Raw genomic sequence first — 56,710 nt, 5'->3', positions numbered from 1 at the left:
AGCGGATCTTGAAACGCTCAACGCATTGATTCTGGATCGTATGCGGACGGGAATTATTGTGCTGAACGCCAGCCACAAGGTTTTGCTGGCCAATCCGGCCTCGCTTGAATTGTTAGGCCAGACCGAGTTGGTTCATGAGGATATAGAGTCGCATTGCCCAGAGCTTATGGAGCGCCTCCAACAGTGGGACCGCAACCGAACGCTACGGCCAACGCCCATACAAGCCTTTGGCGAGGGCCCGCTCATTCAACCCAGCTTTGTGCCCATTCAGCGCAGCGGCGAGCAGCACCTGCTCATCTTTCTGGAAAATATTTCCCGTATCGCTCAGCAGGCCCAACAGCTCAAACTGGTCTCGCTCGGGCGGCTTACTGCCGGGATCGCTCATGAAATCCGTAATCCTCTAGGCGCCATTAGCCATGCGGCTCAGCTTCTTCAGGAGTCAGACACGCTGGATAAATCCGATCAGCGCTTAACACAGATTATCCAAGACCAATCACGGCGCATGAACATCATTATTGAGAATGTGCTGCAGTTGTCTCGACGTCGGCAGGCCGAGCCTCAGTTGCTTGACTTGAAATACTGGGTACACCGCTTCGCTGGCGAGCTTCGTCCCTCTTTACGAGCCGACCAATTTATACACATACAAACCACGCCAGGTACCTTGCAGACCCGAATGGATCCTAGCCAGCTGACGCAGGTTATGACGAACTTGGTGCAGAACGGTTTGCGTCATAGCGCTAAAGTCCACGGTAAAGGCCAGGTTTGGCTGGACCTCTTCCGCGACCCAGAAAGTGATCTTCCTGTACTCGATATAACCGATGACGGTCCAGGAGTACCGGAAGAGCAAATTCAGAATCTTTTCGAACCTTTCTTCACGACTGAAAGCAAAGGCACTGGACTTGGACTCTATATTTCCCGAGAGTTATGCGAAAGCAACCAAGCCCTCCTAGACTACCGTCCGCAGAAACAGGGTGGCTGTTTCCGTATCACTTTTGCCCACCCGCGCAAATTGAGTTGAGCATGAACCGACAGAAAGTCCTAATCATTGATGATGAACCCGATATCCGAGAACTCCTCGAAATTACCTTAGGGCGCATGAAGCTTGATACGCATAGCGCCCGTAACGTCAAGGAAGCCCGGGATATTCTCGGACGGGAATCTTTTGATTTGTGCCTAACGGATATGCGCTTACCCGATGGGTCAGGGATAGAGCTGGTGCAGCACATCCAGCAACAGTATCCAACCACGCCAGTTGCCATGATCACGGCCTTTGGCAGCCTGGATACGGCTATCCAGGCGTTGAAAGCCGGCGCCTTCGATTACCTTACCAAACCTGTAGACTTACCGCGCCTAAGGGAGCTTGTTACCACCGCGCTGCGCCTCAGTACCGTTCCTCAAACGGCTGCCAAGCCGGCAGACCACCGCTTACTGGGCGACTCCCCACCCATGCGCACCTTGCGCTCACAGATCAGTAAGCTAGCCCGTAGCCAGGCACCGGTATACATCAGCGGCGAGTCGGGGAGCGGAAAGGAGCTAGTAGCCCGACTCATCCATCAACAGGGACCGCGTGCGGATCGTCCTTTCATTCCTGTTAACTGCGGTGCCATCCCTACAGAGCTAATGGAAAGCGAGTTTTTTGGGCATAAGAAAGGAAGTTTTACAGGTGCTATCGAAGACAAGCAGGGGCTTTTCCAGGCGGCACAAGGTGGCACGCTGTTTCTCGACGAAGTGGCCGACCTCCCCCTGGCCATGCAGGTGAAGCTACTGCGTGCTATCCAGGAAAAAGCCGTACGCCCTGTAGGCGGGCAACAGGAAATTGCCTTGGATGTTCGCATCCTGAGCGCGACGCACAAGGACTTGGCCGCCGAAGTTGCGGCTAACCGCTTCCGCCAAGACCTCTTTTATCGCCTCAATGTTATTGAACTACGTGTCCCGCCACTGCGTGAGCGCCGCGAGGACATTGCCGAGCTTTGCAACGTTGTGCTGAAGCGGCTTGCCAGTGAATCCCAACAAGACCCTGCACACCTTACCGATGAGGCCTTAGCCAAGCTCAAGAGCTATCGCTTTCCGGGTAATGTACGTGAGCTGGAAAACATGCTCGAACGGGCCTATACCCTATGCGAAGATAACCAGATCAAACCCAGCGATTTACGCTTAGCGGATACAGGTCAATCGAATGGGAACGGCGACGCCAACCTTGCCACGATTGACAATCTTGAGGATTATCTTGAGGAAATTGAACGCAAGCTCATCATGCAAGCGCTAGAAGAAACCCGCTGGAACCGCACCGCCGCAGCGGAGCGATTAGGGTTATCGTTCCGCTCGATGCGTTATCGCCTAAAGAAACTGGGAATAGACTGAGCCAGTCAGTCAAAAACACTATAAACGTGTCTCCGGCAGATAAGGGGCAGGATCGATGATCGGTCTTTGCCCTGTCATTAAATCTGTTAGTAGCTGACAAGAAGCGGGCGCCAAAACCAGACCATTACGATAGTGCCCACAGTTTAACCATAGCCCTTTAAATCCAGGAACTGGCCCAATAAAAGGGACTCCTTTAGGCGACCCTGGGCGCAATCCAGCCCAATGCTTAACCACTTCGGCATTAGCTAGAGCTGGTAACAACTCTATGGCTGACGCTTTTAAACTTTTAAGTGCTTCAGCAGTAGGCGTTTTGTCAAAACCGGCATGCTCTAAAGTACTACCTACCAAAATATGGCCGTCTTTACGTGGAATGGCATAGCGTCCCTTAGCCATCACGATGCTTGGCAAAAAGTCTTCGTTGCACTTGTATAAAATCATTTGCCCTTTTACGGGCTCGACGGGCAATTTAAGTCCAAGTGTCTCAAGCAGTTCTCCACTCCATGCACCTGCGGTTATTACTACTTGCCCGCTATAGAAGGTTTCCTGCTCCGTTTTCACTCCTTGAATACAGCCTTGCTTACAAAGGACTTCTTTAATTGCACAGCGCTCGACAATGCGCACGTTTGATTTAGTTTGTAGCGCGGCACGCAAAGCTTTGACTAAACGAGGATTACGAACATTGGCCACATCTTCCATATAAAGAGCGCGCTCAAAACCAGGCCCTAACGGAGGTACGCTTCTATAAACATGGTCAATAGGCACCGAAAACAATGGCCGCTCAGCAGCTTTTGCCCACTCAAGAGCCTGTGCCTCATCCTCCAGGTCAAGCCAGTAAAGACCTGTAGTATGAACTTGCGGATCGAGCCCTGTTAACTCTAATAATGTCTTACCAAAGGCAGGATAAAAATCCTGAGACCAATGAGCCAGTGCTGTTACTTCAGCAGTGTAACGCCAGGGGTAAAGAGGTGAAACAATACCACCTCCTGCCCAAGATGCTTCACGCCCCGTTTCATCTCGCTCTATGAGGACTACCTCATCCATATATCTACTGAGGTTAAGGGCCGATAACAAACCAATGACACCAGCACCTACAATGATAACGGACACGACATGCCTCGACCGATAAGCTAAGAGCATTCGATTATAGCGCTACCAGCATTCCGAAAGCGTTTTTGTATGGGTTCCCTCAGCCAATGAGCGCACACCAGCTTGGCTGATCTCAAAGTCACCGCAAGCGTCGTTACGCATGCTGCCATTTCTTTTCGCTTGTAATACATAGGCTGTCGCTGTAGGCGTTCCGACAGGAGCAATTGTGTAATTGGCTACACCTGTCGCTGGCACATTACTTTCAAACACGTTAGCCAGATTATTTTCTGAATCTGTATAACGACTATTTATTGAATAATACCTCTCAAGTGCCTGGGCAGCTTCTAAGAGCGCAACCTTAGCCTCGGCACGCTTACTACGATTTACATGCTCTTGATAACTTGGGTAAGCAATAGCCGCCAATATTCCTACAATTGCTACCGAAATCATTAACTCTATGAGAGTAAAGCCATAGGCTTTTTTTATCGAATTTGTCGCCATGACATCCTGCCTGGTTTACTGCCTGTACCGCTCGCTTCAAACTGCTCTACTCCTCCACTTAAATCCGAGTTATAGAGTGAATCGAATCCATCACTAAAAAGCGTACCTGGCGATTTCAATGTTCCATCTTCAAGCTTGAAGCCGCTCGCATAACACTGGCCGCCATCACAGGTAAGCATGTCGGCATGATTGAAATAGCGATCATTATTTAAATCAAACGCAGAGTAATCCAAACTACCACCAGTATATATATTTAGAGCCATAGTCCAGCTCTCTCCGCCAGAAAGGCAAGGGTCTGACAACGGGGTAAACGTTGTGAACAGCACCCTATCCCCTCCAGTCTGTGCAGCATTGACTACACGCTCTCCAGCGGTAGAGTTCCCAACTTTCAGGTCCACATACCAGCCTGACTTGTTTTTCCAGTCCACCGTATTGTTAGAAACAATGCGGTACTGCTTGCCCTCATACGTCTTTTCAGAAATTGTTTGCTGAACCAGATCACTTGCCGAAACAGGAGTGTTTTTATTTTGATCCCATATTCCGTAAAGAGATTGCACAGAATAATCAGTTTTATCTGAAGTTTCTAAAAACTTCCCTGTACCAAATACTACTATATTACCGCCTGACGGATGCGCGGCCACACGCACCTTACCTGTAATAGGCTGACGAACACCATCTTTACGCGCCTTGAATAACAGCTGGCTTTTCCAGCTATTCTCCTTATCGCTGGCTAGGTCAAACTTCCATAAATTACCCAGTATATCCCCTGCGTACACATAAGTTATACGCCGATTCGAATCAAAAAATGCCGTTATAGCAGAAAGCCCATTATTTAAACTGCTATTATCAGGATCACTTACAACAATTTTCTTTATTAGAGATCCATTAGAAGCATTAACAACATATAAAGCAGCCTTACCTGTATTGCTAGCATAACCATTAGGAAATAAGGTTACCCAATCATCATTCTGAGTGCGCGCAATAATAGGCTCACCAAAAACATGTCCCATCTCATTCCAATCACTACTGCCGTTGTTAGTAGTAGCTGTAGCATCAGGGGCCGTTATTTCCCAAAGTACATCATCTTCAGAAAAATTTTCCCGATCAGTAACATTTAAAGCGAAGACACCACGACCGCCCGCTCCTAAGCCGCCAGCCATGTACGTTTTCCAAGCGGACCCAATATAAACGTCACCCAACCCAAACGAGCCGTCAGCATAGAAGTGGTGAGGATAATCAGGCTCGGTTAAAGCGCTTAAGCCGGGAGTAGCCCCTGGGGAGGTAGTACGATTTTTAAAGAGGCTAGCAGGTACATAGGCGAACTCTTCCTTTCCTGTACCACCATTAAAGGCATGAACCATTCCATCATTCGCACCTACAATAACCAGAGGTGTAAGCCCTTTTTTATCTGTTACATAACTCCAATAAGTATCAGCGGGCTCATTAGCTACATCGGTATTAGGTACTATATATCCATTGTTCTGCTGCCCTACGAAAATCGGGTCTGAATTAACAATATCTCCCAATATTTCATTGCGAACTCGCATTCCACTTATATTGCTACCGCGTAACCACTTCAGGCTATTCTCAGAGTTATTTAAGCTAGCTTTTTGCTCTGAAGTTAAATTACCCCAAGTAAATGCTTTTCCCACAGACCCATTAAAAGTAAATATCTTCCGGCTATCAGGCTCAGGAATTTTTCCTTCACTTGATGTTCGCCAAACTATCTCACCAACAGTACCGTCCTCATGAACATCATAGGCGATCACCTCCCCCGTCCAATCAGTAGTATTATATCTAGCCTGATAGATCAACGTATCATTTTGTATTCTTGTAGAGTTAGACGCAATTGCAGAAGCGGAACTTATTTGCTGACGAATTGACTGCAAAGCAGAATTCAACGCCGAGCTTAAACTACTAGCATCCGACGCAGTATAATATTCTCCAGCTCCGTACTTAGCCGCATCCAGTAGCATCTGGTTATCTACAGTAAAACCAATTGTGTACGTTCTTATATTCTGCTTTTGGAAGCTTAAATCATTGTAGCTTTTTCCTGCGCTATCTTCCCCAGCAGACTTTAAATCTATATCAAAAGCAAACTTGGCAATATCATCTAAATAAAGAGTGTCCCCCTCACCGTTAGCACTGCCTGACTCAGGTGCATATCCGTCGGAAAAAGGCTCACCAAAAGCAGTCTTGAGACCATCCCAATCCGGTAAATTATTACTTCCTGTGACTTCTGAATTATCTCGATGCGGGTCATTAGTAGGGAAACTACGGTCATGGGTAGGCAAACCGTCAGTAACTACAACACCAAAATTACGCTGACAGCGGTACTGTACAGGGCTTACATAATCGCCAGTGCCCAGCCCTTGAAATCGACTAAGGCCACGGAAGTAGCGAGTAACTTCATAATATGTTTCAGCAAGTGGTGTATTGGCCTCTGCTGCAAGACCATCAATACTAGAAACTAAATTATTAAAATTTTGGTCGGCCTGAGACTGGCTAACGCCTGCAGTTACAGTTAAATCCTTAATGTCTCTTAAAATGCTCCCGCCTGGGCCAGGGTCGGAGCTGCTTGGTTTATTGAAAGTTGCCAACCCGATACGCATTGACCGATTAGAAGCAGCAATTTCTTTTGCTGATTCTTTTGCCACAGCCATTCGATATGTTTTAGGCACTCGCGAATCAGGCTCTAACAAAAGATTATTGCTAGACCCATTAAAAACATTATATATATAAGCTAAATACTTTCCCGTATACCGGGTCTTCCCTTCCCCTAGAGGGTCAGGAAACTTATAGCAGCGCCTTTCCTGCACTTGATTTTTTGCTGTATTTATTGCCCATAGCGCCTTGTAGCCCGTAGAACAACCATCGGCACCAATTTGAGACAAAGAGATATTTCCGTCGGTTAATGATGCAATGGCGTAACTATTTCCATACCTATAAGCAACTGCTGAATAATTACTACTAGCCACGGATTCAGGCTGAATAATATTCGCCATACTGCCTGAGTTATCCACCAATAGAATTACATTAGGCGAGACAACTGAAGACAACGACAACGGTTGATTAGGGAAACTCTGCAGAGCGTACGCCGGAACTGATACATATAGGCCGAGAGCAACCCCTATGAGAATAGCCTTCAGGTTATACATCTTTTTCCCTTAACGCTTATAGGTTGCTTGTAACAACACGACTGATTCCCCAGAACCACCTACTGCCCGAGCAGTAATGCGGTAAAAGTTACTATTCTCGACCTCCACAGTGTCAGAGGACTTAATAACCGATGAGGTTATCCACTCAATTACGTAGCGAGGCTTAGCCTGTAAGCCAGCTAATTCCCCTGAAAATACTTGCGAATGAGCGTCCCATTGATAACCGTCTTCAACTGGTGACACACCACTATAATCAGGGCTAAGTAGCCCTTTTGAGCCACTCGCGGTAAAAACAGGCGACCCCTCGCGTAAGAATTCTTCACCTGCACGTAAGGCAGCTTCTGCAGCTTGAAATGCCAAATTTCGGTCGCGCTCATTACCGGCCATGCGTTCTTGCAATGTGGAGTCCTGTATCGAAGTGACGCCAATCATTGTGAGCAAAAGAAGGAAAACCAAGCTGATAATTAGCGCTGATCCCTGCTGTTCCTGCCTACATCTAAGATTTTTTTTTAGAAAAATCATCGGACCCGGTTCCTTATTGCGACCATTGTACCGAAGACTTGTCGTAAGCGACCGTCAGCCTCAACAGGTTGCCCGTCATAAACCAAATTTTGTACATTAGATCCTGTTTTAGGCGTGATATTGCCTTCGAGACTTTGTAATAAAAGACTAAAGCGAACACGGGCCACTTTTGACCAATCGGTTACTGCATCAGCAGTAACCATAACGTTTTCTCCTTCCATGCCATATTCAATCTGCATATTTTCTACACCCTCTACTAGTTCAGCTGCCGCCGCACTAGCATCACTGCGATTAGCGAACTGTCGCTGCACCCACAATGCTCGAATAGGGTCACCTGAAGAGGTTTTTCTTCCAGTATCACGAATAAAATACGTAATAGCCTCAAATGCCATAAGTTCTGCATCACTGCCATAGGCCTTACTAAGCTTATTATCGCTATTCATATTACTTGCATGGGCAATTGTGACTTTTTTCCCACTCGACGATACATTAGTAGCTCTAAAAATATCAGCCGAAGTACAGTCAGATAAAAACAAAGTATCACCTGATATCAGCCCTAAACTATTATCTTCAATTTGAATGTTAGCGTTGTCTGTAGACATATTGCCAACTAGTTTTGTACCAGCGCTGGAGGCGCGGCGTAGAGTAATAATGTCCGTCCCTGCCAAAGCATTAAAATTATTACTCGCAGGTACGTTATTAGAGCCGCTTACTATTTGCCCAAGAGGATTAGCTGCATCGATCGGAGGGGGTTCAGCAATAACATTTATAGAGATTTGATCAATATTTCCACATCCCATGTAACCAGCCATACGTATATCCCTAGCGAGAAAACCAACCGCGAAACGGCCGTTTTCTTGAATTCGGGCCATGGCATCTTGGACACGATATGTAGTTTTGCTACTTAAAAATAACTGAACAACTGCAGCGCCTATAACTAAGCTCAAAACAAGTCCTATCATTAACTCGACAAGACCAAATCCTTTGTTCCTCTTTAATTTAGTTAGCTTAATCACTAGCAGTTTTCCTCGCACAGCCTTGTTTCAAATACATACTGCTGTGTCGAAGCCCCACCTACTTTTGACTCGTCCCACTGTACAGTGATACGTACTATGTTATTGGTTAAAGAAACTGCTCCAGCCCCTGAAGGCAATTGGCTGGCCAAGGCATTTTTCCACTGAGCCAGATCTTGTTCAGCAATTGACGTCCCTGATGGCGCCCCACTTGAGATCGAAGTGGAGTAAGCTCCTGATTGTGCCGCAACGGTATTAGCACGCATGCGGTCGGCCATATCGTAGGCAAGAAAATTGGCTTGAGAGCGCACGGCAGCAATCTGGTTCAGCTTCATTGCATTTAATTGCAATCCAGCCATTCCTAATATGCCAATCCCTAGTACAAATAAAGAAACAAGCACTTCAATTAGCCCAAAGCCCTGACTGGCTCGATGACGTCGTATCATCAGTTGCATTCCTTAGGCCTTACAGCCGTGCGTCCCACAGCATTGATCGTAATGATGCGCTCATACTTGCAGAAACCAGTTCCTACGTTATAAGCGAACTCCACGTTGGTACCTGCTACAGCGCCACTCAGTCTCCCGTGGCTATCAAAGACGACCTGAGTAACAGCAGAAGTCAGAGTATTGGCGCCCTCTAAGGCTGGAAAAGCTCTCAGCAACTTGCCGTTCGCAACGACCCCGTCATTATTTATGTCTATCCACACACGCCAGCCCTGCCGCCAATTACCGCCATTCAGAGAACTGACATGCACAGTAGTGCCTCGAGTAATAGCTTCGCTGCGAGCAAGATTAAGAGCATTCACCAAGAGATTGATCTGTGTCTGTGCCCTATTCTGACGAATCAATGTACTGAAATTAGGTACTGCAATCGCAAGAATGATGGCTAACACAGCGATGGTCACCAACAACTCTACAAGCGTGAATCCTCTCACTGATCGCATCGAAACCTCCCTTAAGCCTTTCCTTTACGGATTATTATGCAGGCCGCTTAACCTCATCATTAGCCAATGGATGGCCGTGATAGAAACAGCGATAGCCGGAACCCCTTCTGCTTAATCCGTCACAAGGCAAGGAAGCCATGCACTTTTTACTTGGTTTTACTTTGGTTGAACTGCTTCTCACTTTAGCGGTAGGCAGCATTCTTCTATTAGTTGCGGTTCCAGGCTTCTCACATCTCCTGGCTACACAGCAATTAGAAGACAGCGCACTTATAATGCAGCGAAGCCTATCGCTAGCGCGCGGAGAAGCTATTACCAAAGGGAAAAGTTTGACCTTAAGCAGGTTAAACGGAGCATGGCGGGATGGCTGGCTGCTTTATGAAGATAGTAGCCAGAATGGTCATTATGACGATGGAGAAAAAGTCTTCCGGGTTTTTCCAGCGCTACCCAAAGCGATTCAGCTAACTGGAAACGCACCAGTTAGCCGTTATATCCGCTTCACACCGGATGGGCGTGCAACGTTATTAAATGGGGGTTATCAGATAGGCACACTAACCGTATGCCGACAAGGCGGGAGGCAAGCAATTAGATTAACAATAAATAATGCTGGTCGAGCTACCTTAAAAAGGGTCATGCAACCCTGTAATTTATAGAACCCCATGATACTTCCGATAATTATACTGGAGTGACCCTGAGCTCTTTTGGCATCGAAAACGTAATGTTTTCTGGCCGCCCTTCCAGCTCGACCTCCTCATTTGCTCCCCAAGCTTTCAGCTGGTCAATTACGCCTCGCACCAAGACTTCAGGTGCCGAGGCGCCAGCTGTAATACCGATACGCCCCACCCCACTGAACCATTCCTGCTTAAGATCTTCAGCGCCGTCAATAAGATAGGCAGGAGTTCCCATTCGCTCGGACAGCTCACGAAGACGATTGGAATTAGAGCTATTAGGGCTGCCGACTACCAGGACCACCTCGCATTCGCTTGCCAAGGTTTTAACCGCATCTTGTCGGTTTTGAGTGGCATAGCAGATATCATCTTTGCGCGGCCCGCCAATGTTAGGAAACCTGGCACGCAAGGCATCGATAACTTTACTGGTGTCATCCATAGAAAGCGTCGTCTGGGTTACAAAAGCCAGTGATTCCGGATTCTGGACTTCAAGGCTCTGTACATCCTTCTCATCCTCGACAAGATAGATAGCGCCGCCTTTGCTGGCATCGTACTGCCCCATGGTACCTTCGACCTCAGGATGACCCTGGTGACCGATAAGGATACATTCACGGCCATCCCGGCTGTATTTAGCAACCTCCATGTGCACCTTCGTAACTAGCGGGCAGGTAGCATCGAAAATCTTAAGACCACGATTTTCAGCTTCCTTGCGTACTGCCTGCGACACGCCATGAGCACTGAAGATTACAATGACATCATCAGGCACCTGATCGAGCTCTTCTACGAAAACCGCCCCGCGGGCACGCAGGTTTTCTACAACAAATTTATTGTGCACAACCTCATGCCGCACATAAATCGGAGGTCCAAACACATCCAGTGCTCGGTTGACAATATCGATGGCACGGTCGACGCCGGCACAGAAGCCGCGGGGATTAGCGAGCTTGATCTGCATGAGGGGTTTCCTTTGAGGCTGAGCCTTTCGTTCAAGGCTCAGTGAGAGACGACAGGCTCGATAGCAATGATTTCTACATCAAAGGTCAGGGTACGCCCCGCCAGCGGATGATTGAAATCGATAACGACGTTTTGTTCGTCAAAGGTTTTGACGACCCCTGGCATCTCGCCGCCTGCCGCGTCAGTAAAAATAATCAAAAGCCCTGTCGACAAATCCATGCTCTCAAAGTTTTCACGCGGCATGGTCTGTAGATTTTGCGGATTGGGCTGGCCAAACCCTTGTTCAGGGAGGATGGTCAAACTGGTCTTGGCACCCTCCGGCAGACCAAATAAGGCCTGCTCGAAGCCTGGCAGGAGATTGCCATCACCTACCCTGAATGCAGCAGGCGCCTTGTCAAACGTCGTATCGACGATATCGCCGTTTTCCAGTTTGATCGCAAAATGCAGCGTAACGCGTGTATCCGGACCGATTGTCAATTCAGGCATGAGCCTCTCCAGTCTTCTTGGTGCGGAACATATCCAACGCCAGCATGATCGCTCCTACAGTAATCGCGCTGTCTGCCAGATTAAAGGCTGGGAAAAACCACCGATCCTGCCAGTGAACCAGCACGAAGTCGACTACATGCCCCAGCACAATACGATCATACAAGTTGCCAATGGCGCCGCCCAGAATAAGGGCCAGCGCAACTGCCATCCATGTTTCGTCTCGTCCCAGTCGTTTTAGCCATACCACTAACACTACACTTACTACTACGGCAATCACGGCAAACAGCCAGCGCTGCCAGCCGGAGTGATCCGCCAGAAAGCTGAATGCAGCGCCAGTGTTATAGGCCAACGTCCAACTGAACAGGCCAGGAATGACTTCGATGCGCTGGTATAAATCAAGCTGCTTTTCGAAATAAACCTTGCTCAACTGGTCAAGAATGGCCACCGCCACGCTCAGCCACACCCAGGCCAGACGGCCCAAACTGCCTGCCTCAGGCATAACGACGGACCTCACCCTGACCAAAGACATTGCTGACGCAGCGGCCGCAAATGTCTGGATGTGCAGGATCAATACCTACGTCTTCCCGGTGATGCCAGCAGCGGGCACATTTATCATGAGACGACTTGCGCACCAGCATTTTGAATTTAGGTGCTTCGCTTTCCACTGCCTCAGCAGGCGCCTCGCTCATAGCCGCCACGTCAACACGGGAAGTAATCAGCACAAAACGCAAGTCTTCACCTAGCTTGGTCAAGATCTGGAGTAATTCACCTTCGGCATACAGCGTGATTTCAGCTTGTAGGTTACCGCCAATGGTTTTGGCGTTACGCTGGTTCTCCAGCTCCTTATTGACAGCTGCCTTGACCGCCATGACTTGGTCCCAGAACGCTCGGTCGAGCTCGGTACCGGCAGGCAGTTCAGCCAGCTGGTCATACCAGGTATTCAGCATGACGGATTCGTTGCGCTCACCCGGCAGGTATTGCCATATTTCTTCAGCTGTAAAGGCCAGGATCGGCGCGATCCAACGCACCAGCGCTTCGGCAATATGATACATCGCCGTTTGGCAGGAACGTCGAGCCCGACTGTCAGTGCCAGTGGTGTACTGTCGATCCTTGATGATATCGAGGTAGAAACCACCCAGTTCATGTACGCAGAAGTTATGCACTTTCTGGTAGACGTTCCAGAAGCGATACTCCGCGTAGGCTTCCTCCAGCTCACCTTGTAGCAACAGAGCACGGTCCACAGCCCACCGATCCAACGCCATCATCTCGTCAGCCGGCAACAAATGGTGCTTAGGATCAAAGCCGTTTAGGTTGGAGAGCAAGAAACGCGCGGTATTACGAATTCGACGATACGAATCAGCAGTACGCTGCAGAATCTGCTGAGAAACGGCCATTTCACCTGAATAATCAGTGGCAGAAACCCACAGGCGCAGAATATCAGCACCCAAACTGTCAGTGACTTGTTGAGGTGCAATCACATTGCCCAGAGACTTAGACATCTTGCGGCCGTTCTCATCGACTGTGAAGCCATGAGTCAACAGACCTTTATAAGGTGGATGCTCATCAATTGCGCAACCAGTGAGCAGAGAGGAATGGAACCAACCACGATGTTGGTCAGAGCCTTCCAGATATAGATCTGCTACTGGTCCTTGCTGATGACCAATAGGATGCGAGCCACGCAATACATGCCAGTGTGTGGTACCCGAGTCAAACCAAACGTCCAGTGTGTCGGCAATTTTTTCATAGTGTGCTGCTTCTTCGCCGAGCAACTCGGTAGCATCCAGGCTGAACCAAGCTTCAATCCCAGCTTTTTCCACACGCTGGGCGACTTCTTCCATCAGCTCGACCGTACGGGGATGCAGTTCGCCGGTTTCACGGTGCAGGAAGAAAGGAATCGGTACGCCCCAGGTGCGCTGACGCGAGATACACCAGTCCGGACGACCTGCAATCATGCCATGCAGGCGCGCCTGTCCCCAGGCAGGAACAAATTGTGTTTGATCGATACCGGTCAAGGCACGCTCACGCAGGGTTGGGCCTTCTACCGGTTGCTTATCCATACCAACAAACCATTGTGCCGTGGCACGGTAGATCAAGGGGGTCTTGTGCCGCCAGCAATGCATGTAGCTATGTGTAATGGTTTCGCTTGCCAACAGGCACCCTACTTCATTGAGCTTTTCAACAATGGCCGGGTTAGCCTTCCAAATGAACTGTCCGCCAAAGTACGGCAGCGAATCGACATACACGCCATTGCTTTGAACCGGGCTGAGAATGTCGTCATTGCTCATTCCATAGCGCTTGCAGCTATGGAAGTCATCTTCACCATAGGCAGGCGCTGAGTGGACGATCCCTGTACCGGCGCCTAATTCAACATAGTCTGCCAGATAGACGGGCGAGCAACGCTCATAAAAAGGATGTTTGAACTCTACAAGCTCAAGCGCAGCGCCGGACGTCGTGCCGATGACCTGTCCTTCTAACCCATAACGCTGGAGGCAGCTTTCAACAAGCTCTTCTGCAAGAACCAGCAGCTTATCGCCGACATCTACCAGAGCATAAGTAAACTCCGGATGCACGTTAAGTGCCTGGTTAGCCGGTATGGTCCAAGGAGTAGTCGTCCAGATCACTGCATAGGCAACTTTCGGCAGGCTGTCCAGACCAAAAGCGGAAGCGAGCTTGTCAGCAGAGGCAACCGGGAATGCTACATCGATCGTTGGCGATTTCTTGTCGGCATACTCAACTTCAGCTTCAGCCAGAGCCGAGCCGCAATCGAAGCACCAATTGACCGGCTTGAGTCCCTTGAAGACAAAGCCCTTACGAACCATTTCAGCCAACGCACGAATCTCTCCAGCCTCGTTGGCAAAATCCATAGTCTTATAAGGATTGTCCCAGTCGCCCAGCACCCCTAGACGAATAAAGTCTGCTTTTTGACCTTCGATTTGCTCGGCTGCATAGGCGCGGCACAGCTCGCGCGTCTTGTCCGCTGGCAGGTTTTTACCGTGAGTGATTTCGACCTTATGCTCGATGGGCAACCCATGACAATCCCAACCAGGAATGTAAGGGGCATCGTACCCTGCCAGGGTTTTGGAACGGACAATGATGTCCTTAATAACCTTGTTGACAGCATGGCCGATGTGAATATTGCCATTCGCATAGGGCGGGCCATCATGAAGAATAAACTGTGGACGCCCTTGACCAATCTCGCGCAGCTTTTGGTAAAGACCTATTTCATTCCAGAACTTCAATGTTTGCGGCTCGCGCTGTGGCAAGCCGGCTTTCATGGGAAAATCAGTCGCGGGAAGGTTAAGCGTGGCTTTGTAATCGGTCATCTCGGGCTCTTTAGATCTCATCAAGCGGTTGGCCCAGCCAATAAGCTCGGGCGGCAGCGACGTCCGCATCAATCGCTGCCTTTAATGCCTCCAGAGAGGCGAAACGCTGCTCGTCGCGCAGCTTTCGATGGAAACTTACGATCAAGTGACGACCATAGAGGTCGCCAGCAAAATCTAAAAGATGTACTTCCAAATGGGGGCGCCCATCACCTTTTACAGTAGGACGAAGCCCTATATTTGCGATGCCGGTATGGAGGCAGCCTTCTACATCAACTTTTACCAAATAAACCCCCCGAAGAGGAGGTAAACGCCGCTTGAGCTGAACATTCGCAGTAGGACACCCCAACTGACGAGCCAGCTTTTGTCCATGAAGAACACGCCCTGACAACGAATAAGGGCGCCCCAGCATACGCTCGGCCAAAACCAGATCACCTACTGCCAGCGCCTCACGGACACGCGTACTGCTGATTCGAAAACCATCCAGCTCTACGGTTGCAGCCGCCTCTACCGTGAAGCCGTTCGACTGTCCCGACCTAACAAGTGCCTCGAAATCCCCTGCCCGATCACAACCGAAGCGAAAGTCGTCGCCTATTTCCAGGTGTTTGACCTTTAACCCTTGGATAAGCACCTGATCGATAAAGGCTTGCGCTGACAACTCACGTAAACGGCGATTAAAAGTCAGGCACAAGACACGATCCACACCAGCCTGTGCTAGAAGTTCAAGTTTCTCACGCAAGCGTGTCAGGCGGACCGGAGCCGACTCGGGAGAAAAGTATTCACGCGGCTGAGGTTCGAAGATCACGACGCAGCTGGGCGCGTTCAATTCTACGGCACGCTCATGCAGGCGTGCCAAGATAGCCTGATGCCCACGATGTATACCGTCGAAGTTACCAATGGTGGCAACGCACCCTTGAGGAAGGGAGCTGAGATTATGAAGGCCTCGAACCAGCTGCATAGCAAGCGTTCTGTCTACAAATTCATTGATTATACGCACGCATCGCGCCAGACAACAGGCAGCGCATGCCAAGAAGCGTCCAAGATATGTCCAGCCGTCAGGTTAAAGCCCTCTTGGTAAAGTGCCTGACTCTAAAGCCAAACAGCGCTAGTGTTCCGAAATAAGCTACCAGACCTGCCGCAACGACTGCACCTAAGCGTAGAAACCGCATCGGCATATCCCCCACACTCCAATCTGGCATAACTTGCATACACGCCAGCAATACAGAAGACATTACCCCTACTGCTATAACCAGCTTAAACAAGAAGCTGCCCCAGCCCGGCTGCGGCTCAAACAATTTATGCTTTCGAAGCTGCCAATAAAGCAGCCCGGCATTCAAACAAGCGGCCAACCCGATGGACAACGCTAGCCCAACGTGTTTCAGCGGATAAATGAAGGCTAGGTTCATCGCCTGCGTCATGACCAAAGTAAACATTGCAATTCGAACAGGCGTTTTGATGTTCTGACGCGCATAAAAGCCCGGCGCTAATACTTTTACCAGAATGATTCCAATCAACCCTATTGAATAGGCAATCAGGGCGTGCTGGGTCATCTGGGCATCATGTGCCGTAAATTTTCCATACTGAAATAGCGCGACCGTCAAGGGTTCCGACAGGATAGCCAACGCCAATGCACATGGAAGCACTAGCAAAAAACACAGCCTTAATCCCCAATCCATGAGCCGGGAATATTCATACCTGTCATTCTGCGCATGAGTCTTGGCCAGGGCTGGCAAGAGAATCGTACCTATGGCAACTCCCAGCACACCCGAGGGCAACTCCATCAAACGATCCGCGTAATACATCCAAGAAACCGAACCTGCCGCTAGAAAGGAAGCAAAGATCGTATTGATAATTAGCGAAATCTGACTGACGGACACTCCGACGATAGCTGGCACCATTTGCCTAAGCACACGCCACACACCACTGTCACGAAGGTTCAGGCGCGGCAGGACTAACATGCCGATGCGCTTGAGATGGGGTAGCTGATAAAGAAACTGTAAAAGCCCCCCTGCCAGTACAGCCCACCCCAACACCATGATAGGGGGATGAAAATAAGGCGTCAGGAATACAGCAAAAAAGATCATGCTGAGGTTCAATAACGTCGGCACGAATGCCGGCACTGAGAAGCGATTCCACGTATTAAGAACTGCCCCGGCTAGCGATGACAGCGAAATCAGCAGAATGTACGGAAATGTGACACGAAGTAGCGCAGTAGTCAGTTCGTACTTTTCAGGCGTGTCCGTAAAGCCCGGCGCAGTGATCCATATAATCCAAGGAGCAGCCAGCATGCCCAGCACTGTAACTACGGCCAATACCAGCGTCAGCAGGCCTGACACATAGGCAATAAAAACCCGTGTTGCCTCGTCGCCCTGCTTACTCTTGTATTCCGCCAGAATAGGTACAAAGGCCTGGGAAAAGGCTCCTTCAGCAAAAATACGCCGCAGCAGGTTTGGTAGCTTGAACGCCACAAAAAAGGCATCGGTCACCATACCGGCCCCAAAGATACGCGCGATAATAGTGTCTCGAATAAAGCCCAGCACGCGCGAGACAAGAGTCATCGAGCTCACAGCGGCTAGTGATTTAAGCAGATTCATGCAATAGGAATTCCGTCGTCCGGATGACCGTTCATTAGAAGGCTGACGTTTTAAAGGCCGAGCGCCATATCAAACGAGGCGCGAGTGTAGGACGCTCGGAACGATAAAGCACGCCTGAAATCCTGCGGTATGCCTCATTACGATCCGGCTATCCTTTCCGTCTTGACAAGAACCAAACTGATCGGCATGATTCGCGGCCTTATTTGCGTGATACCCCCAAGTTTTTCGAGGAGCTCGACGGTGGCAAACACACCTTCCGCCAAAAAACGCGCCAAACAGGCTGAGAAGCGTCGCAGCCACAATGCCAGCCTGCGTTCGATGGTTCGTACTTATATCAAGAACGTAGTCAAGGCGATCGACGCCAAGGATCTTGAAAAAGCACAAGCTGCTTACACAGCAGCTGTTCCTGTGATTGATCGCATGGCCGACAAGGGCATCATTCACAAGAACAAGGCTGCTCGTCACAAAGGCCGCCTGAATGCCCACATCAAGGCTATGAGCCAAGCTGCAGCTGCTTAAGGCTTCGCTTAGCAATATAAAAAACCGGCTTGCGCCGGTTTTTTATTACCTCTTATTTGAGGCCAAATTAGGCCATGAAGCACACAGCCTAAATTACCGTCACTCCCGATGACGATCATACCAACACAAGATTATCTCGATGCACCAGCTCAGGCTCGTAGACATACCCTAACAGCCGGCCAATTGCATCCGACGACTGACCGATAATCTTTTGCGCCTCTGCCGCACTGTAATTCACCAAACCACGCGCGACTTCATTTCCGTGTGGATCTACACACGCCACCATCTCCCCTCGGCGGAAATTACCCTCTACCGACCGCACCCCTACAGGCAGCAAGCTCTTATGATCAGATACCAGCGCTTTTACCGCACCCTCATCCAGCATTAGAGCACCACGCATTTGCAAGTGCCCCGCCAACCACTGCTTTCGAGCAGCAAACAAACCTCGTTCCGGCGAAAGCATTGTTCCCAGCCTTTCACCTGCGCGCAGACGCCCCAGAACGCGCTCGATACGCCCGCCTACAATAACCGTACACGCACCGGAGCGTGCAGCCAGACGAGCCGCCCGCAACTTGGTCTGCATACCGCCGCGCCCTAGCGCACCTGCCGAGCCGCCAGCTACCGCATCAAGACGCGGATCGTCAGCACGCGCCTCACTAATAAGCGCAGCATCCGGATTTATCCGCGGATCCGCCTCGAACATACCATCCCTGTCTGTCAGGATGACGAGAACATCAGCCTCAACCAAGTTCGCTACCAAAGCGGCCAGCGTGTCGTTATCACCAAAACGAATTTCATCCGTTACAACCGTGTCGTTTTCATTGATAACAGGAACCACACCTAGCTCTACCAATGTACGCAACGTACTTCGCGCATTCAGGTAGCGCTTGCGATCAGATAAGTCGTCATGAGTCAGCAGCACCTGAGCCGTTTGCATTCCATGCTTGGCGAAACTGGACTCCCATGCTTGCACTAACCCCATCTGCCCTACAGCCGCAGCTGCCTGAAGCTCATGGATAGCACTAGGGCGACTTACCCACCCTAAACGACTCATGCCTGCCGCTACAGCACCAGAGGACACCAGAACCAGCTCTACACCCGCACAGTGCAGCGCCACCATCTGCTCGACCCAACTCGCCATCGAGCCACTATCCAGACAGCGACCGTCATCTGTCAGCAAAGCACTACCGATCTTGACCACCCAGCGCTCGGAGCGCGTAACGCGCTCCCGCACCGAAAGCTCTTTATCTGACATAGATAATCTCGGGTCCCTCTCCATCATCTTCATCATCTTCATCGAAGTCGTCTTCGTCGACATCATCGACACTCTTGACCCCTGCACGACGCAGGGCTCGCGCATCGTCCAACGCCTGCAAGCGCGCACGCGCTTCATCTTCAATCTGCTGATCAAGCGCCTGTACAGCCTCAGCAAAGGCCTGATCTTCAGCTATCCGCAGGGCGCGCTCATCCAGATAACGCATGATGTCTTGACACAGAGCCTCGGTGCCATTGCGCTCAAGTGCCGAAATGACATAAACCGGCCCCTTCCACTCAAGCCGTTCAACCACGGCCTTGACCCGAGCCTCCTGCTCTTCCTCATCAATGATCTGATCGACCTTGTTCAGCACCAACCAACGATCCCGCTCAAGCAAGGCAGGGCTGAACTTGCCCAGCTCATTCAGAATAGTTTCCGCCGCATCCGCTGGATCACTTTCATCGAGCGGGGCCATATCGACCAGATGCAGCAGCAGACGCGTCCGAGCCAAGTGCTTGAGGAAGCGGATACCCAAACCAGCCCCTTCGGCGGCACCCTCAATCAAACCAGGAATGTCAGCCACGACAAAGCTTTTCAAGCGCCCCACACTGACCACACCCAAATTAGGCACAAGAGTAGTAAATGGATAGTCCGCCACCTTGGGCTTGGCAGCCGAGACAGCTCGAATGAAAGTGCTCTTGCCAGCGTTAGGCAACCCCAACAAACCAACATCAGCCAATACCTTAAGCTCAAGCTTTAAATCACGCGCTTCGCCCGGCTTTCCCTTGGTCGTCTGCCGTGGCGCACGATTAGTACTGGATTTAAAACGCGTATTACCCAAGCCATGCCAGCCACCCTGCGCTACACGCAGGCGCTGCCCGGGCTGCGTCAGGTCACCAATGACTTCCTGGGTATTGGCATCGATCACGGTAGTACCCACCGGCACCTGTAATACCAAGTCTTCACCCTTGGCACCTGTACAATCCGTACTGCCGCCATTTTCGCCACGCTGAGCCTGGAAGCGCCGCGTGTAACGATAATCAACCAAGGTGTTCAGGTTAACGTTGGCTTCGAGCCACACGGACCCGCCATCACCCCCATCACCACCGTTCGGCCCACCTTTCTCGATGAACTTTTCCCGGCGGAAACTCATCATGCCATTACCGCCATCACCGGCTTGTACATGAATGGAAACTTCGTCGACGAATTTCATTAAAACCTCCCGCCGGAGCGGGCCGACTGAAAATAACTGGAAAGAATAGAATACAGAAACAAAAAAGCCCCGTCGCTAGACAGGGCTTTTTCGGTGAGCTCGCGCTTAGGCAGCAACGACGCTTACGTAGCGACGGCCAAAAGCACCCTTCACTTCGAACTTGATCACGCCGTCGACTTTAGCGAACAGCGTATGATCCTTGCCCAGACCAACACCGTAACCGGGGTGGAACTGAGTACCGCGCTGACGCACGATAATGTTGCCTGCTTTAACAGCCTGGCCGCCGAACAGCTTCACGCCAAGGCGTTTAGATTCTGAGTCGCGACCGTTGCGGGTGGAACCGCCAGCTTTTTTGTGTGCCATGAGTCAATTCTCCGAAAGGGCAATCAGGCCTGAATGCCGGTGATTTTGATTTCAGTGAACCACTGACGGTGGCCCTGACGCTTCATGTGGTGCTTACGACGACGGAATTTGATGATGCTGACCTTGTCGTGACGACCCTGAGCAACCACCTCAGCAGTCACCTTGGCACCTTCGACAACCGGCAGACCGATCTTGACGTCGTCGCCATTGCCTACCAGCAGAACGCGATCAAAGGTCACGCTCTCGCCAGTAGCGATGTCGAGTTTCTCGACTTTCAGGAATTCACCTTCGGTGACTTTATGCTGCTTGCCACCGGTAACGATTACTGCGTACATGGAATATCTCCGTTTAACCTGCTCACCCGGCGCTTTATAGGAATAATCAGTGGCCGGCATGGCTGCATGAGGTGGATAGACGCCTATGCAATTGCGTAAGACAGGGGGTTAACCCTTGGGAATTTCAGGGCCCGTGATTCTACGCAACCTTACATTACGTAGCAAGCACCCTGACACTCTACCTTGACAGTCCCCACCCCCACCCCTAGCATGCCGCGCAACCCTAATGGAGCCCCGGCAGGTAACGCGCCTAGCGCTCCGCCCCCGGCGCACTGTGCTGTAACAACGCACCGCACTTGGACACGCCCCACATGACGCAACCCCAGGCCTTTTATCGCGTGGTAGCGGATGACTTCGCTGCAGTCGATGACATCATTCGCCGACAACTCACTTCCCGCGTACCCCTGGTCGAAAAAATAGGAGATTACATCGTATCGGCTGGAGGCAAACGCTTACGCCCGCTCTTGGTCTTGTTGACTGGAAATGCACTTGGCCACAGCGATTACCCGACGCGCCTACTGGCTGCCACGATCGAATTTCTGCATACCTCGACGCTGCTGCACGACGACGTGGTCGATGCTTCTGGTCTACGTCGCGGCCGCTCTACGGCCAACGCACTATGGGGTAACGCCCCTAGTGTACTGGTCGGTGACTTTCTCTATGCCCGGTCCTTTGAGATGATGGTTGAGTTGGGCTCAATGGAAGTCATGCGTATCATTTCGCAGGCGACCCGAGTTATTGCCGAAGGAGAAGTCTTGCAACTCTCCAAGGTTCGCGACGCTAGCACAACCGAGGAGATTTATATGGAGGTCATCCGCGGCAAGACGGCCATGCTGTTCGAGGCCTCGACCCACAGCGCAGCGGCTTTGTGCGGAGCCCCTAGCCAACAAACTGAAACGCTTCGCCGGTTCGGTGACTATCTGGGCATTGCCTTCCAATTGGTAGACGACCTACTCGATTACCGCGGTGATGCAGCAACGCTGGGCAAGAATGTGGGTGATGATCTCGCTGAAGGCAAGCCTACGCTACCGCTGATCGTCACAATGCGAGAAGGTACTGAAGAACAGGCAACCTTGGTGCGTAAAGCCATTCAGCAAGGGGGCAGCCAAGATCTGGAGCGTGTCTGCAAGGCCGTTGAAGAGGCTGGTGCACTAGACTACACCGCTCGGCTGGCACGTGAATATGCCGAGAAGGCTATTGCCTGCCTGGATGAGCTGCCAGCTAATGTGTATCGGGATGCTCTAATCGAGCTTAGCCAGTTTGCTGTAGCCCGTACGCACTAATTTTCTTTCGCTCCGATTAAAAAGCCCGACGACTATCTGTCGGGCTTTTTAATGCCTCGTTACAAAATGGGCACGGCTTGGCTTTTTCAAGAAAAAATTCGGTTTCTCTTTGCATAATCAACAATAGGAATTATTCTCATTAAAGATTCGCTATAGGAGATGAAACCATGACGTACTTGATCAATGCCTGGCTTGACCGCCCACATCCTTACCTGCGCATTTTGAATCGCGAAACAGGACAGGTTTGCGTTGCATTAGAAGAGGATGCCATTGAAGAACTGCTCGAGTTGGGAGAATTGGATGTACAAAGCCTTAGTACATTCGAGCCAACCCGACAAAAGGAACAAATACGCCAGTTATTCCTTTTCTGTTATGCCCGCGCTCTACGCCCGGAAGTTAAGGAGCCCCTTTGGAGGTGAGTCGGCTTAATGCCAACTCACCTTTTACTTAAAGAATTTCCAAAAGTTCAACATCAAAGATCAAAGCGCTATGCGGCGGGATATTTCCGACAGACTGAGCGCCATAAGCCAACTCGCTCGGGACGTAAAGGCGCCATTTGCTACCAACACCCATAAGTTGCAATGCCTCGATCCAACCGGCAATGACACCTCCGACTGGAAACTCGGCAGGCTGTCCACGCTCGTAGGAACTGTCAAAAACAGTGCCATCGACTAGTGTGCCATGGTAGTGGGTACGGACATGACTCTGACGGCTGGGTTTTTCCCCCTGCCCTTCGACCAGAACCTCGTACTGCAGGCCGGACGGTAGCAGAACAACTTCTTCACGTTTAGCATTTTCCAACAGGAAGGCAGCCCCCGCCTCGGCAGCCATGACAGCCCTGGCCTGTGCCTCAGCCTGCATGCGCTCGCGAATAGCCTTGAAGCTTTCGTTGAGTGCTTCTACCGATACACGACTGGGCTGCTCTGCATAGGCTTCCGACAGGCCCGCCAGGACGGCCTCCAAAGACATACCCGGTACAGGATTCTGCCGTAGCTGATCGCCTAGCTGGCGTCCGATACCATAGCTGACGCGCTGCTCATCCGTACTTAAATCGAGTTCGCTCATCTCTTGCCTCACAAGTAAAACGGCCAGCCTATCACATCATGCGACAGGTCAAAGGATCAGCCTAAAGAGTATCCTTATCGGCCTGCCAAAGACTTAAGGGCGTTTTCAAGGGTGCCTCACTGCTAGGCGCTGCTCCTACCATTTCGTCGTAAGCCGAGTGCTGCACGAGGTAAAAAGGTACTTCGGGCAAATCGCGCAAGACATACCGGGCGTGCCCTGGTGAACGCAGGTGCCATGTTTTTCCAGAGTCGTCCTGCAGACGATCCCGTCGTTCATAGGCATGAATATCCAAAATGTAGAAGCCGCCTTCCAATGACAGAAGGTTCAGCTCTGCGATTTGCCCGGCCCTAGCCAGTGCCTGCAATTCGGAAAGCGTCATGGCATTACCTCGCTGCCTATCGCAAGTTGAGGATGTTATTAGTGATCGTGCCGGGTAAGCCTATCGAGGTAACCCATGGCAAAAGCCGAAACGACGAATGTCAGGTGGATAATGACGTACCACTTTAAATAGTCGGTATCAATGTTCTTGGCATCCATGAAGATGCGTAGCAGATGAATCGAGGAAATGGCCACAATGGAAGCCGCTACCTTGTTTTTTAAGGAGCTGGAATCCATCTTGCCTAACCAGCTCAACTTTTCTTTGTCATCTGCGATATCAAGCTGAGAAACGAAATTCTCATAGCCTGACAGCATCACCATAACGAGCAAACCACCGACTAATGACATATCAATCAATGAGAGCACCAATAGAATGAGATCGGCCTCGGTTTGCTCAAAAATATGCGGCAGGAGATGAAAGATTTCCTGAAAGAATTTTAGCGTTAACATAACTAGCGCTAGGGATAGCCCAAAATAGATAGGGGCTAAAAGCCAGCGGGCAGCGTACATTGTCTTTTCGATAAAGCGTTCCATGATACTTGCTCGTCAGAATCGGGCTGGCGAGTATACCGATGGCTACTCGGCGGAAAAATCACTTCCCGCCGCTAAACAGGTTGGCCGAGTAGGTTTTCGCAGCCTGCATTCAGAGTTCAGGACGAATCTGATAATTCAGCACAGGCTGGGCACGCTCACCATTCATACGCCGCAGTTCGGCCTGAATATGCAAACGCCAAATCTGTGGATCAGAGGCAGGAACATACCCCTGTTCCTGCAGATTGTCGGCAATAGCCGTCATAACCGCTTCAGCCACAACAGGACCATGGAAAGGCCCTTGCGCCTTAATGGCGGTTGGCTGCTGCCCCGAAAGCCCCGCTGCGCAGAGAAGGGTCCACATGCCCGGTTGATGAGCCAATGGTTTCACTTCGCATTCTATACGGGTAACAAGACCTAGACAGGGGCGAATCAGAGTGATGCTGCGAGACATGGCATCTTCCTCGAACTATTCTTCTAATAAGCCTGTCGTGCCCTAGGTTATCGAGTCGATAACCGGTCAGCAGCAACACAAGCCAGCCGGTGCGCTATGGATGCTCTCCATAGCGCTTTTCATACCTTTCCGACCAGCTGGTTTCGCCTTCAGTTCTCGTCTTTCGACGTCTTTTTGCTTTTATCTTTCAATTTGTCGGCTAGTTCATCTTCTAACTCTAATTCAGCGATGTCCTTGAGCCGCTCCACTACCCGAGCGTTAACGCTACCGGCCGGGAAATTACCATGAGCGTCGGGCGAGCCAGCCGGCTCGCCCACCAGCAAACTCAAGGCCTCATCAGCCTGCCGCACGGCATAAATATGGAAGCGCCCCTCCCTAACGGCGTCTACAACCCGCTCGTCCAGCATAAGGTTGGTAACATTTGCCCGCGGAATGATGACACCTTGCTCGCCGGTCAACCCTCGCGCATCGCACAAGCGGAAAAAGCCTTCAATTTTTTCATTGACGCCTCCGACTGCCTGAACCTCGCCAAACTGATTGATCGATCCGGTAATGGCGAAACATTGTTTAAGCGGTGTTCGCGACAGGGCCGAAATCAATGTGCACGCCTCGCCCAGGGAGGCGCTGTCACCATCTACATAGCCGTAGGACTGCTCCAGGGCGATGCTGGCGGAAATAGCCAGCGGAAACTCCTGAGCATAGCGACTCCCCAGATAACCAGTAAGGATCATTACGCCTTTCGAGTGAATAGGCTGTCCAAGGCTGACCTCCCGCTCGATATCGAGGATGCCACTAGCGCCGGGATACACCGTAGCCGAGATCCGAGCCGGCATACCAAAGGCGGAATCCGCTACCTCCAGCACCGTCAGACCATTACACTTGCCTACAGCCGCACCTTCGGTATCAATCAGAATGAGGCCGGAGAGCATGTCATCTAGCACACGGGCAGAAACTCGGCCCGTTCGGGTCTCCTTGGCCTTTAGCGCACGCTCGACATGGCCGCGGTCTGTTACTTCATCGCCAGCTAGCTGACGAATAAAATCGGCTTCGCTGACTAGCTGAAACAAGTCGCCAATACGTGCCGACAGCCGCCCTTGGTGTTCTGCCAAGCGCGCGCTGTAGGTGGCAAGACGTGCGACAGCCGACGCGGTTAAAGGCGCCATGCCTTCTTCAGAGGTTCGTGTCTTGAGTAACTGAGCGAACTGCTCAAGGCTTTCCTCACGCAGGGGAATTTCTTCATCAAAGTCGACCAGAACCCGAAACATTTCCTGGAAATCCGGATCGAGCTCTTGCAACGTGTAATAGATATTGCGAGAACCAATAATGATGACCTTGATATGCAAGGGAATAACCTGAGGCGTCAGGCTAATGGTCGCGAAGCGGCCCAGATCTGCCAGCGGGGACTCCATCTTCAACTGCCGCGAGTGCAGGGCACGTTTGAGCGCATCCCACACGAAGGGCTCGGTTAGCAGCTTTTCAGCCTCGACGATGAGAAAACCACCATTGGCACGATGCAACGCCCCAGGGCGCAACTGACGATAGCTGGTATAAAGCGCGCCCTGCTCCGAACTGTATTCAATACGCCCAAACAGGTTGTCGTAGGTCGGATGCGGCTCGAAGATCACGGGCGCACCACCGGTAGAATGATGCGCAATAGCCAGATTAGGCAGGTATTGCTCGATCAGGTCCTTGCGCCGCTGCGTATCAGTTTTGGAATCATCTACCAGGGAATCGACGACGGTTTTTAGTAGATCCACCTGCATGGCCTGTAAATAGGCACAGACGCCAGGGTTCTCGTTGTATTTCTCAACCAGAGGCGCTAGCAGCGGCTGTAGAGCAAGGGTAATGGTTTCTTCGTTCAGGCGGCGCAGCTCGTTACTTGATTCCCTTCGCCATTGCGGCAAGCTGGCCAATTCTTCGTTGAGACGCTCTTCAAGGGCCGAGATATCAGCATGGAAGCGTTCGCGCTCCTCTTCTGGCAGCTGAGCAAAATCGGTTTCATCCAACGCCTTGCCCTCTTTCATAGGCGTAAAGGCAATGTTGTTGCTATCCCGATAAAGCGCAATGCTTTTCTCTAGCGCAGCACGTTCTACCGTGTCCAGGGCTTGGTCGTACCGCTGATTGAAGGATCTATCGATGGCGCTTTTCTTCTGCTGATAAGCCGGGTGTTCAAAAACGGCAGGAAAGGTAGACAGAAGGTTATCGATAAGCTGGTTGATATCCTGGGAGAAGTCTTCACCCTGGCCAGGCGGCAACTCTACGGCTCGTGGCTCACGAGGTTCGTCGAAATGATTGAGATAGGCCCAGTCGGAGGGCGTAGGCAGGCGCTTACCTTCGGCCCGCAAAAAGCGTTGCACGAACGAGAACCGTCCCGTACCGGGCTCCCCCATTACAAAGACGTTATAGCCCGGCCTCGGCATGGCAACACCAAACTGCAGGGCTTCCACTGCGCGCTCCTGTCCTAGGATGCCGCGGAACGGGTCTAGCTCATCAGTAGTGAAAAAGGACAATTGGGAAGGATCGAAGGGACGGGTTAATTCGTCAGGTGCCAGGCGCAGGCCGGCAGCTACGGGATCATGCATCAGAAATCCTTGTGTCGGTCAGACATATCTGTCCGCATTCTGGCGCTGCCTGCCTGCCAGAAGCAAGGCATCGTTTCCTTGTCTGGCCGCAGGCACGAAGCGGCTACATCCTTTTGACGAATTTACAACATGGAAGTGCCTACGCTTGACCTATGCTTGTAGATAAGTGCGAGAGACGTTCGGCATGTCTCTTGAAACCTGGTCATGCGCAGTGGGCCTGCCTCTACTCTGTCACTGCGCTCACGTGCATTGACTGCGAGGAGTGTCGATCATGTCAGCTTTCAGACGTTACGGGCTTATGGCCTTGCTGCTTGGCCTAGCTGGATGCCAGAGCTATCACGAACAGCTTATCCAGCAGGGATACCCACCGGCTTATGCCGATGGCTATCATGAGGGTTGCCTGACCGGCAAGCAGGCCGTTAATGGCATCGGAGCCTCTTACAAGGATGTCGCACGTTACGACAGGGAGCGGCACTATGCGATGGGATGGGAGGATGGTTACAAGCAATGTGTAGTCACGGCTGATAATGAGCAACGTCGTCGCTATTATGATACCCGCGACCGTGAGCGCGACGAGGACTGGGAGCGCAGCAAGCGTCAGGACAAAATTCGTGCGTTACACGGAACCAGCCCGCAAGACTGATGCAGTGCCGTTTGCTGACAGTGGCGATACAAAATTGTAGTCGCCACGCCAGGTAAGCAAACCAGAAAAGTAGAAGTGCTAGCCTTTACTCTACCGTTCTGCTAATGCTCATGGAAACCTTGTAATGGTAAGAGCATGCTTCGATCAGACTCCAAATGGCTGTTGTCTCTATATCCTGTTTTGCTGCTATTGATTTCAATGACATCGATTCAAAGCAGCGCCAGCCTGGCCAAAAGCCTTTTCCCGGTTTTAGGACCTGAGGGCGTTACGGCCTTGCGCCTGTTGTTTTCTGCGCTGATTCTGTTGGTTGTCATGCGCCCATGGAAGGCGTTAGCCCGCGGGAATGCCTGGAAAACACTAATTGGTTATGGTGTAGCGTTAGGTGTCATGAATCTGTCCATTTATCTCGCCATGCAGCGCATTCCTATTGGTATCGCAGTAGCCATCGAATTTACCGGCCCTCTGGCTGTAGCCATGTTCGCCTCACGTCGCCTGATCGATTTCGTCTGGATCATACTGGCCGTAATCGGCCTTTATCTGCTGCTTCCGATTGGGCATGCCGCTGGCGGTGTTGACCCGCTTGGGGCCGTCTTTGCCTTGCTGGCCGGGTTATGCTGGGCGCTTTATATCGTGTTTGGTAAAAAAGCTGGAGCAACCTATGGTGCTGCAACGGTAGCCTTGGGCTCGACAGTTGCTGCATTGGTTATTTTCCCGGTGGGTGTTTTCCAGGCCGGCAGCCGACTGCTCGACCCTACCCTTCTGCCGGTGGTGCTCACTGTGGCTATTCTGTCGTCCGCCATTCCCTATGCTCTCGAGATGCAGGCTCTGACGCGCCTGCCCTCGCAAACCTTCGGCACACTGATGAGCCTGTCCCCTGCACTCGGCGCATTGTCAGGCTTCGTGTTTCTCAATGAAACCCTTACCCTGGCGCAATGGTTTGCCCTGCTGTGTATCGTTATCGCCTCGATTGGAGCGACATTAACAATCAAGCAAGCGGCGGCTCCGGTAGAGACAGTAGCAGCCCCTTGAATGTCTGAGCGTGTCGCCAAAACTATAGGAGGATGAATGATTTTTTTGATTATGGGAGTATCCGGCAGTGGCAAGACCACAATTGGTGAAGGTCTGGCCAAGCGCTTAGGCTGCCCCTTTTCGGATGCGGATGAGTTTCATAGCAACGCCAACAAACAAAAGATGGCGCAGGGCATTGCGTTGACGGATGAAGACCGCTGGCCCTGGCTGGATGAGATCCGGGCAGCCATGCAAAAGGCGTACGATCAGAAACAGAACCATGTATTTGCCTGCTCGGCGCTCAAGAAAGCGTATCGGGAGCGTTTACAAACGGCCACGTCAAACACTGTGCTGGTCTTTCTCAACGGACCGGTTGACGTCTTGGCTGAACGAATCGGGAATCGCCGTGGGCACTTCTTCGATCCGCGTTTGCTACACAGCCAGATCGAAACATTAGAGCCGCCTACACACGAAGAAGCCCTGTTAATGGATATTCGCCAGTCACCTACCGAGATTATCGAATCGATTATTCGGCAAAGCGGGCAGCGCTTATGACAAAGCCCGAGACATGCGCTTTTGAGCATCTGTCTCGGGCCTCGGCCAACTAACCTATCAAGTCAGTTTTTTGTATTTCACCCGCTTGGGCTGTGCAGCCGCATCACCCAGGCGCTTCTTGCGATCGGCTTCGTACTCGGTGTAGTTGCCTTCGAAGAACACCACCTGAGAATTATCCTCATAAGACAGGATATGGGTGGCGATCCGGTCAAGGAACCAGCGGTCGTGGGAAATCACAATGGCCGTACCGGGGAAATCCAGCAAGGCCTCTTCCAGCGCACGCAACGTTTCGATGTCCAAGTCGTTGGACGGTTCGTCGAGCAGCAGCACGTTGCCGCCCTGCTTCAGGGTCAGGGCCATGTGCAGACGTCCACGCTCACCGCCAGAGAGATCCTTTACGAATTTCTGCTGGTCGGCACCCTTAAAGTTGAAGCGGCCGACATAACCCCGCGACGGCACCTCGTAGTTACCCACGCGGATCATGTCCAGGCCGTCAGAAACCTGCTCCCAGACAGTCTTGTTGCCTTCCAGGCTATCGCGGCTCTGATCGACACTGGCAATCTTGACGGTTTCACCGATTTCGATAGTGCCTGAATCGGGCTGCTCCTTACCGGTGATCATGCGGAACAAGGTGGACTTACCCGCACCGTTACCGCCGATCACGCCCACGATGGCACCTTTGGGCACGCTGAAACTCAGGTTATCGATCAGGACGCGATCACCATATCCCTTGGTGACGTTATGAAACTCGATAACCTTGTCACCCAGACGCGGTCCAGCCGGGATATAGATCTCGTTGGTCTCGCTGCGCTTTTGAAACTCTTGGGACTGCATTTCCTCGAAACGCTGCAAACGAGCCTTGGATTTGGACTGGCGGGCCTTAGCGCCGGAGCGCACCCACTCCAATTCCGCCTTCATGGCCTTCTGATGTGCAGCTTCCTGCTTGGCTTCCTGTGCTAGACGGTTGGCCTTGGACTCCAGCCAGCCCGAGTAATTGCCCTCGAACGGGATACCGTGTCCACGGTCAAGCTCAAGAATCCAGCCGGCAACGTTATCCAGGAAATAGCGGTCGTGGGTAATGGCAACCACTGTACCGGGGAAATCGTGCAGGAAGTGCTCTAGCCAGGCAACCGAGTCAGCATCGAGGTGGTTTGTCGGCTCGTCCAGCAGCAGCATGTCTGGAGCAGACAACAGCAGGCGGCACAGAGCCACACGACGCTTCTCGCCACCAGACAGGTGCTCGATTTTGGAATCCCACGGCGGCAGGCGCAGCGCATCGGCCGCAACTTCCAGCTGGCGCTCCAGATTGTGACCATCAGACGCTTGGATGATAGCTTCCAGGCGGGCCTGTTCAGCCGCCAGGGCATCAAAATCGGCGTCCGGCTCAGCATAAGCGGCATAGACTTCGTTCAGACGATCCTGGGCCTCTTTAATGGCGCCAACGGCTTCTTCGACAATCTCGCGTACTGTTTTGCTAGGATCTAGCTGCGGCTCCTGTGGCAGATAGCCTACATTGATGCCGGGCATCGGCCGAGCCTCACCATCGATTTCGGTGTCGACGCCAGCCATGATGCGCAACAAAGTAGACTTACCCGCGCCGTTTAGACCTAGAACGCCAATTTTCGCGCCCGGAAAGAAAGACAGGGAAATATCTTTTAGAATCTCGCGCTTCGGGGGCACGATCTTGCTGACCCGATGCATAGAGTAGACGTATTGAGCCATGGATTAACCTTGGTACCGATGCAAATGTGGCGAATAGTATGGCGGGACAGGGCTCTGCTGTCGAAGCCCCGGCCTCTTGGCGTGATGAGCTGTCACATGCCAATCATGAAAGCCATACGAAAATAGTAAAGGATCTCTCTGTCGTGGACGATCATCGCTAATAGATGAAGGCGTAATCCGCCAGATGGAAGACCTCTGGCGCCTCGATGAAAATCCGGTCATCCTGTTGCCTGCGATAAACCTGTAGTCTCGCAATCACGAGTTTTCCGGAATGTACTCGCCCGCACCTTCTGTTTCCACCCCACCCCTGCAAGGCGAGCCGAGCACGCCACCGACCCGACGCCTCCTGCGCGGCGTGTTGGTCATGCTGCTGATCGTGCTATTTGGCTTGTTATTCTGGCAATTGCATCGCCAGACGGACCAGCAGGATGCTTTTCTTCGAAAACAGTCTCGGCTATTCGTTTCGGCAATAGCCGAGCGCCTTAATCAAGAGCTTGAATTCAAAGCCGATGCGGCGCTGTCGTTGCTAGATGCGGCTACGCCCACGCTGGGCAATCCTGATTCTAGTGTCACTGACCGGCTTCGCAAGATTTATCCTGGCTTGAGAGCCGCCCATTGGCTACCTGCTGGTACGCCTGCCGAGACCTTGGCAGTCCGCGATAAACCACTTGTTCAAAGGCTTGTCTCGCGTATACAAGACCATCCCTTTTACTACAGCTATAGCAATGGGGATAAGGGTACCTACTATGCATTGCTTGCAGCCCAGCATCGGGGCCTATCGGGTTGGTGGATTATTGAGGGCCAGCTAACAACTAAGTCAGCCTTGATAGATAGGAAACATTTCCAGGAAACCACCTGGATTATCTCGGACCAGTTGACCGGTAAACCACTGTTCAGTAGCGGCCAAGACCTGAATGTCATCAAGCAGTCTTTGCCTGAAGCCGAGCCCATCAGCAGTATCACGTTAAGGCACACCGATTGGGTCCTGTTAGGGTATCGCCTGCAGCAGGAGAATTCCGGCGTCTGGAAGATAATCCACTCGGGTGAATGGCTAGGCTTGCTTGTTCTGGCGATCGCCTTCTTAACGCTATTGTTCTTTTTGCAACGCGAGCAGCGTGGCCTGCATGCCGCTACCGCCTCTTCTCGCCGAAACCTGCGTTTGGCATCTCAAGCCCTGAATGTTGTCGAGGAACGTATCCTCGTAACCTACCCTGACGGCCACTTGCTATACCTGAACCAGCAAGCGTCCCGCCTGTTTGGTATTGACCCGGCTCACGCGAACCAACATAAGCTTGCTCAACTTTTGCCCGATGTCGACCTGGACACCATCCAGAACGCTCGATCTAAGGAAACCCTGTTGGCACTTGAACAGGAAGGCTTAGTGCGTCAATTTTCCCTTGATTGCTACGGTCTTGATGAGCACGCTGTCATTTCCAGTACGCTACGCGACCAGCACCCTTTACACGGTAGTCATGTTTGGGTTCTGCGTGACGTTACGGAGCAGCAAAAGATACTCGATACGGTCGAACATACCCGACAGCGCTATCAGAATATTTTTGAAGGCGTCAGCACAGGGCTTTGCATTTTTGATTTGTCCGAACTCCATCGTTATTTGGCCGAACGTAACCTACTGGATGTAGAAAGCCTTCACGCCTGGCTCGATACGAATCCGCATGACAGCATGACACTGCTGGGCTTCATTCGCGTTACGGAAATCAATCAAGTCGCGCTTGCCCTGCTTGGCCTTGAAAATTTGGAGGATGTACAGGCCAGTCTGATCGGGCAAGCAATGCCGCACCCGCAGGGTAAGCGCATGAAGATGATTGCGGCCCTCATTTCCGGCCAGCGAGCCCTAGACATTGAGACACGCCTGCAGACGCCACAAGGTGAGCGCTTTTTGTGGCTGTCGATGCATCTCCCCTCGGCTGAAGTGGGTTATGAGGCCGTTCCCCTCAGCATCAATGACATTTCCAGTCGCCGGCGTATGGAGTTGTCATTGATTGAGCGAGAAAAATTCTGGTCCGATCTGGTCAGTGCAGCACCTGACACACTGTATACCTATGACCTCGAAACACGTGCGCTCGTCTATAAAAACCACCCGTTGGGTCTTAAGTTAGGCTATGACTCGACCGAACTGGACGCCCTGGGTGACGATTACCGCCTGAAGCTGTTGCACCCCGACGACAGTGAGCTATACGGCCGCTTGCAAAGCATGCGTCAGATCATCGGGCCGGGACAGGTCACCGACTGCCTGGTGCGCTGGCGGCACCGGAACGGCTCGTGGCGTTGGTTCGATCTCCGTGAGCAGAGCTTCCAGCGTAATAGCCGAGGTCAAGTTACCAAAATCATTGGCCTGGCACTGGATGTGACCGATATGGTAACGGCCAATGATCTGTTGCGTGATAAGGAACGCCGCTATCGCCTGCTGGCGGAAGGCTTAGGGGATGTGATCTATACCACCGATGCCCAGCTAAACATGGATTACATCAGTGCCTCAGCCGAGGATCTACTGGGTTACAGTTTAGAAACCCTACACCAGATCAATCCGCTTGAATTCATTACCAACACCCAGCCCTTGCACAAGGTCCGGCTGTTGACCAAGCGCTTGCGCCAAGCCAAGGACTCACCACGTCTGATGGCAGAACTACGCCAAGAACCGGGTCTGGTTACTGTTGTCGACTGCCTGCACGCTAATGGTCACAAATTACACGTCGAGCTGCGTCTGGAAATGCTCTGGGACGAGCATGGCCGCTTCGAGGGCTTACTGGGTATCTGCCGCAATGTTTCAGCGCAGCGCAAGGCTGACAAGGACATGCGCATGGCAGCCACAGTGTTTGATCATTCGGCTGCGGCCATTCTAGTAACCGACCCGGCTGGCTATATCGTCCGGATCAACAAGACGTTTACCCGCATGACCGGGTTCGAGCCGCATGACATCATGGATCAATTGCCCGACAAGTTGTGTGCCGACCAGCAAGAAGTCGACCTGCTCCATGACGTCATGACACAGCTCGCCAACACAGATAGCTGGGAGGGCGAACTCTGGCAGAAGCGCAAGGATGGCGAACCTTATCCATCCTGGGTTGGCATCACGGCAGTACGTGACGATGAAGGCGACCTGGTGAGTTTCGTCTGGTTCTTCGTCGATATTAGCGAACGCAAGGCCAGTGAGCGGCGTATTCACCGCTTGGCCTACTATGACGCCTTGACGCTGTTACCAAACCGCACGCTGTTTCAAGACCGATTGCATCTGGCACTACAGCAAGCCGCCAAGCATTCGAGTTGGGTTGTCTTGATGTTCCTGGATCTGGACCGCTTCAAGCCGATCAATGACTCGCTCGGTCACGCAGCGGGTGATCGTATGCTTAAGGAAGTTGCCATGCGACTGACCTCATGCGTTGGTACAGAAGATAGTGTAGCCCGTATGGGTGGCGATGAGTTCACTCTGCTACTGGCCAATCTTGAAAGTCGCGAAACGGCGTTAGCCTGTGCAATACGGGTAGCGGAGCAGATCCTGGAAAGCTTGTCTGAGGCCTTCATACTCGAAGGGCGCGAGTTCTTTGTTAGCGCCAGTATTGGGATTGCTCTCTCGCCGCAGGATGGCAGCGAGCTCAGCCAATTGATGAAGAACGCCGATACAGCGATGTATCACGCCAAGGATATGGGCAAGAACAACTTCCAGTTCTATCAGACCGAAATGAACGCACGTGCGCTGGAACGCCTGGAGCTAGAATCCGACCTCCGCCATGCGCTACTACAAAACGAGTTCAAACTATACTATCAGCCTCAGTACCGAAGCGAGAATGGCCGCCTGACCGGCGTCGAAGCCTTGCTGCGCTGGCAGCATCCACGTCGGGGTGATGTGCCTCCTGCCGACTTTATTCCAGTCCTGGAAGAAACCGGTCTGATCATGCATGTGGGCGACTGGGTCATTCGCGAGGCGTGTCGACAGCTCAAGGACTGGCACAACGACCGGGTCCGTATTCCAAAGGTTTCGGTCAATCTATCCGCCCGGCAGTTTACTGATGGGCAGCTTGGCGAGCGTATTGCGCAGATCCTGGCAGACGTAAACCTGCCACCGGCCTGTCTTGAACTGGAGTTGACCGAAAGCATTCTGATGCAGGATGTCAGCGAAGCCCTGAGTATTTTGGGTCGCCTTAAACAATTAGGGGTTTGTATTGCGGTAGACGACTTCGGAACGGGTTATTCGTCACTTAATTACCTGAAACAGTTGCCTATCGATATCCTCAAGATTGACCGCAGCTTTGTCGATGGCCTCCCTTATGGCGAACAGGATGGTCAGATTGCCCGGGCCATCATCGCCATGGCGCATAGCCTAAACCTTTCGGTCATCGCCGAAGGGGTTGAAACTGAAGCTCAACTCCAATTCCTGCGTGATCATGGCTGCGATGAAGTACAAGGCTATTTTTTTGCCAAGCCTATGACGCCTGACCGAATTAAAACACACGTGAATAACGCGTTTTTCTAACCCTTTGCCTCGATGATTGCTGTTATCCGGCAGGCAATGCCTGTCTGGACAGCATGAATAACCTGCGACAGCGGCATGACAGGCGCTCATACCCAGAAAGTCAGGGTTTGCGATAGAATGCGTGCTCTTTTTAGCCCAGCCAGCCGCAACCGCAGGGGAACACCATGTTCAGCCGTGACCTAACCCTTTCCCGTTTCGACGCCGATCTGTATGCCGCCATGGAACAGGAAGCCCAGCGTCAGGAAGATCATATCGAACTGATTGCTTCGGAAAACTACACCAGCCCGGCCGTCATGGAAGCCCAGGGTTCGGTTCTGACCAACAAGTATGCCGAAGGCTATCCGCACAAGCGTTACTACGGTGGCTGCGAGTTTGTCGATGTGGTCGAGCAGCTGGCTATCGACCGTGCCAAACAGCTGTTTGGCGCTGACTATGCCAACGTCCAGCCGCACGCCGGTTCTCAGGCCAACTCCGCCGTTTACCTGGCACTGCTGCAACCCGGCGATACTATTCTGGGTATGAGCCTGGCCCACGGTGGTCACCTGACCCATGGTGCCAGCGTCAGCTCTTCTGGAAAAATCTATAATGCGGTCCAGTACGGCATCAACGAAAACGGCTTGATCGACTACGATGAAGTCGAGCGCCTGGCTGTCGAGCATAAACCCAAGATGATCGTGGCAGGCTATTCTGCCTACTCCCAGGTCCTGGACTTTGCCCGTTTCCGCGAGATCGCGGACAAAGTGGGTGCTTACCTGTTCGTTGACATGGCTCACTTTGCTGGTCTGGTCGCAGCGGGCATCTACCCGAACCCGATTCCGTTCGCCGATGTTGTAACCACTACCACGCACAAGACCCTGCGCGGTCCCCGTGGCGGCCTGATCCTGGCCAAGGCCAATGAGGAAATCGAGAAGAAGCTGAACTCGGCCGTGTTCCCGGGCGCCCAAGGCGGCCCGCTGATGCACGTAATCGCTGCCAAAGCCGTATGTTTCAAGGAAGCCTTGGCCCCTGAGTTCAAGGAATATCAGCAGCAGGTCATCAAAAACGCTCAGGCCATGTCTGAGGTATTTATCCAGCGTGGTTTTGATGTGGTCTCCGGTGGTACCCAAAACCACCTGTTCCTGCTGTCCTTGATCAAACAGGACATCACGGGTAAGGATGCTGACGCCGCCCTGGGCCGCGCCTTCATTACCGTGAACAAGAACTCTGTCCCGAACGATCCGCGTTCTCCGTTCGTGACCTCTGGTCTGCGTATCGGTACTCCTGCTGTCACAACCCGTGGTTTTAAGGAAGCCGAGTGCCGCGAGCTGGCTGGCTGGATCTGCGACATCCTCGACAACATGGGCGACGAGTCTGTGATTGATGGCGTACGTGAGAAGGTCAAGGCAATTTGCGCCAAGCTGCCGGTTTACGGTCAGTAAGGTAAAGCTTTAATAAAAAGCCCGGCTTTATTAGCCGGGCTTTTTTATACGCCTTTGATTTGCGCTGCTTCGAATCCTTCTCGCAGCTCCACCTCCGGTAGATCCATGCCGATAAAGACGATGACGCTTTCACGTACTTCGCCTTCTTCCCATTCCCGGTCCCAGTCCGCGCCGTAAAGACGCTGCACACCCTGGAACAAGAGCCTTCTGGGTTCTCCGGCAATACTGAGAATCCCCTTGTAGCGCAGCAGGTTACTGCCATGTCGCTCAAGTACACCCTCCATAAAACGGCTGGCCTGCTCGATATCCAGCGGGTGCTCCGCTTTAAGCGCTAACGAAGTGATGCTATCCGGCTTTTCGGCACGCGCAGGCGTTAATGGGCGAAAAAGCGCCTGACGATCCAGCTGATCGTTCAGGTTGAAGCCGCGAATATCGAGCAGAACGCTCAGGTCGACTCGGCCATGCTCTACCACATGAATCGGTGCCCTTCGATTAATACGCTGTAAACGCTCGCACAAGGCCTCAAAAGCTGTCTCATCCACAAGGTCGCGTTTACTGACGAGCAAACGATCAGCAAAACCTACCTGAGCCTGAGCAATTGGTCTGGATAATTGCTCCTGGGCATGAGCTGCGTCTACCAAAGTGATGATCCCATCCAGCAAGTAACGCTCGCGTAGTTCCTCATCCATGAAGAAGGTCTGGGCAACCGGGCCTGGATCGGCTAGACCAGTGCATTCGATCACCAATCGATCAAACTCAATCTCGCCTTGGTCGAGTTGCTCCAACAATATGGTCAGTGCATACGAAAGGTCCTTGCTGCCTGTACAGCACACGCAACCGTTAGCTACCTTCACGATACGAACGGCCTTGTCGCCTAATAAAGCGCTATCGATATCAGCCTCGCTGAATTCGTTTTCAATAACAGCGATCTTAAGCCCATGGTCACCCTCAAGCAGGTAACGCAGCAGAGTCGTCTTGCCAGCGCCAAGAAAGCCGGTCAGAACCGTTACAGGAATAGGTGATGTAGACATAAGCGGCCCTAAATAAAACGGGCCAGATTAAATGTCTGACCCGTAGATAGATGACGTCTCAACAGACTCAACAGCAGCGGAAGGTCTTGCCCTTACCGCCACCATAACGTGCTTCCTGCCGCTCACGAAAGAACTCTTCGTAACTCATGACCGGCAAATCTGGGTGTTTGCCGCGCATATGCTCGACATAGGTGTCGTAATCCGGCATACCGACCATAAGTCGAGCGGCCTGTCCCAGATATTTCCCTAGATTAGCGAGATCATTGAACATGCGCGGCTCCCGTTAAGCGTTGGTCAGCGGTTGGAATGGTGTTTCCTTGTCGGTCCGCTCAGGCTTGAACCACGCTGCATAACCAACCTTCAAGGTATAGAACAGAACGCTGGCCACTACGATCAGGAACAACACCGTCAGGGTAGCATTGGTGTAGCTGTTGATCATGATCTGCTGCATCTGCTCGGCACTCTTGGCCGGTGCGATGATCTGATTGGCAGCTAAGGCGTCACGGTACTTGTGCGCCTGGGCCAAGAAACCCACTGCAGGGTTCGCATCGAACAGCTTGATCAAACTGGCATAAGTGGTACAAACCAGCAGCCACGTGGCCGGCAGTGCAGTAACCCACACATAACGCTCACGCTTCATCTTGATTAGCACCACGGTACCCAGCATCAATGCCACGCCCGCCAGCATTTGGTTGGAAATCCCAAACAACGGCCAGAGTGTATTGATACCACCCAGCGGATCGACTACGCCTTGGTATAGCAAATAGCCCCATAGCGCGACACAACCGCCGGTGCCGATCATATTGGCAATCCAGGAGTCGGTACGCTTGAGTGCAGGCACGAAATTACCCAAGAGATCTTGGAGCATAAAACGGCCCGCACGGGTACCCGCATCAACAGCGGTCAGAATGAACAGGGCTTCAAACAGAATTGCGAAGTGATACCAGAACGCCATGGTGTTCTCGCCGGGCAGGACTTGGTGCAGGATCTGAGCGATACCCACTGCCAACGTAGGGGCACCACCTGCTCGACCTAGAACAGTCGTTTCACCGATATCCTGAGCTGTTTGAGTCAGAACTTCCGGCGTAACGGTAAAGCCCCAGGAACTGATGGTTGCTGCTGCACTAACTACATCCGAACCAACAATGGCAGCCGGACTATTCATTGCAAAATACACACCCGGCTCGATAATCGAGGCCGCGACTAAGGCCATGATGGCAACAAAGGACTCCATCAGCATGGCGCCATACCCGATATAACGAGCATCGGTTTCACGGCTGAGTAGCTTTGGTGTCGTACCGGAAGCGATCAGCGAATGGAAACCGGACACCGCACCGCAGGCAATGGTGATAAAGAGGAATGGGAACAAGGTGCCTTTCCAGACCGGCCCTGTGCCATCAACAAACTGAGTCAGCGCTGGCATTTTCAATTCTGGTGCCAGGAACAGAATGCCGATGGCCAACGCAACGATGGTACCGATCTTGAGAAAGGTTGAGAGGTAGTCGCGAGGGGCTAGCAGCAGCCAGACCGGCAACACGGACGCAACGAAGCCATACCCGATGAGCATCCAGGTAATCTGCTCACCGGTAAAGGTGAAACGGGGCCCCCAGACCGGATCCGCTGCGATCACGCCGCCATACCAGATAGAAGCGAGCAGCAGCACCAACCCGACGATAGAGATCTCACCGATCCGGCCCGGCCGGATAAACCGCATATAGATGCCCATGAACACGGCGATGGGCAACGTTGCCAGCACGGTGAACATACCCCAGGGGCTGTGTGCCAGAGCTTTCACTACGATCAGGGCCAACACCGCCAGGATGATGATCATGATCAGGAAGCAGCCAAACAAAGCAATAGTACCTGGGACCTGCCCCATTTCCTCGCGCACCATTTCACCGAGGGAACGGCCGTTACGGCGACTGGAAATAAACAGAATCATGAAGTCCTGGACTGCACCGGCCAATACCACGCCAGCGATCAGCCATAGCGTGCCGGGCAGATAGCCCATCTGCGCTGCTAGCACGGGACCTACCAGTGGCCCTGCTCCGGCGATGGCAGCAAAGTGGTGGCCAAACAGGATGTGCTTGTTGGTAGGAACATAGTCCAGACCGTCATTATTTAAAATGGCGGGTGTCGCTCGGAGAGGATCAAGCTGCATCACCTTGGTGGCGATGAACAAACTGTAGTAACGATAGGCAATGAGATAGAGGGCGACGGCGGCCACCACGATCCACAAGGCGTTAATCGGCTCACCCCGTCGCAAGGCCACAACGCCCAGCGCAAACGCTCCTGCAGTCGCTACCACGGCCCAAGGCACATGGCGGAAAACGCTGCTTTTATTATTCATAATGGCTCCCGAATGGACAGACAAAAAGGCTGCCGCCCAAGCTTAGCCCACCCTTGGCATTTTGCCATGCCACCTTGGTCTGAGAAACCTGTCTAGCGCGGGCCTAAAGTGTCCTTCTTGGATGATGCTGCTGGAATAAAGAGGAAAAATCATCTAAACATCAGCCAATCTTGCGAATCAGATCACAATTACTTGCCGTGTTTAATAGCCGCTGCTCTATGCCACTTGACCGACTGGCCGTTCGAAAGTGACCTCTGAGGTCATTGGCTTCACTATATTTCCCTATAGAACGTATAGGGTATCTGCCTACCCTACCCTCACAGGCCAGCCTGAAAACTTAAGCAGGCCGCAATAATCCTAGCGATTTCGCATCAAGGAGTAGCGATATGAACCACCCGAACGAAGAGCGCCGCCGCTTCAAGCGCTTCCCATTCGATGCCACCGCTGATATCAGCCAAGGTGTCCAACGCTGGAGCGCTCCGGTCCATGACATTTCGCTTAAAGGTGTTCTGATCCAGAAGCCGTTGGACTGGCAAGGCGAACAGCAGCAATCGTTCGAGATAAACATTCAGCTGGATACCGAAACCCAAGTTTGTATGCAAGCAGAACTGGCTCATGTCGAAGCCGATCAGTTGGGGTTCGCCTGCCAGAAGATCGACCTTGATTCGATCAGTCACCTGCGCCGCCTGGTCGAACTTAACCTCGGAGATGAGACCCTGCTCGGGCGCGAACTCGCCGCGCTCGGCAAGGAATAAGGTACAGCGTTACTCAAAGAGTGCCGACAAGGCCTGATCAAGTCGCGTTACAGCGATAATTTCGAGCCCTGGCGGTGCTTCTTTAGGGGCGTTGCCCTTAGGTACGATGGCACGCTTGAAACCGTGTTTAGCTGCCTCTTTCAAGCGCTCCTGTCCGCTGGGCACCGGCCGGATCTCGCCTGACAGGCCTATCTCGCCGAACACCAAAAGATCATGGGCCAAAGGTCTGTCGCGCAAGCTGGAAATCACCGCAGCCATAAGAGCCAAGTCTACGGCCGTTTCCAAAACCTTGACCCCGCCGACAACGTTAATGAATACATCCTGATCATAGGTGGGGATGCCACCATGACGGTGCAATACCGCCAACAACATGGCCAGGCGGTTCTGATCGAGCCCTACCGTGACCCGTCGCGGATTGGCCAGGTGACTGGTATCCACCAACGCCTGTACTTCCACCAGCATGGGCCGCGACCCTTCCCATGTCGCCATGACTACACTGCCTGGCACGGCTTCCTGAGCACGGGTTAGAAAGATAGCTGATGGGTTAGAAACCTCTTTCAGCCCTTTATCGGTCATGCCAAAAACGCCCAGTTCGTTCACTGCGCCAAAGCGGTTCTTTACAGCCCGCAACAGACGCAGGCGGCCGTCGGATTCACCTTCGAAATACAAGACGGTATCCACCATGTGCTCCAGGACTCGCGGCCCCGCCAGTGCACCCTCTTTGGTAACATGGCCCACCAGAAAAATGGCCGTGCCGGTCTGTTTGGCGAAACGCACGAGCAAAGCTGCACTTTCTCGAACTTGGGCGACACCGCCTGGCGCAGACTGGAGTTGCTCGGTAAAAATCGTTTGGATCGAGTCCACCACCATGACACGAGGCTTTTCTTGCCGTGCCGTCGAGATGATGCTTTCGATACAAGTCTCCGTCATGACCTTAAGTTTATCTTCCGGTAAACCCAGGCGACGGGCCCGCATAGCAACCTGTTGCTGCGACTCTTCGCCCGTGACATAAAGCGCTGGCATTCGCTCAGCGATGCGGCAAAGCGTTTGCAGCAGAATAGTAGACTTACCGATACCCGGATCCCCACCGATCAAAACGACCGAACCGTCAACGAGACCGCCCCCTAGTACGCGGTCTAGCTCTGTCGAGTCGGTAGTAAAGCGCGGAGTCTCTTCAACACTGACCTCGGCCAGGGTCTTGAGTACCGCTTGCTGCCCAGTCCAACTTCCACGTCCTGTGGCAGAAGGAGCTGTGTCAACGACGGTTTCGACCAGGGTATTCCAGGCACCGCACTCACCGCACTGGCCGGCCCATTTTGGAAAGGTAGCGCCGCACTCAGTGCAGCCATACATGCGTTTGGCTTTGGCCATTCCGGGCTCCTGAACAGAAAGCCCAATTATACATTACTGTATGAATTTACAGTAATCAGCCATGTTTCTTTTGTCTCTGTATAAGATGAATCTGCCAAAAATGTGCAGAACCGCTTAAGTGTGCTGAGACATAAATACCTGAATTCATTAAATATTAATTAAAATTTAATGATATTGAAATAAAAATGAAACGTTATATTCACACGCACAGACTGGTGACATTTAATAGTACAAAATGACTATTTTTTATTAAAAAGCCATTACAGGTAGTTTTCAAAATAAAGACAGCTCATTACTATGACCGAGCCATTCTTGGAGAGCGTCGGCATGGATATTCACGTTGAAGAGCAGGAAACGGAAGCTGTCTGGGTAGTTAAGCTGAACGACATTCCTATTAGATTCCATACAAAGCATGAAGCTGATCTTTTCGTAAGTCAGCTAGAGACGCGCATTAGCGCCCTTAGGGACTCAACAACGGTACAGTTCGAAGAAACGAACGAGCCGGCATAAAAGCGTCTTACCTTATATTGCCCTATCAGTGGATTGTTTTATTTAGCCTTATAAAACAACCCATTGCTTTTGGTCATGCTTTAATATTTTTCAGGGTAAAACAATGCCTAACAAAGTTAGCATTTCCTCTCCGTTAGAACTTCTTGAAGAATTGTCCGGAAGTTTGTTGGTTAACTTCGAAACTGCTTGCGCCGAAGTATCACGCTCAGCCGAAGAAAACCTTTCCTATCAGAAAAAGCGTCATGAAACGACGCTCAAAAAGCTGAACACCGCTCAGGCGGATCTTGAGCATGCCATGGCGTCAACCAAAGCTAAAGCTGTTGAAAAAGCGGAAAAGAAGATAGCCAAATACACTGAGCGCCTCGATAAGCTGAACCGCAAGCAGAGCGGGATACAGCATTATCTTGATCGACTTAATCAGGATATCGCCGAAAGTGTGAATTTGGTGAAGAGCATTCATGCCGTACGGGATGCCGCTACACATTCTCTCCAAAAGAGAAAGGAGCCAGGTGCTGACGAGCCAGCACCTCAGGCCGTTAGCCACTAACAGGACTGGCCGAGGTGCAGGAAATCCTCAATAGCGAGCCTCCAGAACACCTCTGCCAATTTTACTGACAGGTTGGATATAACCAGGAAATAAAATGAAGCGGGTCATCTTCAACAAAAAGGGCGGTGTAGGAAAATCAAGTATTGCTTGCAACCTTGCTGCTATCAGCGCTAATGAAGGTTACCGCACCCTGCTTATCGACTTGGATCCGCAGGCCAACTCCACCCATTACCTGACGGGATTGACAGGCAAAGACACACCGCTAGGGATTGCCGACTTTTTCAAACAGTCCGTTTCAGGAGCAGGGAAAAAAGCCCAGGCTACCATTCACGAAACTGCCTACAACAATCTCTACCTCATTGCAGGGTCGAATGAGCTGGCGGAGCTACAGTCCAAACTCGAATCGAAATATAAGATACAAAAGCTCAGCAAATATCTGGAAAGACTGGAGGAAGACTACGACAGGATCTACCTGGATACGCCTCCTGCTTTGAACTTCTATAGTATTTCTGCACTCATCGCCGCGGATCGCTGTTTGATTCCTTTTGACTGCGACCGGTTTTCCCTACAGGCGCTTTATGATCTATTTGTCGAGATTGAGGAAATTCGCGAGGATTACGAGTATCGCCTAACGGTCGAAGGCATTGTGGTCAATCAATATCATTCCCAGGCTACTGTACCGCGCCAACTGCTAGACGAACTCAAACAGCGAGAGCTTCCTGTTATCCCCGCTTACCTTTCAAGCTCTGTAAAGATGCGCGAGTCTCATCAAGCGTGCATACCTCTTATTCACCTGGATCCGACCCATAAGCTGACCCAGCAATACCAGTCTTTGTTTAACTGGTTGGAAGGCCGGTAACAGCGGAATCCAAAGGCAAGAGCCCTCATCACTTTGCTGGGGGCTGGCTGAACTCGCCTCGCTCAAGTTTTTCTACAGTATTACCCATGGCGTCCTTTGCGTTGAGGTCGGCGCCTTGAGCCGCAAGGGCGTCAAGTACATCCTTACGCTGAAACAATGCGGCGTACATGGCGGCGGTCTGGCCTGCCGTATTACGCTGATCAGGGCTGCACTCCGCCATGATGAGGCGGTGGGCAATAGCCACTTCCCCTTTGAAGATCGCTCCCATTAACGCTGTATTGCCTCGATTGTCCTGAATGCAGGGGTCCGCACCCGCTGCCAGTAACTGTTCGACAACCGCCTTGTGCCCATGGTAAGCCGCCAGAATCAGAGCCGTGTAGCCCTTCTCGTCACGGGTATTAAGGTCATAGTGAGCCTTGATGAACTCGGCCAGCATTTCACTGCGCCCTTCACGGGCCGCATCGAAAAAGTAAGTGTGTAATTGAGACTGGACCGCCGCCGGATCGCTTGCGGAAGGAGCAGAAGCGGGTTCGTCCGCCCAGCAGGCCGCGCCGAACAGCACGACGGCACCGAATAACAGGCCACGCATGACGAGGTCTCCTTAACGTAAATAAGCGGGCTCACGACACGGCTATAAACCGTGCCGTGAGAGACACGATTAGTCTTTCAACTGGGCAGCCAGTTGCTTGACCTTGGCCAGGTCGCCACCGGCTACCTTGGCAACGCCAGTGCCGTATTCAGGATCAGCCTTGTACAGGAACGACAGCATGATGTTCTTGCTCTCGGCATCCGCTCCCGCCAGGGACTCACCAAAGCTCTGGATCAGGTCCTGCTGCTCTTTCTTGCTGTACGAACGATACAGATCACCGGCCTGCTTGAAGTTTTGCTCGCGCTGGATTTTGGCCTGCTGAGTAGTGCCGGACAGCGGCAGCTGACTGTAGCGGGCATTGTCATCCTGCGGACGCGGATTTAGACGGCTCGGCTCGTAGTTGACGCCGGTTACGGTATGACCAAAGTTCATCGCACCATCCTGGTTGCCATTGTTTACAGCTACACGAGGACGGTTGATGGGCAGGCTCAGGCCGTTTGTGCCAACGCGGTACATCTGGGTGTCGGCATAAGAGAATACGCGACCCTGCAGCAGACGGTCTTCGGACGGCTCGATACCAGGTACGACGTTAGCTGGCGCCATGGCAACCTGCTCGGTCTCCTGGAAGAAGTTATCCACGTTCTTGTTCAGGACCATCTGGCCGATCTTGCGCTCAGGCACATTCGGCCAGATCTTGGTTGCGTCCAGAGGATCGAAGTCGAACTTGGCCAAATCTTCCGGGTTGAGCACCTGGATGTACAGGTCCCACTTCGGGTAGTCACCCTTCTTGATTGCACTAACCAGGTCGTTGGTCATGTGGGAATAGTCTTTACCCTGCACTTCCATGACCTGCTTGGGATCAAGGTTCTTGACGCCCTGTAGTGACTTCCAGTGGAACTTCACATAGTGCACCTTGCCTTCAGCATTGACGAACTTATAGGCATGTACACCGTTGCCGTCCATGAAGCGATAGCCCACTGGGGTACCTTCATTGGAGTACAGCTGGGTCAGGGTACGGGTGGCTTCTGGTACGTGAGAGAAGAAGTCGAAGCGGCGAGAATCATCATCCAGATTGGTACGCGGGTCCGTCTTGAAGGAGTGGACCATGTCCGGGAACTTGATCGCGTCGCGGATGAAGAAGGTTGGGAAGTTGTTGCCTACCAAGTCCCAGTTGCCATCGGCAGTGTAGAACTTAGTCGCAAAACCACGGGGGTCACGCAGGGTTTCTGGAGAGTGATTACCGTGAACAACAGAGGAGAAGCGCACAAAGACCGGTGTATGCTCGCCCTTGCGGAAGACTTTCGCCTTGGTTAGATCGGAAATATCGGCTTCCGCAACGAACTCACCATGAGCGCCAGTACCGCGCGCATGTACCACTCGCTCGGGAATCCGCTCGCGATCAAAACGTTGAAGTTTCTGGATCAGCTGTACATCCTGTAACAGCGTAGGGCCTGTTGCGCCAGCTGTCTGGGAGTTCTGGTTGTCACCGACCGGCGCGCCATTATCACGCGTCAGGACATCGGCATAGGCTACAGAAACGGTCAGAATGCTCGCAGCGATCAGGCTCAAGGCATGGCCTGAAAAGGTCCGAATGGACATGGTACGGTTCCTCTTTTAATGAAGTGCTCAAAAGGCACATCAAAGACTAAGGAACCTTGGCCGCTTCGCTAAATTGAAAGACTTGTATTTTTTTATCAAGAAAATCAATGAACGAAACCGGAAAAGTAGGCTATAGCCGCTACTAAAAGCAGCGGCCAGACAAACTTGTTAACGTTGGAGCTCGCGGGCGATCTTGTCTTTGATCACCATTCGCTCACGCTTACACCGGTTCAGCTCCTCGTCTCCGCTGTTCTCTACCAGCCCTTCAATTTCGAGGATCTCCTGATCCAGTGCCTCGTATTGCTCGACCAGTTTGGCGAACTCAGGACTATCCTTGCGAAGTTTTTCAAACGTTTCAACCTTGTCCGGAAAATCTTTATGCAAGTTGTGCTCGGCAACCATGGATAACCTCCTTACGTGGATGAACAGATAAGTTTTTTAGCCCGTATATAGGTGGACCGCAGCTGTCAGGCAAAGTGCGCCCGCCTCGGGCTGAACACTTTTCCAAGACAGATCGAAACAACAAAGCCGTTTCGGGGCTCAAAGTGCCCAAGACATTTGTAATGGCGTCTTTGCTATTCCCAAAACAGGAGTGCTTATGAAATTTATCAACGAATTCAGGACATTCGCCGTAAAGGGCAATGTCGTCGACCTGGCTGTTGGAGTCATTATTGGTGGAGCCTTCGGCAAGATCGTGTCTTCATTCGTTGCCGACGTGATCACTCCTCCGCTTGGCCTGCTACTGGGTGGTGTGGACTTCTCTAATCTGGCTATTACATTGAAGGCCGCCCAGAACGGGGCTCCACCGGTACTGCTGTCTTACGGCAAATTCTTGCAGTCTATCTTCGACTTTATAATCATCGCTTTTGCCATCTTTAGCGCCATCAAGATGCTGAACCGCCTGCATCTGCATCAGGAGCAAAAGGCAGCGGCTGGCCCAACCAAAGATCAGGCGCTACTGACGGAAATTCGTGACCTGCTCAAGGAGCAGAGCCAGAAGACCGAGCCTGCGGGTAGGAACGAACCGCCAACTACGCCTTAAGAAAACATTGAATCACCTCAAATCTTTACAGGCTTGAGGCGATGGCGTCACCAATAGTTCTCTACCGCTATCTGCCCAGGCCGGCGACTCAAGGCCAGTTGCAGGCCACGTGTCTTGAGCACGGCGCGGGTGTCTTCCACCATCTCGGGATTACCACAGATCAGAATGCGGGAGTGCTCGGTAGACAGGTCTACACTAGCGGCTCGCTCCAACTCACCGTTTTCAATCAGGGTTGTTATGCGACCTTCTAGCGCACCAGGATAGGACTCACGCGTGACGACGGGCAAGTAGACCAGCTTTTCAGCCACGCCTTCCAGGTACTCCAGCTCAGCAAACCCCTTGATCATGCCCTGATAGGCCAAGTCCTTTGCCTCGCGTACGCTGTATACCAAGATGATCCGCTCATAGCGCTGCCATACATCCGGTTCCTGCAGCATGGACAGGAAAGGTGCCAGCCCGGTACCGGTTGCCAATAACCAGAGGTCTCGCCCCCCTGTGAAACGTTCCAGGGTGAGATAGCCGTATGGCTGCTTTTCCACAAGCAACGTATCGCCGGGCTTTAACCGGCTCAGTTCGCTTGTAAAAGCCCCGCCAGGCACAACAATGGAAAAGAACTCTAGAAACTCGTCATGGGGTGCCGAAACCATCGAGTAGGCCCGCCAGACAACCTCACCATCCGCCTTTTCCACTCCAAGCCGGGCGAATTGACCGGCACTGAAGCGAAAGCGTGGATCGCGGGTCGTACGCAGGCTGAACAGGTTGTCGGCCCACGGCCAGACCTCAGTAATCGTCTGGCGGGTGTACTTCTCGTCCTGGGCAGTCATGCGGGGCTTCCTCGTAGTTCAGACAGGCTCATGGTGGTCATGAAAACAAGCCTGGCCCGGCTTTTCAACGGACAATCTGTAGGTGTACAGCCCTTTAGCGCGCCAGCCAGCCGCCGTCTACGGCTAGTGTGCAGCCATGCATATAGTCAGAAGCCGACGACGCCAGGAAGACGACCGGGCCAGCAAGATCATCCGCGCGCCCCCAGCGCCCAGCCGGAATCCGGGCCAGGATATCCGCGTTACGCTGCTTATCGGCCCGCAACGCGGCTGTATTGTTGGTTGCCATATAGCCCGGGGCAATCGCATTGACATTGATTCCGTGCGGAGCCCATTCATTGGCCAGTGCCTTGGTCAGCCCCATTAGGCCACTTTTCGCCGCAGTATAGGACGGCACGCGAATACCGCCCTGAAACGACAGCATTGATGCAATGTTGATTATTTTACCGCCGCGCTGCTCAGCGACGCAGTGCCGTGCTACGGCCTGGGACAGAAAGAACACGCTTTTGAGGTTGACGTCCAGAACGTCGTCCCAGTCCTGCTCGCTGAATTCAAGGGCATTTTCACGGCGGATGATCCCGGCGTTATTGATCAGCACATCGATATGACCGAACGCACGCAGCGCCTCGTCTACAATGAACGGAATAGGCTCAATCGTGCTCAGATCTGCCTTGACGGCTTCGAAGCGGCGACCGGCCGACTCGACCAGGGCTTGCGTCTCATCCGGTGTTCGCCGGCTGACCCCTACGATGTTGCAACCGGCACGGGCCAGAGCAACCGTCATAGCCTGCCCCAATCCAGCGTCGCACCCGGTGACAATAGCGACCTTTCCTTTCAGTGAGAATGAATCAAGACTCATGGCGCCCTCGGCAGGACCAGTAGATGGATCACTCCGCTCTTGGACCGACGAGCACGACGCGACGTTCAGCTGGAAAAGAGCAGCGTAACCCTGACGACTCCCCTACACTGACGTCTTTCCGCCGCTTGCATAGATGTCTGTTCATGGCTCGTCTTTCTACGCCCTTTGCCCACCTCGATCTTCAACGTCAACCGCCCCGTCGCGACGACCCGTTACAGGCCTTTGATGCTGCCGATGAGTACACGCTCAATCAGCTGGCCGAAGAAGGGCTAGCTGCCGGAGCACGTGTACTTGTGCTCAATGACAGTTTTGGCGCGCTGGCAATCAGCCTGGCACGCCAGGCGCAAATTATCTCCAGTGGAGATTCTCACCTGGCAGCCCTGGCGCTGCGTGACAACCTTGAACGCAATGGTTTGGGCCAAGAGGCGGTAAGCTTTGTCCCGGCCAGCGAGCCGGTAGTTGGCCCTTTCGATTACGTGTTGATCCGCATCCCGAAAACGCTCGCCCTGCTGGAAGAACAGCTCATTCGTCTGCAAGGTCAACTGGCGCCGGGCGCGCGCGTGATCGCAGCGGCCATGATCAAGCACCTGCCCCGGGCCGCGGGCGGTCTGCTGGAAACATATATTGGCCCGGTGCAGGCCTCGCTGGCAGTCAAGAAGGCCCGCCTGCTGCTCGCTACGCCCGCGCCTAGACAACCCGCTCCGTCCCCCTACCCGACGCGTTATCAACTCGATCAGCCGGCGCTGGAACTGGTTAACCATGCCAATGTGTTCTGCCGGGAAGGATTGGACATTGGTACGCGGGCCTTCCTGCCGCATCTGCCTACTAGCCTGGGCAATGCCCGGGTGGCTGATCTGGGTTGTGGCAACGGTGTATTGGCCATTGCCAGTGCACTGGCCAACCCTGAGGCCCAGTACACGTTGGTAGACGAATCCTATATGGCGATTCAGTCAGCGGAAGAAAACTGGCATAGGGCACTTGGAGCGCGGCCAGCGATTTTTCGGGCCGATGACGGCCTGGCCAGCCAGCCGCCTCGTTCGCTCGATATAGTGTTATGTAACCCGCCCTTCCATCAGCAACAGGTGGTAGGTGACTTCCTGGCGTGGCGCATGTTCCAGCAGGCCCGAGCCGCACTGGATAACGGCGGTGAACTGTGGATCGTAGGCAACCGGCACTTGGGTTATCACGTCAAACTCAAGCGCTTGTTCAGGCGCGTCGAACAAATTGCCGCCACACCGAAATTCGTTGTATTGCGTGCGGTCGAAGCACTCTCCTAGACCTACTCGGGCCATATCCGGCCTGGGTTCGCGTACCAGACAGGATTTTACGTGCCCGCGTTACCTATCGACCTGCATCTGCTTGCCATTCTTGTTGAAGTCAGCGGCGTGTTGGCGGCCATTCACGCTGTCATTACCGTGCGTACGGCGCAAGGCGCCATGGCCTGGGCGATTGCCTTGGTGTTCATGCCGTTCATTAGCCTACTGCCCTATCTTGTGTTTGGACGGCGACGCTTCGACGGTTACGTCAAGGCTCGTCGGCAAGCCAATGAGGAGATGGCCCGTCTGGCCGCCGAGCTGAACTGGCGCCCCTGGATCGCCGAGGCTTTGGCTGCGCAGCAGTGCAGCGCGGCCAATCGAAAGCTCAAGGCCATGACCGCCTTAACCCGCACGCCTTGCGTAGCCAGCAATAAGGTCAAACTTCTGGTGGATGGCACAGAAACCTTTACAGCCATCTTCAAGGCCATTCGCGAAGCGCGCCAAGTTGTGCTGGTACAGTTTTTCATCATTCATGACGACCCCATTGGCCGTGCACTGCAAAATACGCTAATCGAACGGGCCCAGGCTGGCGTTGAAGTCTTTCTGCTCTATGACGCCATTGGCAGTCATGCTCTACCGCGCAGCTATGTGATGAAGCTGCGGGCCGCCGGTGTTCAGGTCAAGGCGTTCAGCAACCGCCGCGGATTGATCAACCGCTTTCAGGTTAACTTCCGCAACCATCGAAAGATCGTCGTGGTGGACGGTGAAGTCGGTTTCGCAGGTGGACACAATGTTGGCGAGGAATACCTGGGTCATAAACCACCACTAGCCCCTTGGCGAGATACGCATATTGAAGTTCGCGGACCGGCTCTGGCAACCCTGCAGGAAACCTTTGCTCAGGACTGGTTTTGGGTTACCCGCAAGCTGCCGACCCTGCTTTTGCCGGAAAGCTATGAAGACGGCGGTATGCTCTGCCAGGTTGTGGCGACCGGCCCGGCGGACGACCGGGAAACCTGTTCGTTGTTTTTTGTTGAGGCCATCCACTCCGCGCAGCACCGCATTTGGATCACCACACCCTATTTCATTCCTGACGAAGCGGTAGCCGCTGCTCTGCAACTAGCGGCCTTGCGCGGCGTGGATGTACGAATTCTGTTGCCCTCACGGCCGGATCACAAAGTTGTCTATGCCGCGTCCTATCTGTATGCGCTTCGGGCTGTCGAGAATGGCATTCGCATCTTTCGTTACCAGCCGGGTTTCATGCATCAAAAGGTAGTGTTAATCGATGAAGACGTCACCGCCATTGGCAGCGCTAACCTTGATAATCGCTCATTCCGCCTGAACTTCGAAGTAATGGTCATGACGGTGGATATGCAATTCGCCTGGGAGGTGCGCAAGATGCTAGAAGTCGATTTTTCACGCTCTTTGGAGCTGACGCCAGAAGACAATGTGAACGTACGTCGATGGCGCAAGGCAGGCATGCGTATCGCACGCCTGTTCTCGCCCGTGCTGTAATGTGAGTTGCCCCTTTATAGCCCCAACGCACTCAACGAGGCGTGATCATCCGGTCGACGCCCCTGCGGCCAATGAAATAGCCGCTCGCGCTCCTGGATAGGCAGATCGTTAATGCTGGCGTGCCGCTCAATCATCAGGCCCTGCCCGTTGAATGCCCAATTCTCGTTACCATAGGAGCGAAACCACTGCCCGCTGTCGTCATGCCACTCATAGGCGAAGCGCACGGCAATGCGGTTACCGTCGTGCGACCAAAGCTCCTTGATCAGGCGATACTCCAACTCCCTTCGCCACTTTCGCTCCAAAAACGCCACGATTTGTTCACGTCCACGGATGAACTCGGCACGGTTACGCCAGACACTGTCTTCACTGTAGGCCAGCGCCATCTTATAGGGGTCGCGGCCGTTCCAGCCATCCTCGGCAGCGCGCACTTTCTGGCAGGCCGTTTCGAGCGTGAACGGGGGTAACGGTGGGCGGCTCAAGACATCCATAGCAATTCTCCTGGAATCGAAAGCGTTCAAGCATAGCGGGATGCCCAGCGCTCATAGGTCAAACACCCCACGGATTCAGCCAATCGAACCGATACCAGACAGCTTAACCCCGTGTTTCCCGGATCAAATCACGCTTATGACTTGAGTCCGGCTGCGCTCATGAACAGGCGCAGGCCATAGGAAAGGATACCTAAGGCCGCTACGCTGCCTGCCCAAATCACCAACATCCATCCCAACCGTTTCCAGAGGGGCTTGCCCTCGGCGGGATTGGGCTCTTGTTCTTGTCCAGCCATGATCAGTGATACCCCTCTCCCGCTCTGACCTTCCCACGGAAAACGTAATACCCCCAGGCGGTATACATAAGTGTCATCGGAATGATGAATAGCGTACCGATCAACAAAAACAGCTGGCTTTGTGGCGGCGAAGCCGCGTCCCAGATCGTTACGGAAGGCGGAATGATATAGGGCCATAAACTGATACCCAGACCGCTATACCCAAGAAAGATCAGAATAAGCGTGAGCACGAACGGCGTGGAATGGATTTCCTCCCGCTGAATGGATTTCAGTAGGCCCACTGCAGTCACCACAACCAAAATCGGAACCGGCATAAACCACAGGATATTGGGAAAGGTAAACCAGCGCTGGGCGATAGCCTCATGGCTCAACGGCGTCCACAAGCTGACACCGCCCATGACCAGCAACAAAATGAGCAGTAATGGCCGGGTCAATGTTCGCATGCGCGCCTGAATATGCCCTTCGGTCTTCATGATCAGCCAGGTACTGCCGAGCAGTGCATAAGCCGCGATCAAGCCCAACCCGCAAAAGAGCGAGAATGGCGTGAGCCAGTCCAGCGGCCCGCCGGCATACTGGCGGTTGACAACGGGTATCCCCTGGATGAAGCCGCCCAGCGCCACGCCCTGGCAGAATGTAGCCAGTACCGACCCGACAATGAAGGACTTGTCCCACAAGCCCTCCTTGCCTACATCGACCTTGAAGCGAAACTCGAACGCTACACCGCGAAAGATCAAGCCGATCAGCATGAAAATCAGCGGCAGGTACAGCGCCGGCAAGACGACGCCGTAGGCCAGCGGAAAGGCGCCGTATAACCCCGCCCCGCCCAGAACCAGCCAGGTTTCGTTACCGTCCCAGATGGGCGCCACGGTATTCATCATGACGCCCCGCTCCTCGCTCCCCTTCACAAAGGGAAAAAGGATTCCGATGCCCAGGTCAAAGCCGTCCATCACCACATACATCATGATCGAAAAGATGATGATGACAGCCCAGATAAAGGTGAGATCTATGCCAACCATTGTTTAATTCCTATCCAGGTCATCATGGGTGTGGCCTTGTTCAAAGCCTGCATTCGTGGCGGACAGGGGGCGTTTGGTATGGCGGTCATGGCCCGGACCACCAGCCGTGGACTGCTTGCCCTCTCCGGTATGCGGACCCTTGCCGATAATGCGCAGCGCATACACCGTTCCGATGCCGAATACCGCGAAGTACACAACGACAAAACTGATCAGGGTCAGGCTGAGCTGCCCCACGCCATGATTGGAAACGGCATCCTTGGTACGCAGCAGGCCATACACTACCCATGGCTGCCGGCCCACCTCGGTAGTGAACCAACCTGCCAGGACTGCAATCAGGCCTGATGGACCCATGAACATGACTGCCCGCAGAAAGGCTTTGTTTTCATAGAGATGGTGACGCCAGCGCAGATAGAGACTCCAGAAGCCGGTCGCAATCATCAACAGTCCCATGAGCACCATGATGCGAAAGCTCCAGAAGACTACATACGCGGGCGGACGGTCCTCCTTGGGGAAATCTTTTAAAGCAGGAATCTGCTCGGTGAAGCTGTGCTTGAGAATCAAGCTACCCAGCACCGGAATCTCAACCTTGAAGCGTGTTTCCTCACGTTCCATATCGGGCCAGCCAAACAGGATCAGAGGGGTTGGCTCACCAGGAACGTTTTCCCAATGCCCCTCAATAGCTGCGATCTTTGTGGGCTGATGTTCGAGTGTATTCAACCCGTGCGCATCACCCACCATAGCCTGAATGGGCGCCACGAGCAGAGCCATCCACATGGCCATCGAGAACATTTTGCGGATCGCCGGGTTGTCGTTACCACGCAGCAAATGCCAGGCTGCCGACGCGCCGACCAGAAACGCCACGGACAGGTAGGCCGCAATACTCATATGCGCCCAGCGGAACGGAAACGACGGGCTGAAAATCACATCCAGCCAGTTGATGGGAATTACCCTACCGTCGACAATTTCATACCCGTCCGGGGTATGCATCCAACTGTTGGACGATAGAATCCAGAAGGTGGACGTCAACGTACCGAGGGCCACCATGACGGTGGAGAAAAAGTGCAGGCCAGGCCCTACGCGATTCCAGCCGAATAGCATTACGCCCAGGAAACCTGCCTCGATAAAGAAGGCCGTCAGTACCTCATACGTCAGCAGCGGCCCGGTCACGTTACCGGCAAACTCGACGAACCCACTCCAGTTGGTGCCAAATTCGTAGGCCATGACCAGGCCCGATACCACTCCCATGCCAAAGAAAACGGCAAAGACCTTTAGCCAGAAGTGATAGAGGTCTCGGTAGGTCGAGTCTCGTGTTTTCAGCCACAACCCTTCCAGTACGGCCAGAAAGCTTGCCATTCCAATGGATAAGGCAGGGAAGATGATATGGAACGATACGGTGAATGCGAACTGAATCCTCGCAAGATCCAGAGCCTCCAGGCCGAACATAGGCGATCCTCTTCTTCAGGCTTCCGATTGCGTCAAGCGCAATCGCTCGATGACATAGCAACTCAAGGCAATGTTTCGAGCCCTGGCACGCGCAATCGTTCTGACGAGGCGAAAAACGGATACCTCATTAAAAGATTTTCGGCATCAGGGCACTGACTCAGGTCAACGTCTAGAGACAGAGTAGCGCTCTATTGGAAAGTAACACTCGTGGCCAGATGTCACGCGGCAAAGTAGCGCAACTCAGTTGAGACCGTCAGCTTGTTTCGAGATATGTCGCCCTTCTGCTCACAAAACAGCAGACAAGCGGTATGATGACCACCTGCCGTACGAGGTCCTTCATGTCTACCGAACCGCTGTACTTGCGCCGCCACCGCCCTTTCGTCGCTTTCTGGTTTGCTCGTGTCTGTACAGCCAGCGGGTTTCAGATGTTGACCGTTGCCATTGGCTGGCACATGTACTCGCTGACCCACGATGTGCTTGATCTGGGCTTGGTCGGTCTTGTTGAGTTCCTGCCGCGTGTACTGTTCATGCTACATACCGGCCATGTGGCGGACCGTTACGATCGGCGCAAGGTTGCGGCGCTGTGCCAGACCGGGCAGGCACTAACCGCTCTTGCCCTGGTAGTCGGCAGCCTCAACGAACAGGTTACCCGGGAACTGATCTTTATCCTGGCATTTGTCCTGGGTGCCTGCCGTGCGTTTGAAATGCCTGCTACCCAGGCGCTATTGCCCAACATCGTGCCGGCGTCACTGTTTCCGCGGGCCGTAGCGGCTTCAGCGTCGGCCATGCAGGGCGCAACTATCGTTTCGCCGGCCTTGGGCGGCCTGCTGTACGCGTTCGGCTCGTTCTGGGTCTATGCCCCATCCATGGCTTTATATCTAGCGGCTATCACGCTAATGCTCAGCCTACCCGCTCGTGCGCAAAAGCCGCGCCAGGAAAAAGCCAGCCTGAACTCG

55 protein-coding genes (2 of these 55 running past the window's edge) are annotated in these 56,710 nt (G+C 52.8%); 19 read left to right on the top strand and 36 right to left on the bottom strand.

Annotated elements, in window-relative coordinates:
• Window positions 1–1,018, top strand: the 3' portion of a protein-coding gene (locus tag IQ22_RS10750) for a two-component system sensor histidine kinase NtrB (RefSeq protein ID WP_145141579.1). It extends 566 nt beyond the left edge of the window; only the last 1,018 of its 1,584 coding nucleotides appear in the window; the start codon falls outside the window, past its left edge; the stop codon is at window positions 1,016–1,018.
• 2 nt (window positions 1,019–1,020) lie between these two features.
• Window positions 1,021–2,361 (top strand): sigma-54-dependent transcriptional regulator, encoded by a 1,341-nt coding sequence (locus tag IQ22_RS10745; protein ID WP_145141577.1) that lies wholly within the window; start codon window positions 1,021–1,023, stop codon window positions 2,359–2,361.
• Window positions 2,362–2,379: 18 nt separating this feature from the next.
• On the opposite strand, the gene thiO is transcribed toward IQ22_RS10745, so the two are convergent.
• From thiO to IQ22_RS10710, 7 genes are all read right to left on the bottom strand, one after another.
• Window positions 2,380–3,498 (bottom strand): glycine oxidase ThiO, encoded by a 1,119-nt coding sequence (gene thiO, locus IQ22_RS10740; protein ID WP_145141575.1) that lies wholly within the window; start codon window positions 3,496–3,498, stop codon window positions 2,380–2,382.
• Between the two features lie 12 nt (window positions 3,499–3,510).
• A complete protein-coding gene (locus IQ22_RS23835; protein ID WP_145141573.1) occupies window positions 3,511–3,948 on the bottom strand; it encodes a type IV pilin protein in 438 nt (145 codons plus the stop codon).
• Complete coding sequence (locus IQ22_RS10730) at window positions 3,930–6,953, bottom strand: pilus assembly protein (protein ID WP_244309085.1); 3,024 nt, start codon at window positions 6,951–6,953, stop codon at window positions 3,930–3,932. The genes IQ22_RS23835 and IQ22_RS10730 overlap by 19 nt, the downstream gene beginning before the upstream one ends.
• 162 nt (window positions 6,954–7,115) lie before the next feature.
• Window positions 7,116–7,628: a pilus assembly PilX family protein gene (locus IQ22_RS10725; RefSeq protein ID WP_145141569.1), complete on the bottom strand. Its 513-nt coding sequence runs from the start codon at window positions 7,626–7,628 to the stop codon at window positions 7,116–7,118.
• A complete protein-coding gene (locus IQ22_RS10720) occupies window positions 7,625–8,644 on the bottom strand; it encodes a PilW family protein (RefSeq protein WP_158635425.1) in 1,020 nt (339 codons plus the stop codon). Before IQ22_RS10720 ends, IQ22_RS10725 begins: the two co-directional genes overlap by 4 nt.
• Window positions 8,644–9,096, bottom strand: a complete 453-nt coding sequence (gene pilV / locus IQ22_RS10715) for a type IV pilus modification protein PilV (protein WP_244309083.1) — start codon at window positions 9,094–9,096, stop codon at window positions 8,644–8,646. Before pilV ends, IQ22_RS10720 begins: the two co-directional genes overlap by 1 nt.
• Window positions 9,087–9,584, bottom strand: coding sequence for a GspH/FimT family pseudopilin (locus IQ22_RS10710; RefSeq protein WP_145141565.1), 498 nt, complete (start codon window positions 9,582–9,584; stop codon window positions 9,087–9,089). Before IQ22_RS10710 ends, pilV begins: the two co-directional genes overlap by 10 nt.
• Before the next feature lie 137 nt (window positions 9,585–9,721).
• Here IQ22_RS10710 and IQ22_RS10705 point away from each other — a divergent pair, with 137 nt between their 5' ends.
• Window positions 9,722–10,234, top strand: a complete 513-nt coding sequence (locus tag IQ22_RS10705) for a GspH/FimT family pseudopilin (RefSeq protein ID WP_145141563.1) — start codon at window positions 9,722–9,724, stop codon at window positions 10,232–10,234.
• 22 nt (window positions 10,235–10,256) lie between these two features.
• Here the strand turns inward: IQ22_RS10705 and ispH are convergent, their stop codons facing one another.
• The 6 genes from ispH to murJ form a co-directional block, all read right to left on the bottom strand.
• Window positions 10,257–11,201, bottom strand: coding sequence for a 4-hydroxy-3-methylbut-2-enyl diphosphate reductase (gene ispH / locus IQ22_RS10700; protein WP_145141561.1), 945 nt, complete (start codon window positions 11,199–11,201; stop codon window positions 10,257–10,259).
• A 38-nt stretch (window positions 11,202–11,239) separates the two neighbouring features.
• Complete coding sequence (gene fkpB, locus IQ22_RS10695; RefSeq protein WP_145141559.1) at window positions 11,240–11,686, bottom strand: FKBP-type peptidyl-prolyl cis-trans isomerase; 447 nt, start codon at window positions 11,684–11,686, stop codon at window positions 11,240–11,242.
• Window positions 11,679–12,185: a signal peptidase II gene (gene lspA, locus IQ22_RS10690; RefSeq protein ID WP_145141557.1), complete on the bottom strand. Its 507-nt coding sequence runs from the start codon at window positions 12,183–12,185 to the stop codon at window positions 11,679–11,681. Before lspA ends, fkpB begins: the two co-directional genes overlap by 8 nt.
• Window positions 12,178–15,009, bottom strand: a complete 2,832-nt coding sequence (ileS, locus tag IQ22_RS10685; RefSeq protein WP_145141555.1) for an isoleucine--tRNA ligase — start codon at window positions 15,007–15,009, stop codon at window positions 12,178–12,180. The genes lspA and ileS overlap by 8 nt, the downstream gene beginning before the upstream one ends.
• A 10-nt stretch (window positions 15,010–15,019) precedes the next feature.
• Window positions 15,020–15,964 carry a bifunctional riboflavin kinase/FAD synthetase gene (ribF, locus tag IQ22_RS10680; RefSeq protein WP_145141739.1) on the bottom strand — a complete coding sequence of 315 codons (945 nt, stop codon included), beginning with the start codon at window positions 15,962–15,964 and terminating at the stop codon, window positions 15,020–15,022.
• A gap of 97 nt (window positions 15,965–16,061) precedes the next feature.
• Window positions 16,062–17,600, bottom strand: coding sequence for a murein biosynthesis integral membrane protein MurJ (gene murJ, locus IQ22_RS10675; protein ID WP_145141553.1), 1,539 nt, complete (start codon window positions 17,598–17,600; stop codon window positions 16,062–16,064).
• Between the two features lie 240 nt (window positions 17,601–17,840).
• On the opposite strand from murJ, the gene rpsT reads away from it, so the two are divergent.
• Complete coding sequence (gene rpsT, locus IQ22_RS10670; protein ID WP_145141737.1) at window positions 17,841–18,119, top strand: 30S ribosomal protein S20; 279 nt, start codon at window positions 17,841–17,843, stop codon at window positions 18,117–18,119.
• Between the two features lie 115 nt (window positions 18,120–18,234).
• Here rpsT and proB read toward each other — a convergent pair whose 3' ends face one another.
• The 4 genes from proB to rplU form a co-directional block, all read right to left on the bottom strand.
• Complete coding sequence (gene proB / locus IQ22_RS10665) at window positions 18,235–19,374, bottom strand: glutamate 5-kinase (protein ID WP_425298855.1); 1,140 nt, start codon at window positions 19,372–19,374, stop codon at window positions 18,235–18,237.
• Entirely contained in the window at window positions 19,364–20,587 is a 1,224-nt protein-coding gene (gene cgtA, locus IQ22_RS10660; protein WP_145141551.1) for an Obg family GTPase CgtA, read from the bottom strand. Before cgtA ends, proB begins: the two co-directional genes overlap by 11 nt.
• Window positions 20,588–20,692: 105 nt before the next feature.
• Window positions 20,693–20,950 (bottom strand): 50S ribosomal protein L27, encoded by a 258-nt coding sequence (gene rpmA / locus IQ22_RS10655; protein WP_145141549.1) that lies wholly within the window; start codon window positions 20,948–20,950, stop codon window positions 20,693–20,695.
• Between the two features lie 23 nt (window positions 20,951–20,973).
• The gene (rplU, locus tag IQ22_RS10650; protein WP_145141547.1) at window positions 20,974–21,285 is read right to left on the bottom strand and encodes a 50S ribosomal protein L21; all 312 of its coding nucleotides are present in this window, start codon (window positions 21,283–21,285) and stop codon (window positions 20,974–20,976) included.
• Window positions 21,286–21,596: 311 nt separating this feature from the next.
• On the opposite strand from rplU, the gene IQ22_RS10645 reads away from it, so the two are divergent.
• Window positions 21,597–22,568 (top strand): polyprenyl synthetase family protein, encoded by a 972-nt coding sequence (locus IQ22_RS10645; RefSeq protein ID WP_145141545.1) that lies wholly within the window; start codon window positions 21,597–21,599, stop codon window positions 22,566–22,568.
• Between the two features lie 167 nt (window positions 22,569–22,735).
• Window positions 22,736–22,987, top strand: coding sequence for a PA4570 family protein (locus IQ22_RS10640; RefSeq protein WP_145141543.1), 252 nt, complete (start codon window positions 22,736–22,738; stop codon window positions 22,985–22,987).
• A gap of 28 nt (window positions 22,988–23,015) precedes the next feature.
• On the opposite strand, the gene bamJ is transcribed toward IQ22_RS10640, so the two are convergent.
• The 5 genes from bamJ to IQ22_RS10615 form a co-directional block, all read right to left on the bottom strand.
• Complete coding sequence (gene bamJ / locus IQ22_RS10635) at window positions 23,016–23,633, bottom strand: BamJ family beta-barrel-assembly machinery protein (protein ID WP_145141541.1); 618 nt, start codon at window positions 23,631–23,633, stop codon at window positions 23,016–23,018.
• Between the two features lie 61 nt (window positions 23,634–23,694).
• Entirely contained in the window at window positions 23,695–24,012 is a 318-nt protein-coding gene (locus IQ22_RS10630) for a DUF6482 family protein (protein ID WP_145141539.1), read from the bottom strand.
• A 38-nt stretch (window positions 24,013–24,050) separates the two neighbouring features.
• A complete protein-coding gene (locus tag IQ22_RS10625) occupies window positions 24,051–24,545 on the bottom strand; it encodes a TIGR00645 family protein (protein WP_145141537.1) in 495 nt (164 codons plus the stop codon).
• Between the two features lie 109 nt (window positions 24,546–24,654).
• The gene (locus tag IQ22_RS10620) at window positions 24,655–24,996 is read right to left on the bottom strand and encodes a PA4575 family protein (protein ID WP_145141535.1); all 342 of its coding nucleotides are present in this window, start codon (window positions 24,994–24,996) and stop codon (window positions 24,655–24,657) included.
• A 149-nt stretch (window positions 24,997–25,145) separates the two neighbouring features.
• On the bottom strand, window positions 25,146–27,578 hold the full coding sequence (locus IQ22_RS10615) for a Lon protease family protein (protein WP_145141533.1): 2,433 nt from the start codon (window positions 27,576–27,578) through the stop codon (window positions 25,146–25,148).
• Window positions 27,579–27,849: 271 nt separating this feature from the next.
• On the opposite strand from IQ22_RS10615, the gene IQ22_RS10610 reads away from it, so the two are divergent.
• The 3 genes from IQ22_RS10610 to IQ22_RS10600 all read left to right on the top strand — a co-directional run bounded on the left by IQ22_RS10610 (window position 27,850) and on the right by IQ22_RS10600 (window position 29,784).
• A complete protein-coding gene (locus tag IQ22_RS10610) occupies window positions 27,850–28,221 on the top strand; it encodes a hypothetical protein (RefSeq protein ID WP_145141531.1) in 372 nt (123 codons plus the stop codon).
• A 135-nt stretch (window positions 28,222–28,356) separates the two neighbouring features.
• Window positions 28,357–29,250 (top strand): threonine/homoserine exporter RhtA, encoded by an 894-nt coding sequence (gene rhtA, locus IQ22_RS10605; protein ID WP_145141529.1) that lies wholly within the window; start codon window positions 28,357–28,359, stop codon window positions 29,248–29,250.
• 36 nt (window positions 29,251–29,286) lie between these two features.
• Complete coding sequence (locus IQ22_RS10600) at window positions 29,287–29,784, top strand: gluconokinase (RefSeq protein WP_145141527.1); 498 nt, start codon at window positions 29,287–29,289, stop codon at window positions 29,782–29,784.
• A gap of 57 nt (window positions 29,785–29,841) precedes the next feature.
• Here IQ22_RS10600 and ettA read toward each other — a convergent pair whose 3' ends face one another.
• Window positions 29,842–31,506, bottom strand: a complete 1,665-nt coding sequence (ettA, locus tag IQ22_RS10595) for an energy-dependent translational throttle protein EttA (protein ID WP_145141524.1) — start codon at window positions 31,504–31,506, stop codon at window positions 29,842–29,844.
• A 271-nt stretch (window positions 31,507–31,777) separates the two neighbouring features.
• Here ettA and IQ22_RS10590 point away from each other — a divergent pair, with 271 nt between their 5' ends.
• The gene (locus IQ22_RS10590; protein WP_145141522.1) at window positions 31,778–35,995 is read left to right on the top strand and encodes an EAL domain-containing protein; all 4,218 of its coding nucleotides are present in this window, start codon (window positions 31,778–31,780) and stop codon (window positions 35,993–35,995) included.
• 164 nt (window positions 35,996–36,159) lie between these two features.
• The gene (glyA, locus tag IQ22_RS10585) at window positions 36,160–37,413 is read left to right on the top strand and encodes a serine hydroxymethyltransferase (RefSeq protein WP_145141520.1); all 1,254 of its coding nucleotides are present in this window, start codon (window positions 36,160–36,162) and stop codon (window positions 37,411–37,413) included.
• Window positions 37,414–37,457: 44 nt separating this feature from the next.
• Here glyA and yjiA read toward each other — a convergent pair whose 3' ends face one another.
• From yjiA to IQ22_RS10570, 3 genes are all read right to left on the bottom strand, one after another.
• A complete protein-coding gene (yjiA, locus tag IQ22_RS10580) occupies window positions 37,458–38,444 on the bottom strand; it encodes a GTPase (protein ID WP_145141518.1) in 987 nt (328 codons plus the stop codon).
• A 67-nt stretch (window positions 38,445–38,511) separates the two neighbouring features.
• Window positions 38,512–38,715: a YbdD/YjiX family protein gene (locus IQ22_RS10575; RefSeq protein ID WP_145141516.1), complete on the bottom strand. Its 204-nt coding sequence runs from the start codon at window positions 38,713–38,715 to the stop codon at window positions 38,512–38,514.
• Window positions 38,716–38,727: 12 nt separating this feature from the next.
• Window positions 38,728–40,794, bottom strand: coding sequence for a carbon starvation CstA family protein (locus IQ22_RS10570; protein WP_145141514.1), 2,067 nt, complete (start codon window positions 40,792–40,794; stop codon window positions 38,728–38,730).
• A 386-nt stretch (window positions 40,795–41,180) separates the two neighbouring features.
• Between IQ22_RS10570 and IQ22_RS10565 the strand changes: the two genes are divergently transcribed.
• Window positions 41,181–41,549: a PilZ domain-containing protein gene (locus IQ22_RS10565; protein WP_145141512.1), complete on the top strand. Its 369-nt coding sequence runs from the start codon at window positions 41,181–41,183 to the stop codon at window positions 41,547–41,549.
• A 9-nt stretch (window positions 41,550–41,558) separates the two neighbouring features.
• Here IQ22_RS10565 and radA read toward each other — a convergent pair whose 3' ends face one another.
• Window positions 41,559–42,920 carry a DNA repair protein RadA gene (gene radA, locus IQ22_RS10560; protein ID WP_145141510.1) on the bottom strand — a complete coding sequence of 454 codons (1,362 nt, stop codon included), beginning with the start codon at window positions 42,918–42,920 and terminating at the stop codon, window positions 41,559–41,561.
• A gap of 327 nt (window positions 42,921–43,247) precedes the next feature.
• Between radA and IQ22_RS10555 the strand changes: the two genes are divergently transcribed.
• From IQ22_RS10555 to IQ22_RS10545, 3 genes are all read left to right on the top strand, one after another.
• Entirely contained in the window at window positions 43,248–43,430 is a 183-nt protein-coding gene (locus IQ22_RS10555; RefSeq protein WP_145141508.1) for a hypothetical protein, read from the top strand.
• A 103-nt stretch (window positions 43,431–43,533) separates the two neighbouring features.
• On the top strand, window positions 43,534–43,977 hold the full coding sequence (locus IQ22_RS10550) for a hypothetical protein (protein ID WP_145141506.1): 444 nt from the start codon (window positions 43,534–43,536) through the stop codon (window positions 43,975–43,977).
• A 94-nt stretch (window positions 43,978–44,071) separates the two neighbouring features.
• Window positions 44,072–44,836, top strand: a complete 765-nt coding sequence (locus IQ22_RS10545) for a ParA family protein (RefSeq protein ID WP_145141505.1) — start codon at window positions 44,072–44,074, stop codon at window positions 44,834–44,836.
• A 28-nt stretch (window positions 44,837–44,864) separates the two neighbouring features.
• On the opposite strand, the gene IQ22_RS10540 is transcribed toward IQ22_RS10545, so the two are convergent.
• From IQ22_RS10540 to IQ22_RS10530, 3 genes are all read right to left on the bottom strand, one after another.
• On the bottom strand, window positions 44,865–45,425 hold the full coding sequence (locus IQ22_RS10540) for an ankyrin repeat domain-containing protein (protein ID WP_145141503.1): 561 nt from the start codon (window positions 45,423–45,425) through the stop codon (window positions 44,865–44,867).
• 69 nt (window positions 45,426–45,494) lie between these two features.
• The gene (katB, locus tag IQ22_RS10535; RefSeq protein ID WP_145141501.1) at window positions 45,495–47,024 is read right to left on the bottom strand and encodes a catalase KatB; all 1,530 of its coding nucleotides are present in this window, start codon (window positions 47,022–47,024) and stop codon (window positions 45,495–45,497) included.
• Window positions 47,025–47,192: 168 nt separating this feature from the next.
• A complete protein-coding gene (locus tag IQ22_RS10530) occupies window positions 47,193–47,426 on the bottom strand; it encodes an HP1242/YdcH family protein (RefSeq protein WP_145141499.1) in 234 nt (77 codons plus the stop codon).
• A 196-nt stretch (window positions 47,427–47,622) separates the two neighbouring features.
• Between IQ22_RS10530 and mscL the strand changes: the two genes are divergently transcribed.
• Window positions 47,623–48,066 (top strand): large-conductance mechanosensitive channel protein MscL, encoded by a 444-nt coding sequence (gene mscL / locus IQ22_RS10525; RefSeq protein WP_145141497.1) that lies wholly within the window; start codon window positions 47,623–47,625, stop codon window positions 48,064–48,066.
• A 47-nt stretch (window positions 48,067–48,113) separates the two neighbouring features.
• Here mscL and IQ22_RS10520 read toward each other — a convergent pair whose 3' ends face one another.
• Together IQ22_RS10520 and kduD are read right to left on the bottom strand one after the other, a co-directional pair.
• Window positions 48,114–48,890 carry a ferredoxin--NADP reductase gene (locus IQ22_RS10520; protein ID WP_145141494.1) on the bottom strand — a complete coding sequence of 259 codons (777 nt, stop codon included), beginning with the start codon at window positions 48,888–48,890 and terminating at the stop codon, window positions 48,114–48,116.
• A gap of 94 nt (window positions 48,891–48,984) precedes the next feature.
• Window positions 48,985–49,746, bottom strand: coding sequence for a 2-dehydro-3-deoxy-D-gluconate 5-dehydrogenase KduD (gene kduD / locus IQ22_RS10515; RefSeq protein ID WP_145141492.1), 762 nt, complete (start codon window positions 49,744–49,746; stop codon window positions 48,985–48,987).
• Window positions 49,747–49,889: 143 nt separating this feature from the next.
• On the opposite strand from kduD, the gene IQ22_RS10510 reads away from it, so the two are divergent.
• The gene (locus IQ22_RS10510) at window positions 49,890–51,023 is read left to right on the top strand and encodes a methyltransferase (protein WP_145141490.1); all 1,134 of its coding nucleotides are present in this window, start codon (window positions 49,890–49,892) and stop codon (window positions 51,021–51,023) included.
• A gap of 51 nt (window positions 51,024–51,074) precedes the next feature.
• Complete coding sequence (gene cls / locus IQ22_RS10505; protein ID WP_145141489.1) at window positions 51,075–52,514, top strand: cardiolipin synthase; 1,440 nt, start codon at window positions 51,075–51,077, stop codon at window positions 52,512–52,514.
• 14 nt (window positions 52,515–52,528) lie between these two features.
• Here cls and IQ22_RS10500 read toward each other — a convergent pair whose 3' ends face one another.
• From IQ22_RS10500 to IQ22_RS10485, 4 genes are all read right to left on the bottom strand, one after another.
• Window positions 52,529–53,002 (bottom strand): nuclear transport factor 2 family protein, encoded by a 474-nt coding sequence (locus IQ22_RS10500; protein ID WP_145141487.1) that lies wholly within the window; start codon window positions 53,000–53,002, stop codon window positions 52,529–52,531.
• A gap of 134 nt (window positions 53,003–53,136) precedes the next feature.
• Window positions 53,137–53,295: a DUF2474 domain-containing protein gene (locus IQ22_RS10495; RefSeq protein ID WP_145141485.1), complete on the bottom strand. Its 159-nt coding sequence runs from the start codon at window positions 53,293–53,295 to the stop codon at window positions 53,137–53,139.
• A gap of 2 nt (window positions 53,296–53,297) precedes the next feature.
• Window positions 53,298–54,311 (bottom strand): cytochrome d ubiquinol oxidase subunit II, encoded by a 1,014-nt coding sequence (gene cydB / locus IQ22_RS10490; protein WP_145141483.1) that lies wholly within the window; start codon window positions 54,309–54,311, stop codon window positions 53,298–53,300.
• A 3-nt stretch (window positions 54,312–54,314) separates the two neighbouring features.
• Window positions 54,315–55,754, bottom strand: coding sequence for a cytochrome ubiquinol oxidase subunit I (locus IQ22_RS10485; protein WP_145141481.1), 1,440 nt, complete (start codon window positions 55,752–55,754; stop codon window positions 54,315–54,317).
• A 338-nt stretch (window positions 55,755–56,092) separates the two neighbouring features.
• On the opposite strand from IQ22_RS10485, the gene IQ22_RS10480 reads away from it, so the two are divergent.
• Window positions 56,093–56,710: the 5' portion of an MFS transporter gene (locus IQ22_RS10480; RefSeq protein WP_145141479.1), read on the top strand. The gene runs 609 nt beyond the window's last position; 618 of the gene's 1,227 nt are visible here — the first part of the coding sequence; it begins with the start codon at window positions 56,093–56,095; its stop codon lies beyond the right edge, outside the window.

This window comes from Pseudomonas duriflava (genome assembly GCF_007830155.1).
In the GTDB taxonomy this organism is placed as follows: Bacteria; Pseudomonadota; Gammaproteobacteria; order Pseudomonadales; family Pseudomonadaceae; genus Chryseomonas; species Chryseomonas duriflava.
The sequence above is the reverse complement of the archived record's forward strand: the minus strand, read 5'-3'. Positions and strand labels throughout refer to the sequence as shown.

Excerpts from the sequence above, each read along its gene's own strand:
- IQ22_RS10500 (WP_145141487.1), bottom strand. The coding sequence starts at position 53,002 with ATGGATGTCTTGAGCCGCCCACCGTTACCCCCGTTCACGCTCGAAACG.
- IQ22_RS10495 (WP_145141485.1), bottom strand. The coding sequence starts at position 53,295 with ATGGCTGGACAAGAACAAGAGCCCAATCCCGCCGAGGGCAAGCCCCTC.
- IQ22_RS10550 (WP_145141506.1), top strand. The coding sequence starts at position 43,534 with ATGCCTAACAAAGTTAGCATTTCCTCTCCGTTAGAACTTCTTGAAGAA.
- IQ22_RS10510 (WP_145141490.1), top strand. The coding sequence starts at position 49,890 with ATGGCTCGTCTTTCTACGCCCTTTGCCCACCTCGATCTTCAACGTCAA.
- cydB (WP_145141483.1), bottom strand. The coding sequence starts at position 54,311 with ATGGTTGGCATAGATCTCACCTTTATCTGGGCTGTCATCATCATCTTT.
- IQ22_RS10485 (WP_145141481.1), bottom strand. The coding sequence starts at position 55,754 with ATGTTCGGCCTGGAGGCTCTGGATCTTGCGAGGATTCAGTTCGCATTC.
- IQ22_RS10625 (WP_145141537.1), bottom strand. The coding sequence starts at position 24,545 with ATGGAACGCTTTATCGAAAAGACAATGTACGCTGCCCGCTGGCTTTTA.
- IQ22_RS10710 (WP_145141565.1), bottom strand. The coding sequence starts at position 9,584 with ATGCGATCAGTGAGAGGATTCACGCTTGTAGAGTTGTTGGTGACCATC.
- IQ22_RS10575 (WP_145141516.1), bottom strand. The coding sequence starts at position 38,715 with ATGTTCAATGATCTCGCTAATCTAGGGAAATATCTGGGACAGGCCGCT.
- IQ22_RS10570 (WP_145141514.1), bottom strand. The coding sequence starts at position 40,794 with ATGAATAATAAAAGCAGCGTTTTCCGCCATGTGCCTTGGGCCGTGGTA.
- pilV (WP_244309083.1), bottom strand. The coding sequence starts at position 9,096 with ATGCAACTGATGATACGACGTCATCGAGCCAGTCAGGGCTTTGGGCTA.
- IQ22_RS10705 (WP_145141563.1), top strand. The coding sequence starts at position 9,722 with ATGCACTTTTTACTTGGTTTTACTTTGGTTGAACTGCTTCTCACTTTA.
- bamJ (WP_145141541.1), bottom strand. The coding sequence starts at position 23,633 with ATGAGCGAACTCGATTTAAGTACGGATGAGCAGCGCGTCAGCTATGGT.
- rpmA (WP_145141549.1), bottom strand. The coding sequence starts at position 20,950 with ATGGCACACAAAAAAGCTGGCGGTTCCACCCGCAACGGTCGCGACTCA.
- rplU (WP_145141547.1), bottom strand. The coding sequence starts at position 21,285 with ATGTACGCAGTAATCGTTACCGGTGGCAAGCAGCATAAAGTCACCGAA.
- fkpB (WP_145141559.1), bottom strand. The coding sequence starts at position 11,686 with ATGCCTGAATTGACAATCGGTCCGGATACACGCGTTACGCTGCATTTT.
- IQ22_RS10615 (WP_145141533.1), bottom strand. The coding sequence starts at position 27,578 with ATGCATGATCCCGTAGCTGCCGGCCTGCGCCTGGCACCTGACGAATTA.
- lspA (WP_145141557.1), bottom strand. The coding sequence starts at position 12,185 with ATGCCTGAGGCAGGCAGTTTGGGCCGTCTGGCCTGGGTGTGGCTGAGC.
- IQ22_RS10590 (WP_145141522.1), top strand. The coding sequence starts at position 31,778 with ATGTACTCGCCCGCACCTTCTGTTTCCACCCCACCCCTGCAAGGCGAG.
- thiO (WP_145141575.1), bottom strand. The coding sequence starts at position 3,498 with ATGCTCTTAGCTTATCGGTCGAGGCATGTCGTGTCCGTTATCATTGTA.
- IQ22_RS10730 (WP_244309085.1), bottom strand. The coding sequence starts at position 6,953 with ATGGCGAATATTATTCAGCCTGAATCCGTGGCTAGTAGTAATTATTCA.
- rhtA (WP_145141529.1), top strand. The coding sequence starts at position 28,357 with ATGCTTCGATCAGACTCCAAATGGCTGTTGTCTCTATATCCTGTTTTG.
- ettA (WP_145141524.1), bottom strand. The coding sequence starts at position 31,506 with ATGGCTCAATACGTCTACTCTATGCATCGGGTCAGCAAGATCGTGCCC.
- yjiA (WP_145141518.1), bottom strand. The coding sequence starts at position 38,444 with ATGTCTACATCACCTATTCCTGTAACGGTTCTGACCGGCTTTCTTGGC.
- kduD (WP_145141492.1), bottom strand. The coding sequence starts at position 49,746 with ATGAGTCTTGATTCATTCTCACTGAAAGGAAAGGTCGCTATTGTCACC.
- IQ22_RS10530 (WP_145141499.1), bottom strand. The coding sequence starts at position 47,426 with ATGGTTGCCGAGCACAACTTGCATAAAGATTTTCCGGACAAGGTTGAA.
- IQ22_RS10555 (WP_145141508.1), top strand. The coding sequence starts at position 43,248 with ATGGATATTCACGTTGAAGAGCAGGAAACGGAAGCTGTCTGGGTAGTT.
- IQ22_RS10620 (WP_145141535.1), bottom strand. The coding sequence starts at position 24,996 with ATGTCTCGCAGCATCACTCTGATTCGCCCCTGTCTAGGTCTTGTTACC.
- radA (WP_145141510.1), bottom strand. The coding sequence starts at position 42,920 with ATGGCCAAAGCCAAACGCATGTATGGCTGCACTGAGTGCGGCGCTACC.
- proB (WP_425298855.1), bottom strand. The coding sequence starts at position 19,374 with ATGTCAGATAAAGAGCTTTCGGTGCGGGAGCGCGTTACGCGCTCCGAG.
- cgtA (WP_145141551.1), bottom strand. The coding sequence starts at position 20,587 with ATGAAATTCGTCGACGAAGTTTCCATTCATGTACAAGCCGGTGATGGC.
- IQ22_RS10600 (WP_145141527.1), top strand. The coding sequence starts at position 29,287 with ATGATTTTTTTGATTATGGGAGTATCCGGCAGTGGCAAGACCACAATT.
- ispH (WP_145141561.1), bottom strand. The coding sequence starts at position 11,201 with ATGCAGATCAAGCTCGCTAATCCCCGCGGCTTCTGTGCCGGCGTCGAC.
- murJ (WP_145141553.1), bottom strand. The coding sequence starts at position 17,600 with ATGAATCTGCTTAAATCACTAGCCGCTGTGAGCTCGATGACTCTTGTC.
- IQ22_RS23835 (WP_145141573.1), bottom strand. The coding sequence starts at position 3,948 with ATGGCGACAAATTCGATAAAAAAAGCCTATGGCTTTACTCTCATAGAG.
- IQ22_RS10745 (WP_145141577.1), top strand. The coding sequence starts at position 1,021 with ATGAACCGACAGAAAGTCCTAATCATTGATGATGAACCCGATATCCGA.
- IQ22_RS10630 (WP_145141539.1), bottom strand. The coding sequence starts at position 24,012 with ATGACGCTTTCCGAATTGCAGGCACTGGCTAGGGCCGGGCAAATCGCA.
- IQ22_RS10545 (WP_145141505.1), top strand. The coding sequence starts at position 44,072 with ATGAAGCGGGTCATCTTCAACAAAAAGGGCGGTGTAGGAAAATCAAGT.
- IQ22_RS10645 (WP_145141545.1), top strand. The coding sequence starts at position 21,597 with ATGACGCAACCCCAGGCCTTTTATCGCGTGGTAGCGGATGACTTCGCT.
- katB (WP_145141501.1), bottom strand. The coding sequence starts at position 47,024 with ATGTCCATTCGGACCTTTTCAGGCCATGCCTTGAGCCTGATCGCTGCG.
- IQ22_RS10520 (WP_145141494.1), bottom strand. The coding sequence starts at position 48,890 with ATGACTGCCCAGGACGAGAAGTACACCCGCCAGACGATTACTGAGGTC.
- ribF (WP_145141739.1), bottom strand. The coding sequence starts at position 15,964 with ATGCAGCTGGTTCGAGGCCTTCATAATCTCAGCTCCCTTCCTCAAGGG.
- IQ22_RS10565 (WP_145141512.1), top strand. The coding sequence starts at position 41,181 with ATGAACCACCCGAACGAAGAGCGCCGCCGCTTCAAGCGCTTCCCATTC.
- mscL (WP_145141497.1), top strand. The coding sequence starts at position 47,623 with ATGAAATTTATCAACGAATTCAGGACATTCGCCGTAAAGGGCAATGTC.
- IQ22_RS10610 (WP_145141531.1), top strand. The coding sequence starts at position 27,850 with ATGTCAGCTTTCAGACGTTACGGGCTTATGGCCTTGCTGCTTGGCCTA.
- IQ22_RS10640 (WP_145141543.1), top strand. The coding sequence starts at position 22,736 with ATGACGTACTTGATCAATGCCTGGCTTGACCGCCCACATCCTTACCTG.
- ileS (WP_145141555.1), bottom strand. The coding sequence starts at position 15,009 with ATGACCGATTACAAAGCCACGCTTAACCTTCCCGCGACTGATTTTCCC.
- IQ22_RS10725 (WP_145141569.1), bottom strand. The coding sequence starts at position 7,628 with ATGATTTTTCTAAAAAAAAATCTTAGATGTAGGCAGGAACAGCAGGGA.
- IQ22_RS10540 (WP_145141503.1), bottom strand. The coding sequence starts at position 45,425 with ATGCGTGGCCTGTTATTCGGTGCCGTCGTGCTGTTCGGCGCGGCCTGC.
- glyA (WP_145141520.1), top strand. The coding sequence starts at position 36,160 with ATGTTCAGCCGTGACCTAACCCTTTCCCGTTTCGACGCCGATCTGTAT.